Below are 57671 nucleotides of genomic sequence, written 5' to 3' on the forward strand. Positions count from 1 at the left end.
ATACAAAGCGGAACAAAAAGGACGTACACTCATCAAAGCGGACAGGTTCTATCCATCCAGCCAGATTTGTTCTGCCTGTGGACACCGTGACGGCAAGAAACCCCTCCACATACGGGAGTGGGAGTGCCCTAATTGCGGGGAGTATCTGGACCGAGACATCAATGCCAGCAAGAACCTTTTGGCGTTAGCCAAGTAAAAGAAAACCTATGAGGCAGGGACTGCCTTTTGAGCCTACCCATATCCGATTCCTCTGTCTGCATGAAACCTGTGCAGACAAGAATGGAGTTCGTAGGAAGCCCCCACTTCAAAATCCGGAGGATTTAAGTGGTGGGTAGTTCACGTCAAGCAAATACAGAAAAAACGGAGAAGGCACCTACACCTCTTCTCCGCTTAATGCTAATTTAATTAATCCAACTTAGTTCCGTTGGATTCGATGACTTGTTTATACCAGTCGAACGATTTTTTCTTTCTTCTTTCCATAGTTCCGGATCCATCGTCGTGCTTGTCGACATAGATGAACCCGTATCGTTTGGAGTACTCTACTGTTGATGCACTGACTAGATCAATACAGCCCCAGCTGGTGTACCCGATCAGATCAACACCGTCCTTGACGGCTTCGCCCATTTCTCGGATGTGCTCACGCAGGTAGTCGATGCGGTAGTCATCTTGAATCGATCCATCCTCTTCGATCTTATCATGTGCACCCAGACCGTTTTCAACGACCATTAAAGGCACTTGGTAGCGTCCGTAAAGTTCGTTCAATGCAATGCGCAGGCCGACCGGATCGATTTACCATCCCCAGTCACTGGCTTCAAGAAACGGATTCTTCACTCCACCGATCAGATTGCCCTGACCCAGTTCCTCAGGTGTTTGCTCTTTCTTATCGGTACGTGACATGTAGTAGCTGAACGAAATGAAGTCAACTGTTCCTTCTTGAATAAGCTCCAGATCCCCGTCTTCCATTTTGATCGACTTATCCAAAAAAATAAACCTAAACTCATCCCAGATATCTACTGAAAGACATAGTCGTCTCAAAGTAAAGCTCTCGGATCAATTCAGGTTTTGCCTGCATCTAAATTCAGATCAGTAACAATCCAGTTATGCTCCAGATATTTAACTTTGAATAAACTATACCATGTCAGAAAAAATCCTGCAAGCGTTTTTTTTTGGAATGGTTTTCATTACCTGATTTGAACACCTTTTTATTCTTAGATAGAGTCATAATTATTCCAGTCAATCCGCAACAAAAACAACACCTGCCGAAACAATCCCTTTTACTGTCCCGACAGGTGCTTTAATTAATTCAGTCCAACACGTTCAAATATTTCATCTACATTTTTCAGATGGTAGTTATAGTCAAAAGCATCTTCGATATCTTCAGCACTCAAAATGGACATGATTTTTTCGTCCTCTTCAAGCAGTGGGCGGAACGCTGTCTGTTCATCCCACGCAATAGCTGTTTTTGGCTGAACCAGGTCGTAAGCTTCTTCCCGGCTGAGGCCTTTATCAATCAGCTTCAGCAATACGCGCTGGCTGTATATCAGACCAAGTGTTGCATCCATATTGCGTTTCATGTTCTCAGGGAACACGGTCAGATTGCGGACGATATTGGCGAATCGGTTCAGCATGTAGTTCAGCAGGGTCGTGCTGTCAGGCAAAATAATGCGTTCCGCAGATGAGTGCGAAATATCACGCTCATGCCATAAGCTGACGTTCTCGTAGGCTGTCACCATGTGTCCTCTGATCACACGCGCCAGTCCGGCCATATTTTCAGACCCGATTGGGTTACGTTTGTGAGGCATTGCTGAGGAGCCTTTCTGACCTTTAGCAAAACCTTCTTCCACTTCTCTAGTTTCCGACTTCTGCAGGCCTCTGATTTCGGTCGCAAACTTCTCTACGCTGGTTGCAATAAGGGCAATGGCGCTCACATACTCCGCATGCAGATCACGTGGCAGGACCTGGGTCGAAATTTCCTGAGGACGCGTTCCCAGTTTGTCGCAGACATACCTTTCAACAAACGGTGGGATATTGGCAAACGTTCCAACTGCTCCACTGATTTTTCCGGCTTCTACGCCTTTAGCTGCGTGTTCGAACCGTTCGATGTGGCGTTTCATTTCTGAATACCAGAGCGCCAGCTTCAGACCAAAGGTAGTCGGTTCAGCGTGAACACCGTGCGTGCGTCCCATGGTCACCGTATGCTTATGCTCTTTAGCTTTTTCACCGATAACTTCAAGCAGCTGCTGAAGGTCTTTTCTGAGCACATCATTGACCTGTTTCAGCTGGTAGCCGTAAGCTGTATCAACGACATCCGTACTGGTCAATCCGTAGTGGACCCATTTCTTTTCGTCTCCCAACGTTTCAGAAACGGCACGTGTGAAAGCGACCACGTCATGTTTCGTTTCTTTTTCAATTTCCAGAATACGGGCAATATCAAAAGAGGCATGCGCTCGGATCTTCTGAACGTCTTCTTTAGGAATCTCTCCCAGTTCGGCCCAGGCTTCATCAGCTAGGATCTCAACTTCCAGCCATGACTTGTAGCGGTTCTCCTCTGACCATAATTCTTTCATTTCAGGTCGCGTGTAGCGTTCGATCATTATACCAGTCTCCTAATTCCAGATTTTCGTTTCTTCAATGTCTTTCAGTGTCTTCTCGGTATCAGCCGTCAGTATAGTCACGTGCCCCATCTTTCGCCCGGTCTTGACCTCTTTCTTGCCGTAATCATGTACATGCCAAGCTGGCTGACTGCTGTTCAGTTTCAGTGCCTGGTCAAAGTGCTCACCCAGGATATTGACCATTACAGCAGGCTTGAGAAGGTCCACTTCAGCAAGAGGATAGCCGCAGATTGCACGTATGTGCAGGTCAAACTGTGAGTCTGAACAGGCTTCGATAGAATAATGTCCGGAGTTATGCGGACGCGGCGCCAGTTCATTGGCATAGAGCTTTCCTTCAGAAGTCAAAAAGAGTTCCACACCCAGGACACCTGATAAGGTCATCTTTTCAGCGATGGTTTCAGCAATCTGTCGTGCCTCGTCCATCACCTCATCTGACACGCGTGCCGGTACGATACTCTTAAGAAGGATATTGTTCTCATGGATGTTTTCTGAAACAGGCAAGGTGACCACATCCCCTGAGGCATTACGAGCTACCATAATGGAGAGTTCCTTTTCAAATGACACCCACTCTTCCAGGACACATGTCCCTTTTTTTATCAGAGCAGAAGCTTCTTCAAAATCAGCATCCGATTCCAGAACGACTTGGCCCTTTCCGTCGTACCCGCCTTGAACAGTCTTCAGGACACATGGATAGCCAAGGGCTTCAACGGCTTCCTTCAAATTTTCTTCGGTTTCAATTTTAGCATAAGCGGCAATAGGAATCCCTGAATTTTCCAGAAAATCTTTTTCAGTCAGGCGATTCTGGGTATTAAGTAAAAGCTCGGTCCCCTGGGGAACTGCAATTTCCACTGCCTCAAGAACGTGTTCGATTGTTTCGGCATCGACATTTTCAAATTCATAGGTCAGCACATCACTTGATCTGGCCAGTTCTTTCAAAGCATCCAGATCATCATAAGCTGCTTCAATATGCAGATCCGCGACTTGGGCTGTTGGACAGTCTGGAGTCGGGTCAAGCACAGCGATCCGGTAGCCTCTTTCCTTAGCAGAAAAAGCCATCATCCGTCCCAGCTGTCCCCCACCTATAATGCCTATTGTACTTCCCGGTCTGATCAGTTTAGACAAGTTCGTCACTACTTTCCATTACCTTCTGTTTCAATGATTCTCTTCTTGATTCGATTCGGTCGGCCAGTTCAGGCTGAAAGGCTCCTAACATTTGAGCGGCGAGGAGACCGGCATTCGTTGCCCCAGCCTTGCCGATGGCTACGGTAGCAACAGGAACTCCTCCAGGCATCTGTACAATCGACAGTAAGGAGTCCAGACCGTTCAGCGCCTTTGACTGAACAGGCACGCCGATGACCGGCAGCGTCGTCTTGGCTGCCAGCATTCCTGGAAGATGTGCAGCGCCTCCCGCTCCAGCGATGATCACTCTGATCCCCCGCCCGCGCGCTTCTTCAGCATAATCAAACATCAAGTCCGGTGTCCGGTGAGCGGAGACCACTTTTTTCTCGTAAGCTACCTCCAGTTCATCCAGCACCTCACATGCATGCTTCATGGTCTCCCAGTCGGATGTGCTTCCCATGACGACCCCTACTTCAATTGCCAAATCAAACGCCTCCTAATAGTTATGGTTCCATTTTAGCTTATTGCTTATTCGCGTTTATAACCGCTCTGTTTCCGATGTCTTTCCTGTAGATATACTCGCTTGCATCTACGGCTTCAAGCGCTGAATAGACAGCTTCCTGCACCTCTTCGATTGTTTCCCCAGCTGCTTCGACTAAATAGACACGGCCGCCGTTTGAAACCAGGTTTCCTTCGGTTTCTGAGACACCTGCGAAATACAAGTTCATCTGATCGTCTATTTCAGGCAGGTCCAATGGTCTAAATTTTTCGTAAGCTTCTGGATAGCCTTTTGAGGCAACTACCACCCCAAGACTAACGCCATCTTGCTTCCAGACTAGACTGGGTTCCTCATCACTAAGAATAGCTGAAATGGCTTCTGCCAGGTCGGATTCCAAACGGTTCATCAGCACTTGCGTTTCCGGATCTCCAAAGCGGGCATTGAACTCGATCGTTTTAGGTCCATCGTCTGTTGCCATGACTCCGGCATATAATATACCCGTAAAAGGCGTGCCGTTTCTTACCATCCCTGTCGCAGCCGGCAGGAGTATCTTTTCAGTCGCTTCTTTTACTACAGCTTCAGATATATGCTTAACTGGAGCATAGGCCCCCATTCCTCCAGTGTTCGGACCTTTGTCCATTTCAAGCAGGCGCTTATGATCCTGAGAAACTACCATCGGATAGACCTTCTCATTTTTAACGAAAGCCATAAGGGAAAACTCTTCTCCCGTCAGGTATTCTTCGATGACTACACGCGTGTTCAGGTCCCCGAATTTTTTATCCAGCATCATGTCATCAAGGGCATCAAGTGCCGCTTCCATGGTTTCAGCTACAACGACTCCTTTACCTGCGGCCAATCCATCAGCCTTGATGACGACTGGAATGTTTCCTTTTTCAATGTAACGTCTAGCTTCTTCATACTGATCGAAAGACTTGTAATCTGCTGTCGGAATAGCATTGGCGGTCATCAGCTCTTTAGCAAACGCCTTTGATGATTCTATCTGAGTCGCAGCTTTTGATGGGCCGAAAATTGCGAGCCCTTCAGCCTGGAAATCATCTACGATGCCATTAAACAGGGGGATTTCCGGGCCAACGATGGTCCATTCAACACTTTCTTTTTTGGCAAAATCGATTAACGATTCATGATCTTCCTGACTGATATTCACCACAGTTATGCCGTCCTGACTCATCCCCGGGTTTCCCGGTGCACAGCACACCTGCTCGACTTGGCTGCCTTCCAGCAGTTTTTTTGCAATCGCGTGTTCACGTCCACCTGATCCAATCACTAGTAACTTCACATATTTCTCCCCTTTAAAATCCCTAAATATAATCTATGTATAAAACGAAAGAGAGGTTTCCCTCTCTTTTATTGATCAATGTCTAAAGTGACGCATGCCCGTGAACACCATGGCAATGCCGTATTCATTCGCTTTGTCGATCGACGCCTGATCCTTGATGCTTCCGCCTGGCTGAATGATTGCTTTAATCCCGTTCTCGGCAGCATATTCGACACTGTCATCCATCGGGAAAAAGGCATCGCTGGCCATGACCGCACCTTCTGCCTGCTTCCCTGCCTGTTCAATGGCAATCTTGACTGCTCCGACCCGGTTCATCTGACCGGCTCCGATGCCTAAGGTCTGCTTGTCATTCCCCACAACAATGGCGTTGCTCTTCACATGCTTCACTGCTTTCCAGTTCAGTTTCAGTGCACGCATCTGGCTGTCAGTTGGGGCCTTGTCCGTAACAACTGACCATTCAGGAGCATCTTCTTCGTTGACCCAGTCCTGGTCCTGGACCAGCAGGCCGCCAAGTACGGACACGGATTCTTTTCCACCTTGTCTGGCTTCAGAGAAATCCAATTCAAGCAGACGGATATTTTTCTTCTTAGTCAAGACAGCCAGAGCATCCTGAGAAAAACCAGGAGCAATGACGATTTCAAGGAAGATTTTACTTAATTTGTCTGCCAGTTCAGCTGTGACTGTTTCATTTACTGTGACGATGCCACCGAAAATAGACACAGGGTCTGCATCATAGGCTCTGTCAAAGGCTTCTTCTATCGACTCACCAATTCCTATTCCGCACGGATTCATGTGTTTAAGTGCTACAGCTGCCGGTCCGTTAAATTCGCGAATGATACGGATCGACGCATCTGCATCCTTGATGTTATTGTATGACAATTCTTTTCCGTGAAGCTGCTTTGCCTTGGCAATGGAAAAACTGTTTGCTTGGGGAGCCTCATAGAAAACGGCAGTTTGATGACTGTTTTCGCCGTACCTTAGAGTCTGCTTCACGTCAAATGTCTGTGTATAACTGTCTGGCTGAGTTTCTTCTTCAACCTGCGCAGTCAGATAATCAGCTATAAGAGCATCATAAGCGGCCGTGTGACGGAAAACTTTAGCTGCCAGACGCTGCCTGGTCTTGAGAGAGGTCTCACCGTTTTGTTCCAGCTCCTTGATCACTTGAATGTAGTCATCAGTATCTACAATGACCGTGACCGCTGCATGGTTTTTAGCCGCACTTCTAAGCATGCTCGGTCCGCCTATATCGATCTGTTCGATGGCTTCTTCTCTAGTCGTTTCGGGTCTGGCAATCGTTTCTTTGAACGGATACAGATTCACACAGACAAAGTCGATCGGAGTGATCTCATGTTCAGCCATAGCCGAACGGTGAGTGTCCAGATCCCGACGGCCCAGCAGTCCCCCATGGATCAGCGGGTGTAACGTTTTGACCCGTCCGTCCATCATTTCAGGAAAACCGGTGACCTCTTCGATCGACAAGGTTGGAATCCCAGCCTCGTCCAGGACCTTTTTCGTCCCTCCTGTTGAAATAATCTCTATGTTCTGTCTGACTAATGCCTGAGCAAAGTCAACGATATTGGTCTTGTCTGAAACACTGATAAGTGCACGTGTCATAGTTAGGCATACTCCTTCTGCAACTTTTTGATATAAGTCTGAATGACTTCAGGATACAGCACATGCTCGACAGCATGAATCTTCTCCTCTAGTGATTCTATCGTATCGTCTGGATCGATAACAACTTTTTCCTGAGCCAGTATCGTCCCGGTATCGATGCCTTCATCCACTAGATGTACGGTCACACCCGTTTCTTTGTCTCCTGCATCAAATGCATCCTGTATTCCCTGTTTCCCGGGATAAAGCGGAAGCAATGACGGATGAATATTAATAATTCGATTGTCAAAGGCTTCCAGTAAAGTCTGCCCGATGATTCGCATGTAACCGGCCAGGACAATCAGGTCGATGTCTGCTTCCTTCAAATGATCTAAAACTTCTCTCTCAAAGACTTCTTTTGAAGGAAACTGTTTCGGGTAAAATGAAACAGAGGGAACAGCCAATGTATCGGCTCTAGTCAGAGCAAAAGCGTCAGGCTTGTCACTTACGAGCAGAGCCACTTCTGCCTCTAACGTCTGTTTTCTAATCGCCTTCACAAGTGCTTCAAAATTCGATCCGCTCCCGGAAGCAAAAACGGCTAGTCTGATCGGCCCAGCTTTACTCAAAACGGATCGCCTCATTTTCATCTGCTCTGACTTCTCCGATGGTGACTGCTTTTTCTCCGGAATCTTTTAAGCTTTTAAGCACTGCTGCTTCGTGTTCTTCCGGAACAGCAAGAACCATGCCGATTCCCATGTTGAAATAGCCGTACATTTCATCACGGTCGAGTTTTCCATACTCCTGAAGTAGAGAAAAAATTCCAGGAATGTCCCAGGTCTCTTTTCTGACTATTGCGGACAAGCCCTCTGGTAACATACGAGGCAGATTTTCAATGAATCCGCCGCCTGTAATGTGAGAAATGCCGTGTACCCAGCCTTCCTTTAATAGAGGCAGTACAGCAGACACGTAGATTTTTGTCGGCTTAAGTAAGACCTGGCCTAAAGTGTCGTCCCCTAAGGCAGCATGCTTAAAATCGTAACCCAACTCATTCTGTTCAAAACAGATTTTTCTGACCAGTGAGTAGCCGTTGGAATGTATGCCGCTGGATGACAAGCCAATCAGCTTGTCGCCGGCTTTAACGTGATCCTTAGTCAGCATACGGCTTTTTTCCACCACACCGACACAGAATCCCGCAACATCGTAGTCCTCTTCCCCATACATGTCAGGCATCTCAGCCGTTTCTCCACCGATCAGGCCTGCACCTGCCTGGACGCACCCATCAGAAATGCCTGCAACGATCTGTTCCATTTTCTCAGGAACCGTTTTGCCCGTTGCAATATAATCCAGAAAATATAACGGCTCAGCACCTTGAGCTAAAATATCATTCACACACATAGCCACACAGTCGATGCCGATCGTATCGTGTCTGTCCTGCTGGATCGCAATCAGCAGTTTCGTACCGACCCCATCCGTTCCAGATACAAGGACCGGTTCTTTCACATCGACAACAGACAGGTCGAATGCACCGCCGAAACCTCCCAGCGCACCCATCACACCCAGGCGTTCCGTTCGTTCAGCGTGTTTCTTTATTCGTTCAACTGTTTCGTATCCTGCTTCGACATTGACGCCTGCGTCTGTGTAGGCATTTCCCATATAACAGATCCTCCTGTGCTTTTCTGACCGGCTGAAGTCTGACCAGCCCGGTCTTGTCTTATTTTTTATACCATTAACGGCTTGCTTTCTCTGAGTTTAGCCAGAGTATTCATATAGTCTGTTTCATAGTCATATAAAGGTGTCGGGTAGTCTCCAGTAAAGTAAGACATACACAGACCATTATGTGGCGCATCGAACTTCAGTCCGATCGAGTCCACTGTCCCTTCGACACTTAAAAATGACAGACTGTCTGCACCGATTTTCTCTCGGATTTCTTCCACTGAATAATCTGCAGCAATCAGTTCTTTCTGGTTCTGAATATCGATTCCGTAGAAACATGGATATTTTAAAGGTGGAGATGAAATGCGGACATGTACCTCCGCTGCTCCAGCTTCTTTCAATAACTGAACGATGCGTCGGCTAGTCGTGCCGCGAACGATGGAATCATCCACCATGATCACTTTCTTACCTGCCACCACACCTCGAACAGCAGAGAGTTTCATTCTTACACCTTGTTCTCTCAGTTCCTGAGTCGGCTGGATGAATGTGCGTGCAACATACTGGTTCTTGACTAGTCCCATTTCATAAGGGATCCCACTCACTTCTGCATACCCGCTAGCTGCGGACAGAGATGAGTTCGGGACACCGATAACCATATCTGCATCGACCGGTGCTTCTTCAGCCAGACGTTTGCCCATATTCTTACGTGCAGTATGGACATTGACTCCAGCAATATTTGAATCCGGGCGGGCAAAGTAGATAAATTCCATGGAGCAGATCTGAAGCAGTGTCTGGTCAGTATAGGTTTCGATTCGGTAACCCGAATCATCGATAATAACCAGTTCACCCGGCTGAACGGCACGGACAAATTCTGCTCCGACAACATCAAGGGCACAGGTTTCACTTGCAAGTACGTAGGCACCATTTTCCATCTGTCCAATGGATAAAGGACGGAAACCGTTCGGATCCAGTGCACCGATCAATGCATCAGGCGTCAGCATGACATAAGCAAACGCACCTTTTACGGTATTCAGACTTTCTTTGATTCGGTCGATTAGTGTATCCTGCTTGCTTTTACGGATCAGGTGCATCAGGATTTCAGTATCCGAGTTTGAATGAAAAATTGCCCCAGCCTGCTCGAGTTCCTGGCGCAGACTCACTGCATTGATAAGGTTTCCGTTATGAGCCAGTGCCAGCTCCTCATCGTGAAACTTGAACAGAAACGGTTGAATATTCAAGATACTGTTGCTGCCGGTAGTGCTGTAACGGACGTGCCCAATTCCAGCTTCTCCCGACAGGCGGGTCAGTTCGCGTTCATCTTTAAAGACTTCAGATAACAGTCCCAAGTCACGGTGTCCTTTCAGACGCCCGTTGCGATTGGTTACAATCCCTGCCCCCTCCTGACCGCGGTGCTGCAAGCTATGCAGACCAAAAAAGTTCAGCTGAGCTGCATCCGGGTGTCCCCACACACCGAATACGCCACATTCTTCATTTAAGCTTTTGATTTCAGCAACCAAGGAATGGCTCCTTCCCATAAGTCTTTCACTTCTTTAACATCAATAGTCAGCTCTTCCGTCTGCGTAAGGATTTCAGCGATTCGTGTATCTTTTACTTCACCTATTTCAACGGCATCTTGTCCAAATACTTCTTTGACTGCTTCGGTGTGTTCAGGTCTGACAGATAGAACAAAACGGGACGGCGATTCTGAAAACAGCCACTCTGACGGCATATCTAGTGTCGCAGACAGCCCCAGCTCATTCCCAAAGGCTGATTCCATCAGCGCCACGGCCAGTCCACCTTCAGAACAGTCATGCGCACTTTGAATAAGTCCTTCACGAATAGCCTGCAGAACTTTATCCTGAATCATTTTTTCTTTATCTATATCAAAATCGAAAAGCTCTCCTTCGATTCTCCCCAGTTGCATTTTCTGCAGTTCAGATCCGTTAAAGTCAGCTTCTGTTTCCCCAATGACGAAAATTTTATCCCCAGCCTGTTTAAATTCTGATGTTGTCACATGATCTAGATCCTTGACCAGTCCGACCATGCCAATCATAGGTGTCGGATAGATCGCTTCCCCATTTGTTTCGTTGTATAGCGATACGTTTCCTGAAATGACAGGTGTATTTAATGTCGTACAGGCTTTGGCAATACCATCCGCGGATGTCCACAGCTCCCAGAACACTTCAGGCTTATCGGGATTCCCGTAGTTCAGACAGTCCGTTATTGCCAGTGGTTCGCCCCCGCTTGCCACGATATTTCTTGCGGCTTCTGCTACAGCCATCTGTCCACCTTTTTCCGGATCGAGATAAAGGTAGCGGGCATTACAGTCAGTCGTCATGGCAAGCGCCTTGCGGGTCCCTCTGATGCGCAGAACTGCCGCATCGCTTCCTGGACCGACAACGGTGTTTGTTCTGACCATTGAATCATATGTTTCAAAAATCGATTTTTTTGAAGCAACAGTCGGTTGCTGAATGAGTTGTTTCAATGTTTCTTCTGTATCCTTGATGTCCGGTTTATATGCATCAAGTTTTTTAAATGCCTGAATGCGTTCCGGCTCAGTGTATGGTTTATGGTAGACAGGTGCTTCTTCCGCCAATGCGTCTACCGGTAAGTCAGCGACCAGTCTTCCTTCGTGGTACAGACGATACTGCCCGTCACCAGTCACTTCTCCAATAGTTACTGCATCCAGTTCATAACGTGAGAACAGCTCTTTAACACGATCTTCAGAGCCTTTCGTCACACAGATCAGCATCCGTTCCTGAGACTCTGAGAGCATCATTTCATAGGGCGTCATGCCTGCTTCACGTTGCGGCACATCGTCCAGATTAAGGATCAGTCCACTTCCCGCTTTTGATGCCATTTCTGAACTGGATGAGACCAGTCCCGCGGCTCCCATATCCTGGATACCGACGAGAATATCGCTGTGGTCCTGGATCAGTTCCAGGCATGCTTCCATCAGAAGTTTTTCCATAAACGGATCGCCGACTTGTACAGCTGAACGCTCAGCCTCTTCTTCATCACTGAATTCTTCCGAAGCAAAGGTTGCACCGTGAATGCCGTCACGACCCGTTTTGGCGCCGACATACATGATCGTATTACCGATCCCTTTAGCCTGGCCTTTTTGAATATCCTCATGGTCGATCAGACCGACACACATGGCATTAACCAGCGGGTTCCCTCTGTAGACGGGATCAAAGGCAATTTCTCCGCCGACTGTCGGAATCCCGATACAGTTGCCGTAGCCGCCGATTCCTGCCACGACTTCTTCAAGCAGATACTTTGTCCGTTCGTTGTCGAGTTCACCGAACCGTAAAGAATCCAGCATCGCAATCGGACGGGCACCCATACTGAAAATATCACGAATGATGCCTCCGACACCTGTCGCCGCCCCTTCATAAGGTTCAACAGCGGATGGATGGTTATGACTTTCCGCTTTAAACACAACGGCCTGACCGTCTCCAATATCAACGATTCCGGCACCCTCACCAGGACCTTGAAGCACTTGAGGTCCCTTTGTAGGGAATTTTCTCAACACCGGTTTGGAGTTTTTATACGAGCAGTGCTCGCTCCACATAACTGAAAACAGGCCAGTTTCCGTATAGTTAGGCAGACGTTTGATTATGTCCTCGGAAATCATGCGGTATTCTTCATCCGTCAGTCCCCACTGAGCATAGATTTTCTGATCTCTGATCTGTTCGGCCGTCGGTTCATGTAATGTCTTCATACCTCTGCAGTCTCCTTTATAAAGTTCTTGACCATCGATTCGAAAAAGCGCAGCCCGTCACTTGAGCCTAAAAGATCTTCGACTGCCCGCTCAGGATGCGGCATCATACCCAGAACATTGCCTTGTTTGTTTATAATCCCTGCGATATTTTCAACTGAGCCGTTCGGATTGTCTGACGCATAGGTGAATACGATCTGATCGTTGGCTTTCAGTTCCGAAAGTGTCTCTTCATCACAGTAATAATTCCCTTCGCCATGAGCGACGGGTATGGTGAGGAGTTCCTGCTTGTCATATTCAGAGGTAAATTTCGTCCGGTTATTGACCACTTCCAGTTCCACTGTCTTACAGATAAAATGAAGGTTTTCGTTACGCTGCAAAGCCCCAGGCAGAAGTCCTGCTTCAACTAAAATCTGGAATCCGTTGCAGGTACCAAAGACTGGCTTGCCTTCCTCTGCAAAACGGGTCACTTCACTCATCACATTTGAAAAGCGGGATATGGCACCACTTCTTAAGTAATCGCCGTACGAAAAACCTCCAGGAAGCAGGACACCATCAAATCCGTCCAGACTTTCTGCAGTGTGAGGCACGTATTCAGCTTCTTCTCCTACACCGTCTCTGATTGCATGAAGCAGATCGACATCGCAATTGGAACCTGGAAACTGGATCACTGCAAATCTCATGCTTAGACCGTCTCCTTTACGCGTTCGATTTCATAGCGATAGCTTTCCATCACGACATTTGCCAGAAGCTTGTCGCAGATCGTTTCAATGACTTCTTCAACTGAACGGTCGGCAGTATCTGACACTTTGATTTCAAAATACTTCCCGATACGAATATCTTCAATTTCATCGAAGCCCATACGGTGAACGGCTCCTCTTACCGCTTCTCCCTGAGGATCCAGAATTGATTCTTTATAGGTTACATATACTTTTACGTTATACATGAGTCACTTCTCCTTTTGATCTCTCGTCAGACGGTCGAGTACTTCCTGATATAGTGGGATAATGTCGCCGAGATCCTGTCTGAAGACATCCTTGTCCAGACGATCGTTCGTCTTTTCATCCCATAGACGGCATGTGTCCGGTGAAATTTCATCTGCCAGAACGATTTGTTCTTTCGCAGCCTTTCCAAATTCCAGCTTGAAGTCGATCAATCTGATGCCGGCCTCACTGTAAATCTCAATCAGCGACTGGTTGATGTTGTGAGCCTGTCTTTTAATTTCGTCAATTTCTTTCTGGTCAGCCAGATTAAGTGCAAGCACATGATCATCATTAATGAGCGGATCGTTCAGTCCGTCATCCTTGAGGTAAAATTCCAGAACCGGAAAGGCCAGCTCCGTCCCCTCGTCTACACCGAGGCGTCTGGAAAAGCTTCCAGCAGCGACATTTCTGACGACAACCTCAAGATCGAACATAGCCACTTTTTCAATCAGCTGATCCGTTTCAGACACTTCCATGATGAAGTGACTTGGAATATCCTTTTCCTTCAGCTTTTTGAATATCATGCTGGTAATCTGGTTATTCAGCTGCCCTTTACCGGCAATAGCTTCTTTCTTGGCTCCATTTCCAGCCGTGGCCTGATCTTTATACGTGACCCATAGAATGCTGGGTTCACTGGTCTCATATAATCGTTTTGCCTTGCCTTCGTATAACAGGTCTCTCTTTATCAACTGAATACCCCTTTCAGGACTTGGTTAAACACGAATATTAAACACGATTTTTTTGTAATCGTTCCGTTTTTGTCGGTATAGCTTTATCATAAATCGTCTATGAAATAGAGTCAACCTTTCAGCGTCTATTTATGGATGATACTTCGGATAATGTTCGTGTTTTATATTTATAAAGCTGAATTTACAGATTAAAACATTCTAATGTTTTGTAATTAACGAACATTGCTGACTATTCATCCTTGAATAGTGATTCTAAGATCAGAGTTCGTAATACTATTCACAAAATTCAATTGAGAATAATTCTCAATTAGAGTATACTTAATTAAAATCAATTCGCTGACAGACTCACACTTAGGAGATGATTCACATGCAGATATACTGGACAACCCTTGTAGACGTCATTGATGAAGCTACAGATACTAAAACGTTCTACCTGGATCTCCCAGAGGGCTTCACCTAGGAAGAAGGCGCGCACACTCACCTGGCACTGGAAGGATTCAATAGCGGAGAAAAACCTGACAAAGGGCTGGTCCGGCACATGTCGATCGCAACTCTTCCAGAAGAAAACACAATCGGCATCACGACTCGCCTTAGAGCAGAGCGCTCAAGATACAAGTCTCATCTGGCTGAACTTAAAAGCGGAAGCTCAGTTGCCCTCTTCAAGACACATACAAATATCCCATTGAAGCGAGAAGACAGACCCATTTACCTGTTGTCATGCGGGGTTGGCATCGCTTCATTCAGACCTCTCATTCTGCAGTACTTAAATGATTCTAATGGAATAGACTCTCTCCATTCTCTAAATATCGACTCGTCTGGTGAGCAGCTCTTCTCTGGTTTGTTTGAACAAGATTCAGATCCGTCTCTGACAGCTCAATACGTCACTGACCGTCCGGCTTACTATGAGGAAGTGAACAGACTGGCTGTTGATACTAACGCCTTCTTCTATATCGTCGGCAGCGATGACTTCCTTAAAGAAACCATCGCCACCCTGCGTGAACGCGGGATTTCTGGTGAGCAGATCACGCTCGATAAGCATGAACGGTTTCGTTCAGATTTTCTTAGCTGAACAGGTATAAAAAAATAAGAAGAGACGCCATTCTTTGGAATGGCGCTCATTATTGCATTCGGGGTAGTTGTTCGGATTCCGTTTAGGGCTTCTTTTATTCCTGGATGGGAAGCGAGCGACGATTCATTTTGATGACGAATGCCTCATATCTCACTTTTATGAGGCATTCGCCCGATCGATTGAGAGCTCAACGTCTCATAACCTACTTTTATGAGGCATTCGTCCGATCGATTGAGCACTCAATGTCTCATAACCTACTTTTATGAGGCATTCGTCTATATGGACTAGAGCTGTTCGTGACCCTTTACGGATAAATAAATCTTCATAGGCGGTAATTCCCATATATATACAAAAAAAGGCTGCATTACTCTTCTACTCGAGAGTAATACAGCCTTTTTTATCTGAATCTACTAGGTTATACCTAGAACACTACTTTAAAGTAGATACTGTTTATTTCTGAAAATATCGTTTCGCATTTTTGTAGCACACATTTTCCACCAGCTGCTTAAGAAGTGCCGGTTTATCAGGGAACTTGCCGCTTTCGACCTGCTCACCGACAAAGTTGCAGAATATGCGGCGGAAGTAATCATGTCTAGGATAGGACACGAAACTTCTTGAATCCGTCAGCATCCCTACGAAATGCATTAGCAGCCCATGATCCGCCAGGGTTTCCATTTGTCTAAGCATTCCCTGTTCCGTATCATTGAACCACCAGCCGGCACCGAACTGAACTTTGCCTTTGATACCTTCTTCATTGGACTGGAAATTAGCCACTGCACTGGCAACAATATGGTTATGTTCAGGATTCAAGTTATAGACAATCGTTTTCGGCAGCTTGCCTTCTTTGTCCATAGCATCCAGCAATGAATTCAGATGCACCGCAACTTTTGACTGGTCAAAGATGGAATCGACGCCTACATTTGCGCCTACCTGTTCAAAGAGCCGTGTATTCATATTTCTGATCGCTCCAAAATGGATCTGCATGATCCAGCCTCGGTCATGATACAACTGACCTAAATCGACGAGCAGACGCGTCATCCATTTCGCCTTGTCTGTATCTGAAACTGATTCTCCGGCTTTATAAGAGGCGAAAATTCTCTCGATGTCCTCATCTGAAGTTTCTTTGTAAAGCAGCTCGGTGATGCCGTGATCGGAAATAAGTGCCCCATGCCGGTCAAAATGATCGATACGGTCCTCGATGATTTCAAGGAACGTACCATAATCGGCTGCCTGTTTTCCGGTCAGCTCCTCAAGTCTTGATACATCTTCAGCTGACAGGTCATACAGTTCATCCGGTCTGAATGACGGCGCCACTTTGACATCAAACGCCTCTTTGTCAGCAATCTGCTTATGATACTCGAGCGAATCGAAAGGTGTATCCGTTGTACCGATAAATTCTACATTGGATTTTGCGATCAATGACTGTGCCGTCATGTCTTCCTCTTTCAGCTGACGATTAGCCTCGTCATAAATGGTTTCCCAATTGTGGCTTCCAAGCAGCTCCTCAATACCGAAATACTCTTTTAGTTCCAGTTGGGTCCAGTGGAATAACGGATTGCCTAGAGCAATCTCTGCCGTTTCCGCCCAGGCTTTGAACTTCTCTTTAGACGATCCATTACCAGTAATAAGCTCTTCAGACACTCCATTAGCCCGCATCGCCCGCCACTTGTAATGATCTCCTGCCAGCCATAATTCGCTAATGTCTTCAAACGCATGATCCTCAGCGATTTCTTTAGGATCAAGGTGGCAATGATAGTCAATGATCGGCAGATCCTTGGCTATTTGATGATACAAAGTTTTAGCCGTCTCATTTTGAAGCATAAAATCCTCATGAATAAAAGTCATAGTACCCTCCGTTGGTTTGTTTATATATTATACAAACCTTATTCTAAAGAGAAACGAATCCGGTTACAAGTGGTTTTATCTTCAAAATTGTTTTTTTCTCATCTTCTGAGCTTATGTTTGTAAAGAAAAACTCAAAAAAAAGCCCTGATTATGTAAATTGGGACCTGAGACCTATATTAATCAGGAGTGATTATGTTATAATTATTTTAATATATTAATGCATATATAATAATGGTTACGGGGAGATCGTTTTATGCACATCGGGGAAAAGATTCAATTTCTAAGAGAAAAAGAAGAACTGTCGCAGCGAAAACTGGCTAAGTCCATGCACGTCAGCCGTCAGACCGTATCCCGGTGGGAAAACGGGTATTCACTTCCAGAAAGTGAATCAGTCATTCTGCTGGCGAAAACGTTCGGGTACCCTATTGAATGGTTTCTGAAAGACGCATATGGAGTTGACTATCTTACCAGCAGGCCATCCGAAAAGTTAAACGAGAGACCGAGTACAGATGCTGATCTAGTCGCGTCTGAACAAGGTGGCAAACAGGCACGATCAGTATTGAAGAAGTTGTTTCACCCATTACATAAATAGAATACAGGCAAAAAGACCGGTATTCCTCATGAAGGAGACCGGTCTTTTCAGTGATTATAGGACTTTGGACAGGAAATCCTGAGTCCTTTCATTTTGAGGATTAGAGAAAATCATGTCTGGAGTACCTGATTCGACAATATAGCCGTCATCCATAAACAGGACACGATCAGCAACTTCTCGGGCAAAGCCCATTTCGTGAGTCACCACAACCATGGTCATTCCGGACTGAGCTAAGTCTTTCATTACTTTCAGAACCTCTCCGACCATCTCCGGATCCAATGCTGATGTCGGTTCATCGAACAGCATCACATCGGGATCCATCGCTAGAGCACGAGCAATAGCCACACGCTGCTGCTGCCCACCTGATAAACTGGCAGGATAGGCATCTTCCTTATCACCCAGTCCGACCTGTCTCAGAAGTTTGACCGCAGTCTGATCAGCCTGATGCTTGTCGACCCCTTTCGATTTTACTGGTGCAATCGTCAGATTCTGTTTCGCCGTTTTGTGAGGAAACAGATTGAACTGCTGGAAAACCATACCCATTTTCTGACGCAGCTGGTTCAGGTCTTTTTCATTCAGACCTGTCAGCGTAGTCCCTTCGAAAACGATCTCCCCATCAGAAGGTTCTTCAAGCAAATTCAAGCAACGCAGAAACGTTGATTTCCCGGAACCGGAAGGGCCGATTACTACAACCACTTCCCCCTGGCTGAATTCTTCGTTTATATCTTTCAGTACTTCATTTTTTCCAAATGACTTTTTCAAATGATTCACTTTAATCATGATTCATTCTCCCTTCATAGAAGTTCAAGAGTTTCGTCAGGCTGAAGGTCAGCGCAAAATAGATCAGCATAGTGATGAATAGCGGCAGGATTCCCTGGAAGGAAATAGAACGCACCACTCGTGTCTGGAAAATCAGTTCGCCGACACCAATGACTGATACAATGGACGACTCTTTAATAATGGTAATGAACTCATTACCTAGTGCAGGCCAGATATTCTTAAGGGCCTGAGGGAAGACGATGTAGCGCATGGAATCATTCTTACTCATACCTAAACTTCTCGCAGCCTCATCCTGTCCTTTGTTGACAGAATTGATTCCACTTCTTATGATCTCAGCAATGTATGCCCCGGAGTTGAGCGAGACAGCAATGATTCCTGCAGTCAGGGCCGGCAAATTGAAAAACATACCTGACGCGAAGTAGATGAACATAACTTGAATGAGAAGCGGCGTTCCTCGTACAAACTCCACATAAGCGGTTGCCAGTTGTTTAACCAGGAACACTTTAGACAGTCGCATGAGTGCCAGCAGTGATCCTAAAATTAGACCGAAGAACACGGCAGACGCTGAAATCAGCAAAGTGATCAGTGTCCCATCAAGGAAATATTCCCAGTAGCTTGCAATAAACCCTGCTTCTATTTCTTCCCCATCTTCATCCAGTTCCGTCTGAGCCATATATTCGCCTGCTTTGGCTAGATACTCTTCTATCAGATTCTGTTCTTTTATTTCAGCCAAGCTTTCATTAACTGCATCAACTAGTGAATCTTCTCCTTTTCTGAAGGCAATCGCTGAACCCTGGTCATCATCGTCCATTTCAAATCCACCTACAAAAGTATGCAGATCCTCGTCATGACCAGCGTGCGCTTCAGCATTTGGCCCCTGCATAACGATTGCTTCGATTCGGTTAGTTTTCAAAGCAAGCAGTAAATCATTTAAGTCTGTCAGACTCATGATTTCTGCATCCGGAATCTGCTCAGCGAGCTCTTCCTGAAGTGACCCGGACTGTACACCAACTGTCAATCCTCTCAATGATTCGATTGAATCGTAGATATCCTCATCTTCCGCACGAATCATAATATTCTGGAAAGTACGGAAGTAAATATCCGAGAAATCTACATTTCTACGACGTTCAGCAGTCGGAGTCATTCCCGCAATGACTACATCGACATTTCTGGCTTCCAGAGCCGGCAGCAGACTGTCAAATCCAATGTCCTGAATTTGAAGTTCCACTCCAAGATCATCCGCAATTTTCTGCGCAATCATCATATCCATTCCTACGACCTGGCGTTCACCGTCGACAACTGCATAGAATTCGAATGGCGGAAAGTCGGCACTTGTTCCAACGACCAGGACACCCTGATCCTGAACACGCTGCAGTGCCGATCCATCTTCAGCCGACACCGGTTCTGCCGGAATGAATAATATACTGAATAAAATAAGTAATGCTATAAATCCTTTTACGCCCTTCATCATACTCCTTATCCCCTTTAGTTCTGTTTTGACTTAAAAAGAATCATACCACCATAAATATAATTATGCAATATAATTTATGAAAAAAGGTATATTTTGTTTAAAAAACATGTTATTTGCATTATTTATGTATATTAAGGATCCGTTTTCATAATTGTTGTGTAGCGGGCGATGATTTAAACTCGTGAGATATTAGGAGTGCTTGCTTACCTGACTGGGTTCAAGCATGAGAACGGGAAATGAAAGTGAGGCGGCTCGCTTTTCTTGTCGGGATGGAGCTTCTTAGAACCAGCTCGATGGTTCTTTCCTTCTTGAGTTTGTCGTAAGATCTGTCTTGGAACCCACTCGGCTGTTGTTTTCTCCCGAGTTGGTCGCAAGTTGCGGCTTACAGCCCACTCACCGATTCATTGCTCCTGAGTTGGTCGCAAGATACATCTTAGAGCCCACTCACCGACTCATTTCTCCTGAGTTGGTCGCATGATGCGTCTTAGAGCCCACTCACCGGCTCTTTTCTCCTGAGTTGGTCGCAAGATGCGTCTTAGACCCCACTCACCAGCTTATTTCTCCTGAGTTGGTCGCAAGATACATCTTAGAGCCCACTCACCAGCTTATTTCTCCTGAGTTGGTCGCAAGATACATCTTAGAGCCCACTCACCGGCTCTTTTCTCCTGAGTTGGTCGCAAGATACATCTTAGAGCCCACTCACCGACTCATTTCTCCTGAGTTGGTCGCATGATACATCTTAGAGCCCACTCATCGGCTCTTTTCTCCTGAGTTGGTCGCAAGATGCGGCTTTGGACCCACTCGTGCTGATTCGGCCTATTGAGTTAGTCTTTCTTCAGTCCTACCCCTAGCTCTGAAAGCAAAAAGAAGAGTATGGAGCACCCGGTAGGCTCCACCACTCTTCTTTGAAAGTCAACTTGCTGAGCTTTACTTCTTCTTCAGCTGCTTCCCATTTTCAAACTGTTCATCATACTCCACTTCTCCATCTCGGCTGTAACGGAGCCATCTTCCGTGTTTCTGATCCGCTTTGAAATGGCCGACTTGCCATAGTTCACCCGTTTTACGGTAAAAAATCCACTCCTGTTCCATCTTTTGTTCAACAAAAGGGCCTTTTGCTTTGACCGTACCGTCTTCGTAGAAATAGGTCAGAACATTATCTTCCAGTTCATAAACCTTCTGGCCATTGGCGTACTCTTTTTTTTCAAGCATCTTGACGGGATATCCGTCCGCACTGGACACGATCCCCTTCCTCCTCTCTTCACTCATCTATCTATAGTATACTAAACTCTACCTATAAATTGGTATGTCAAAAGGTATTCAGTTTCACAAATATTCTGGCGCTCGTACAGTTCTCCTATAACAAAAGCACCCAACCGTCTGATTGAATAAGAACGATCGGGTGCTAACTATATTCATTTACTTATACTTCTCCTGAAAAGCAGTGATTGCATCATACTCTTCTTCAAACAGACGGCTCAAGCGGATATATATCGGCATGAGTTCTTCATATATCGCAACGGATTCGGGATTCGGCGGATTGACTTTACCCGTGTTGACCATATTACCCACTTCGCTTAAATCATCGATGTCTCCTATAGCGAAACGGCCCAGAACAGTTGCTCCCAGACAGGCACTTTCCACAGTCATCGGGACATGCACTTCCTGGTTGAAAATGTCTGCCAGCATCTGACGCCACACATCAGAATTCGCAAATCCACCAGTCGCATGGATCCGTTCCGGTAAACCGATCACTTCTTCAAGAGCCAGCAGAACCATATAGAGATTCATATTGATGCCTTCCAGTACCGCACGCATCATATGTTTTTTCTGATGATGCAGAGCCAGTCCGTAAAAGGAGCCTCGAGCGTTCGCGTTCCATGAAGGAGCCCGTTCGCCGGATAAGTACGGATGGAAAATCAGCCCATTGGATCCGGCCTGAACTTCCGCTATTTTCTCTGTGATGACATCATAAGCCTCCCGACCGGCGGCTTCTGCTTGAGACACTTCCTCAAGGCAGAGTTCGTTTCTGAGCCACCTCAAGATCATTCCGCCGTTATTCACTGGCCCACCGATCACCCAGTGCTTGTCCGTCAAGGCATAACAGAAAATTCGGCCTTTCGGATCTGAAACTGGTTTATCAGTAACCGTACGGATCGCGCCACTCGTTCCGATCGTTACGGCCACAACCCCTTTATCAATCGCATTGACTCCAAGATTTGCCAGGCAGCCATCGTTAGCGCCTATGACAACGGGTGTGTCACGACCAATCCCTGTTTTAGCTGCATATTCTAAGCGTATGCCGGTAAAGACTTCAGTCGTCGAAACGATCGGCGACAGTCGGCCAGGGGTAATCCCAGCTGTTTCCAGGGCTTCCTCATCCCAGTCCAAAGCTTCCATATTAAAGAGTCCAGTAGCAGATGCAATCGAGTAATCGACAGCGTATGTACCAAACAATTTATGGAAAACATATTCTTTTATTCCAATGAAACGGGCAGCAGACTGGAATACTTCAGGCTTTTCATCTTTCATCCAGATCAGTTTGCATAAGGGCGACATAGGATGAATCGGCGTCCCAGTCTTTTCATAGATGCTCCGCCCATTTGTTTCTTTCAGCTGTCTTGCGTAAGGTTCGCTGCGCTGATCTGCCCAGGTAATGACCTGCGTCAACGGCTCTCCCTCATCATCTACAGCAATCAGACTATGCATAGCCGCGCTGAAGCCGATGACTTTAATGTCTGACTGGGATGCTTGGGAGGTTTCCATGACTGACTGAAGGGACAGGAGGACCGCATCGAAAATCTCATCCGGATCCTGTTCGGCAACTTTCGGTTCAGGTGTGTAGAGAGGATACTCAATCGTTGCCTGATAGAGATTCTCTCCTTGTTCTGAAAACAGGACGGCTTTTGTGCTCGTCGTCCCGATGTCCACACCGATGGAATAACTACTCATATACGAAATCCTTTCATTTAGACTGATAGGTTCCTATTCGTCTAGTACTCTCTTATATTATAAACAATCCGATGAGCATTGCCATGCAGGATTTAAATCTATTGAGAACTGATACTCATTAATTGTAACATTCAATTCTATTATATGAACTCATTGATAAGTCTTGATTGTTGAAACTTTCAATCTTGTCATTGTTTCTCAACTGCGTGTCCGCCAAATTGCCTTCTAAGTGACGCGACGACTTTTCCACTGAAGGTGTCTGCTTCCAGAGAACGGTTTCTCATCATGAGAGACAGTGCAATGACTGGTGCAGCCGTTTCAAGTTCCATAGCTGTTTCTACTGTCCATTTTCCTTCGCCTGATGCATGTACGACTCCTCTGATATCATCAAGTTTAGGATCGTCAGAAAAGGCGTCCTGCATCAGTTCCATCAGCCATGAACGAATGACCGATCCGTTGTTCCAGACGCGGGCAACAGCCTCATGGTCAAAGTCGAATGGACTTTTCTCCAAGATGTCGAATCCTTCTCCGATGGCCTGCATCATGCCGTACTCCACACCATTGTGCACCATTTTCAGGAAGTGCCCGCTGCCTGATTCACCGGTATACAGGTATCCATTTTCAACCGAGATATCACTGAACAGTTTCTCGATTTCCAAAACGACTTCCCGTTTACCTCCGACCATCGTGCAGGCTCCGTTTCTTGCGCCTTCCATTCCCCCACTTGTACCGATATCGACGTAATGCACGCCTTTTGCTTCAAGTGTCTGAGCTCGTCTGATCGAATCTTTGTAAAAGGCATTACCGCCGTCCATCAGAATATCGTTTTCAGTCAGATACGGTGTCAGGTCTGTGAGCAGCTGTTCCGTAATGTCTCCTGCAGGAACCATCATCCAGATCAGTTTTCTGTCCCGAAAGGCTTGTGTAAGGTCCTCTAAAGAATGAACCCCTTCTGCCCCGAGTTTGTCTGCTGCTTCGACTAGTGTCGCATCAATATCATAAGCCACGACTTCATGACCATTACCTAATAAGTTATCTACTAAATTCAGACCCATTTTTCCCAGTCCGCAAATGCCCAGTTTCATAATAATTCTCCTCCAAAAAAATATTTTCCATGAATAGAGTATAAGGAAGAAAATTATTCTTTTCAAGTGATGTAGGAAAAATATTTCTTTTTAATTCGGTTTTCTTTATACTATAAGTGAGATAGAAAGAGGTGAACTCCTTGGATAAATCATTAAACAACAAACCTTTAAATATGCGTATCCGACTGCTTTACTCTACTATGAGTGAAAAAGAGCAGCTGATGGCTGATTATATTGCCAGCCAACCCGATACTATCATTCATGGAACGATCACGCAGATTGCCGAAGAGCTGAACGTAGCTGATTCAACTGTCTTCCGCTTCTGCAAACGATTAGGATACAAAGGGTTTCAGGATATGAAAATCTCTCTGGCTGCAGAAACATCCTCAACACTCGGGGATATTCATGACATGGTCAGTGAAGAGGACGATAAAAAAACGATTCTTGAAAAAACATTCCACTTCAACATAAAGACACTTGAAGACACATTAAAAGTCATTGATGACACAGATTTTTCGAAAGCAGTGGATACCATCCTTGATGCCGGAAGAATTGAATTCTTCGGTTTCGGAGGATCAAACATTATCGCTCAGGATGGGTACCATAAATTTATCCGGACTGGTCTCCCAGTCAGCACCCAGATTGATTCCCATATGCAGCTGATGTCCGCTTCACAGCTGAAAGAAAATGATGTAGCTATCCTGATTTCACATACCGGAAATTCCAAAGATATTCAGGATATTTTAAAGACTGTTAAGAAAAACAAAGTCAAGACGATAGGAATTACTGGCTATACCCAGTCTCCATTCAGTCAAGCCGTTGATATCCCTCTATATACCTTGTCAGAAGAAACAGATTACAGATCAGAAGCTCTTGCATCACGGATCGCTCAATTGAGTATTTTAGATGCTCTGTTCGTCAATCTGATGATGGCTCTCGATGAGAAAGGCACAGAATCACTCAAGAATGTACGTGAAGCCATCCAGTATAAACGACTTTAACTCTCATTTTTCAGATCATTTAAGAAAGAAGGTCACATGTTGATCGACTTAAGCAAGTTAACCGCAGGCAAAACACTGACAAGCCTGGAAACCGATATTCTTACCTATATCGTTGAACACATTACGGACATTCAGGATATGGGCGTTCGGGCAGTCGCCAGAGAGACCTATACCTCCCCCGCTTCTGTTATCCGCTTATCCAAGAAGCTGGGTTTTACAGGGTTTACTGATATGTACTATTCTCTGCTGCCTCTGATCAAGCAGGCGGAACATGGAGAAAACCATACGGAAAGCCGCTTTTTGAACCGTACCCTATCTTCATTAGTCAAGGACTGTTCGCTTGAGACGATGGATGCCTTTATCGATCAGGTCCTCATGAACAAACAGAAGTATATCTTCATCTACGCGACTGGTTTCTCAAAAATCATAGCCGAGTACCTGTATAAGAAACTGCTGGTTTTAGGGAAGAAAGTCATCATGTCCAGTGGATCGGACTCTGTCGGTGTCTTCGAGAATAATCTAGATGATATCGGCGTCATGCTCGTCGTATCCAAGTCCGGCGAAACAGATCAGGTCTATCAGAAACTGAAAACAGCATCCGAAGCTGGAATCTATACGGTATCCTATACTCAGGACAGCAGCAACCGGATAGCTGAGCTGGCTGACCTCTCCATTCAGATTAGTGATTCACACAAGCTGGATGACCAGAACCTCCTGCCCAATGTCTTCTTTCCGGGCGTTCTCTTTTCATTCGAGCTGATCGTCGAACGCTACCTTGACCGCTTTTCCAGCTGAATACTTTTGACGAAACGTGTTTCGCTTTAGCGGAACACGTTTCAAACGTTTACAGACCCCTGACTTTTCAACCGCTTTCAAGTTATACTCACTATATCGACATCCTAATTTAATCAAAAAAAGAAGTTGGAGGATTATATTTATGAAAGACAAATTGATGGATAGCATGCAGCGTTTTGCCAAAGCCATGTTTATCCCTGTGCTTATTCTACCGATTGCCGGTATTCTCATCGCTTTCGGAAACTTGTTTACAAATGCGCGGTTAATTGAAACCGTTCCATTTCTGGATAATCCGATCACGACAGGGTTCGGTACGATCCTGTCAGGGTCACTTGTTTCAATCCTGACCAACCTGGGACTGATATTCTGTGTGGGTATCGCTATCGGTCTTGCTGATAAGAAAAAGGCAGAAGCCGGCTTCACTGCCCTTCTTGGCTTTCTAGTTTTCATTCATGCAATGAACAACTTCCTGTCCCTGAACGGATTGCTGGTCGATCCGGAAGCCTTGAGAGGATCCGGACAGACCATGGTCATGGGTGTTCAGGTTCTGGACATGGGCGTTTTCCTGGGAATCATTCTGGGTGTCATCACTGCTTATGTTCATAACAAATATGCTGAAATCGAATTTGACAATGCCTTCCAGATTTATGGTGGATCACGATTTGTTTTCATCGTACTTATTCCAATCGTCGTTCTCTCAGCAATTATGATGAGCTTCATTTGGCCAATCATTCAGTCAGCTATCGACTCAACCGGGGTCTTTATCAATCAGGCTGGTAACTTCGGACTGTTCCTGTATGGGACACTTGAGCGTCTGCTAATTCCGACAGGCCTGCACCACCTAGTCTACACACCGTTCCTTTATACATCTCTTGGCGGTGTAGCTGAAGTAGGAGGAGAAGTATTCGAAGGTGCCCGCAACATTTACTTCGCAGAAATGGCTGATCCTTCAATCAGCGTCTTATCTGAAAGTGTTATCTGGGATGCGCGTGGAATTTCTAAAATGTTCGGTCTGATCGGTGCCTGTCTAGCTATGTACCACACAGCTAAGCCTGAACATAAAGCGAAAGCAAAAGCGATTCTGATTCCTGCTGTAGTTACGTCATTTATTGCAGGTGTGACTGAACCGATCGAATTTTCATTCATATTTATCGCACCACTTCTGTTCGTAATCCACTCTGTATTAAGTGGATTGAGTATGGTCACATTGAACCTGTTAAATGTCCGGGCGATCGGTCCTAATGGATTCATCGACTTCCTGCTGTTCAATGTGCCCCTGGGAATTGAGCGAACAGGCTGGCCAATGTACATTCTGGTCGGACTCATCTATTTCGGTCTGTACTATGCAATCTTCCGTTTCCTGATCACCAAGTTCAACTTCAAGACAATCGGACGCGAAGACAGCTCAAGCGAAACCCGTCTGTATTCGAAGAAAGATTATCAGGCAAAAAAATCTGGTGATGTGATTCCGCGTGCCACTGTCACAGCTGATACGTCTCAGAACGACATGGCTGGGACAATCGTTCAGGCATTGGGTGGCGATGGCAACATTCAAACCATCACAAACTGCTATTCCAGACTGAGACTCACTCTTGCCGATCCTTCAATGGTCGATCAGGCTATATTGAAAGATCAGACAGGTGCAAGCGGAGTGATGATTAAAGATAAGAATGTACAGGTCGTATATGGTCTGCAAGTGAACAAGATCAGGAAATCTGTTGAACAGTATCTCGGCAGGAATTCAGAAGAATAACTCAATGTAAGAACAATTAATTAAAAGGGGAAGATTTAAATGAAGAAGGATTTTTCAGTAGTAATTGCAGGAGGCGGAAGCACATTTACACCAGGTATCGTTATGATGATGCTTGAAAACAGTGATCGTTTCCCAATGAGAGAACTGAAGCTGTACGATAATGACGGAGACAGACAAGGGATTCTAGGTGAAGCTCTGGAAATTCTTCTAAAAGAACAGGCGCCTGACCTCAAATTCTCTTACACTACTGATCCGGAAGAAGCCTTTAGCGATGTCGATTTCGTCATGGCTCATATCCGCGTCGGAAAGTACGAGATGCGTGAACAGGATGAAAAGATTCCATTAAAATACGGTGTTGTCGGTCAGGAAACGTGCGGACCTGGCGGAATTGCTTATGGTATGCGAAGCATCACCGGCATGCTTGAAATTATCGACTATATGGAAAAGTATTCTCCAGATGCCTGGATGCTCAACTATTCCAATCCTGCAGCAATCGTTGCTGAAGCGACACGCGTTTTACGTCCGGATTCAAAAGTTCTGAACATCTGCGATATGCCTGTCGGAACACTGCGTAGAATGTCACAAATTGTTGGAACCACTCCAGACAAGCTGGAAGTCAGCTACTTCGGCCTGAACCACTTTGGATGGTGGACCAGCGTCAAAGACAAGGCTACAGGATATGAATACATTGACGAAATCAAAGAATATGTGGCAGAAAACGGCTACCTGACCCAAGTCGAAGTGGATACACAGCACATGGACGAAAGCTGGCAGGCCACTCACAAAAAAGCCAAGGACTTACTGGCGATCGAACCGAACTATCTGCCGAACACTTATCTGAAGTATTATTTCTATCCTGACTATGAAGTAGCGAGCTCCAATCCAGAATTCACTCGTGCCAATGAGGTCATGGCCGGACGTGAGAAACAGGTATTTACAGCTGCTCGCAATATCATTGAAAAAGGTACAGCAGTTGACGGTGGCTTCCACATCGACAGCCACGCATCATTCATTGTGGATCTGGCCCGTGCCATTGCGTTCAATGCTAAAGAGCGTATGCTTCTAATTGTTGAAAACAACGGAGCGATTGCCAACTTTGATGATGATGCTATGGTAGAAGTGCCTTGTATCGTCGGTAGTGACGGACCGGAACCACTGGCTCAAGGTAAAATCCCTGCGTTCAACCGCGCACTGATGCTTCAGCAAGTGACTGCTGAAAAGCTGGTCGTTGAAGCCTATATCGAAGGCAGTTATCAGAAACTGTGGCAGGCTCTGAGCTTGTCGAAAATCGTTCCAAGTGCTGAAGTCGCTAAACAGTTGCTGGACGATCTGATCGAAGCAAACAAAGGCTACTGGCCTGAACTGAAGTAATAATCATACAAGAAGCCCCATCCTGTGAGTTGATTCTCAGGATGGGGCTTCTTTTTTGGTTTATCTCTTTAGGTCTATGAGCTATCCTATTTGTCCCTGTACTAAATTTATTTGCGACTAAGTTCCTATGCTATCTTGATTGCACCTGCACTCAAACTCTTTTCCCCTCCGAGTTCCGGCGCTATTCATATTGCACCTCTACTCAAACTGTTTTCCCTACTGAGTTCCGGCGCTATCTTGATTGCCCCTCTACTCAAACTGTTTTTCCATCTGAGTTCCTAAGCTATCTTGATTGCACCTGCACTCAAACTCTTTTTCCTTCCGAGTTCAGGCGCTATTCCGATAGCACATGTACTCAAACAGATTTCTCTTTTGAGTTCCTAAGCTATCTTGATTGCCCCTGTACTCAGTCTGTTTTTCTATCTGAGTACAGGCGCTATTCAGATTGCACCTGCACTCAAACAGGCTTCCCCTACGAGTGCCGCTCCAAAACACAATAGTGAAGGTTTTTTCTACGAAAAAACCGCCCGACTGAAGATAACCACAGTTAGGCGGGGCTGATATTACTCAATTCGTCTTACTCGTCTTCAAGTAGAGCAAGAAATTCTCTTGTGCGGTCTTCTTTTGGATCGGTCAGGACTTGTTCAGCCGGACCTGACTCTAGGATATAGCCTTCATCCATGAAGAAGGCTTTGTCTGCTATACGGCGGGCAAAGTTCATCTCGTGTGTCACGATGACCATTGTCTGGCCTTCTTTAGCCAGACTTTCAATAACTTTGAGAACTTCTCTGACCAGCTGAGGGTCCAAAGCAGACGTTGGTTCATCGAAGAGCATGACTTCCGGGTGCATCATCAGTGCACGGGCGATCGCTGCTCTCTGTTGCTGACCACCGGACAAGGCATCTGGGAACTTGTCCTGATGTTCGGACAGTCCAACTCTTTCAAGCAGCACACTCGCTTCTTTCATGATCGTCTCTTTATCCTGCTGCTTGGCAGTTAGAGGTGCTTGAGTAATGTTTTCCAGTAGAGTCATATGCGGGAAAAGGTGGAAGCCCTGGAAGACCATACCTGAATAGCGGCGGATGTCCTTGATATCTTTCTTGGATAGTTTATCTTCACCGAAAGATACTTCTTTATCACCTATTCTGATCGATCCTTCATCTGGTGTTTCCAGCAGATTCAGGCAGCGAAGCAAGGTTGTTTTCCCCGATCCGGACGCACCGACCAGGCAGACCACTTCGCCCTTTTTCACTTCAAGGTTAATTGATTCTAGAACTGGAGTGTCGTCAAATGTTTTCTTAAGATTCTTTACTGTAATCATGCGTTTACCTCCTCGTATAATAAGTTTGTAGTTAAGAATTGTTCTTAACTTAGTTGATTGATTAACTGTTTGAAAGCTAGCTACATTATTTAGATAGATAACGGTTGTACCTGATTTCCAGACGATCCTGGAAATACCCGATTACGATACAGACCATCCAGTAGATCAGGGCAGCAGAAATATACATAGTCATACTGTCATAGGTTCGACCAGCAACTAGTCGTGCACTGTAAAGTAGTTCCTGGACCGTAATAACAGAGGCCAGTGATGTCCCTTTGACGACGTCCATAAAAATATTGAATGTCGGTGGAAGAGCAATACGTGTAGCTTGGGGAATCACAATTTTTCTCAAGGTCTGAAAGTAATCCATCTGCAAAGTCGCCGCTGCTTCCCACTGACCTCTGGGCACAGATAAGATAGCTGACCGTACCACTTCCGCAAGGTAGCCGCCGAAGTTTAAACTGACACCTACAATAGCAGCTACAACAGCATTATTGAACTCGAGTCCTATTACCGGCAGGCCATAATAAAGGATAAATACAAATACAAGCAGTGGGGTCCCTCGCATAAAGGAAATGTATAATCTGGCAGGTAAATGAAATATGGCAAATTTCGACATACGAGCGACACCTATTACAACACCCAGCATTAAAGCAAAGAACATACTGAACAAGGCAATAACCATTGTAATCCGCAACCCTTGAAGCAGGAAAGGTAATGAGTCTATCGCCAGTTCATAATCAAATAGATATTCCCACCGTATATTTCCAAACGTCTCAAACATCGTTTTGTCCTCTCTTTTTTATTTTGACTTTTAAAAAGAAAACATACAAGAAGTGTGTGCTCCTTGTATGTCCATAGATCTAATTATTCTCCATCAAGACTCACGATTTCTGATTCTTCAACTGGTTCAGTTACATCAGCGCCTAAGAATTCCATAGACAATTCTGAAACCGTTCCGTCATCCATCAGTTCCTGAAGGGTTTCACTCAGACGATCTCTTAAGGACGTGTTGCCTTTTAAGACAGCCATCGCGCTTTCAGTGGCGTGGAATTTCACATCTTCAGCAATCGTCAGTTGGTCGTCACCGAATTCGTTCAAGGTGTTAAGCAGGACCAGGTAGTCATTCAGATATGCATCCTGGTTGCCGTTAATGACATCTCTAAGAATAGCTTCAACTCCACCGTCGTATGCCGTACCATTTGCTCCAATATTGTCCGCAAAGATCGCATAGTTACTAGTCAGTGACCCAACTGCAACGTCGACACCTTCCAGGTCATAAGCAGAGTCGAAACGGTCTGCGTCTTCCTGTCTGACGATAACTGATCCATAGGAGAATTTATGTGGATCAACAAAATCGAAAATTTCAAGGCGTTCTTCAGTGATGGCAAAGTCGTGTGCTGCCACATCAATTTGTCCATTTCTCAGTGAAGGAAGGATCCCGTCGAAATCCATTGTTTCGAATTCAACTTCAAGGTCCAGTCTTTCGCCGATTTCTCTGACCAGTTCAACTTCGAAACCAGTTAGTTCATTGTTTTCATCAAAGAATGTGATCGGAGCGTACGTGCCGGATGTTCCGACTGTCAGGACGCCTTCTTCTTCAATATCAGCCCATGATGTTTCTTCTGCTGTATCTTCCCCATGTTCTTCCTGAGCTGTATCTGTTTCGGCATCGTCTCCGTTATCAGCTGGTCCACAAGCCAGAAGGAATCCACTCACAGATAGAATACCAGTATATAATAATTTCTTTTTCATAAATAAAATCCCCTTTTTAATCAAATCATCTCTATGATTTATACATTTTCAGCATACAAAAGCACTGGATGTTAAATCAATCCAGTGCTTAATATAGCATGTTTTCATTGTCTTGTCACTTACTTTCTCTAACTTTAAGTAAGCTTTAACTTTACTAGAGCCTCCACACCGAAGTGATCACTCACGACCGGTCCATTTTTTCCGTCGAAAGTCACTTGGTACTGTTCGATGTCAAAGCCTTTCCCGGCAAAAATATAGTCGATCCGTTTAAGATCCGAGTGGCCTTCCCATCCGTCAATTTCCTTCTCTACGGTTGCTTCACCTATCTTCACGTCCGCTGTTTCAAAAGCATCATTCAGGAAAGGGGCCGAGCGTCTGACCAGTGCATAGCCCTCATTCTGGACTGAGGAGTCATTATTGAAATCGCCCATGACTATGGCGGTTTCTCTTTCATCAGGACGGATCATGTCCAGCGTCTGCATCCATTCATGCTCAAACAGCTGCCTGCCATTCCCGTCAGTCCACCAGGAATAATGAGCGGACAGAACTACCCATTGTCTATCCTGATGATCAAAGGAGGCTTTCAGCACTTTCCGTGTGTAGTGACTGGTATAGTCCTCTGATTCAGAGACCAGCTGACTTTCTGCTTTGAACGGGACTTTAGAGAGAATCGCCACGCCTTCGTCATACAGGTCATACCCGACATGATTGGCTGCCCAGCTCCAGTAGTAAGTCAGATCAAGACGCTTCAGCTTCTTGACCAACAGCCGGGCAAAATTATCTTCTTTTATTGGAACAGCACATACTTTTTCTTCAGGAGCAATGAAAGTATCATCTTTGATTCCCTTGGCATCGATCGTCTGATTGACCTCCTGAAGAGCAATAACGTCATATTCTGATTCTGCAAGCTGCTCAGCTAGAGCATCCAGCTTTTCATAAGGGTCGTCTTCCATCCACGCGTGAGTATTCAATGTTAAGACTTTCATTTGTACACTCCTTTTTTATTCCATTACTGACCCAATAAGGTCCGCTGCTTTACATTCTCCAGTTGCCTTAAGGTTAATTATCTGTCCATCAGTCAAGTTCGTAAAGACTATGAGTACCGCTGTATCCTTATCGGCTTTGCTTATTGCCTCGCGGTCCATTTGAGCCAGCTCATCGCCCGCTTTCAGTGTCTGTCCTTCTTCAACAAATAGCTCGAATCCCTGACCGTTTAATTCTACCGTATCAATTCCCATGTGTACAAGCACATCGATCCCCTCTTCTGTCTGGATTCCGATTGCATGTTTAGTAGGGAATATACTGGTGATTGAACCTGAAACAGGTGAAACGATTCTATCCGATGAAGGGATGATGACATAGCCGTCGCCCATCATTTTCTGAGAGAAGACGTCGTCCGGTGCTTCAGTGATCGGCTGTACGTTTCCGTCTGCAACACTGTAGACAGCTGTTTTTTCTGATTGATTTGTTGAAGATTCCCTCGTCTGATTATGAGCTGTGTCTTCTGCTAATGCCTTATTCTCATCGATCGTTGAGGGAGGAATGTCTACATTCGTTTCAAGTACATCCAGAATATCGGATTTCAGTACATCCGCTTTCGGTCCATATATCGCCTGAACACCAGTGTCTTTATGAACAAGCCCCATCGCTCCAGCTTTTTTCCAGTTCGCTTCGCTGCCTACTTTATTCGTATCCTTAACTGATACACGCAGTCTAGTCATACAGGCATCCACATCAGAAATATTGTCTTTTCCACCTAATAAATGAATGATATTGTACACCTGCTGAGAAGCATCCACTGCCTGAGCTGCATCCGACCCGCTTGCTTCTCCCTCATAATTTCCTTTACGACCAGGCGTGGCATACTGGAATTTACGAATAAGGAAATCTGCCAGGAAGTAAGTGCCGACTGCAAACAGGACAGTGACCCACAGGAAGTTGATCAAGTCGAGGCCAAGACCCGCTCTCAATGCAAGTGGTGTACGAGTCAGAAGCTCGATATTTCCGAAGGCGTGGATTCTTAGATTAACAATATCCGCCATGGCAAAAGCTGCCCCCTGAATCAGTGCATAGATGCCGTAGAGCGGCATTGCTGCAAACATGAACATGAACTCAAGCGGCTCAGTAACACCTGTAAGAAAAACTGCCAGTCCGGCAGACAAGTACATCGATTTATACTGCTCGCGCTTATCTTTATCGACATTTTTATACATCGCATAAGCCAGTCCCATTAAAATACCTGACGATCCAATCATTTGACCTACTTTAAAGCGAGCTGGTACGAAATTTTCCAAGGCATACTGATATGTGCTGGTATCTCCAGCAGCATCAAGGTTGACCAGGTCCCGTGCCCATGCCAGCCACAACGGATCCTGTCCAAATACCAACGCACCTTCCTGCGCTCCACTCAGCACCTCGTAGGTTCCTCCAAGTGGTGTATAGTTGATTGGAATGGTCAGCATATGATGCAGACCGAACGGCAGCAATAGTCGTTCCAGAGTCCCGAAAAGGAAGGGAGCCAAGACAGGGGCTGTATCCTGTGATTCAGCGATCCATACCCCGAAACTGTTGATTCCGCCTTGGATGACCGGCCAGACAATTGAAAGCACAACGGCCGCAATCAGTGACCATAAAATCACAACGAAAGGAACGAAACGCTTACCATTGAAGAATGACAAAGCATCCGGTAATTTTCTGAAGTTGTAGTATTTATTGAATGCCATCGCACCCATGAATCCGGCAATGATTCCGACGAACACACCCATATTTAGTGCCGGCGCTTCCAGAACTGATGTAAAGTACCCATCGACCGGAATCTCTGTCCCGAATAGCGTCTGCGTGACTGCTGATTCATCTGCAAGCATGTCTCCAGTGACGCCGAAAATTGCTCCGGTGATCCGATTGATCAGAATAAAACTGATTCCGGCAGCAAAGGCTCCACCAGCTTTATCTTTGGCCCAGCTTCCACCAATAGCCAGAGCAAAGAGGATATGCAGGTTTCCAATAATCGCCCACCCAATATTCTCGATTACGCTTCCAAAAGCAACCAGGGCTGTCAGGTCAGGGTTGATCAGCGGAATTGATCCACCGATACTGATCATCAGACCGGCTGCCGGCATAACGGCAATGACACCCATCAGGGCTTTTCCGAATTTCTGCCAGAACTCAAAGTTCATTATCTTTTTCATCATTTATTCTCCTATTCTACAAGTTGACGTTTTCATTTTGTCCAACGGCTTCCACTCTATCTTTTAGAGCAAACGCCAGGGATGCGGCGCCAAGTACGCCCGCTTCGTTTTCAAGTGATGCCGTTCTGATTGCCGTGCGTGTGGCAATCGTCGGAAATGCATGGCGTTCAAAGTGCGGCGTCACGTAATCGAGCAGCAGCTGCCCGGCTCTGGACACCCCGCCCCCAAGAACAATCGTTGACGGGTTCAGGATATTGGCAATATTAGCACAAGCCTTTCCCAGATAGCTACCCACCTTATTCAGAACATCATCTGCTAATGGATCATTTAATCTAGCCTGATCGAATACTATCTTCGCTGTGACCGGCTGACTGTTCCATATTTTCTGAGCCAACTGTGACTCCCCGATATACTGCTCAGCCTCTTTTCTGGCAACATTGACGATACCAGTCGCACTGGCTACTGTTTCCAGACAGCCTACCTGACCGCACGTACAGTGAAAACCGTCTGCATCGACTTTGACATGACCAATTTCTCCAGCAGTATCATGTGCTCCATGAACCAGCTCCCCGTTGACGATCACTCCGCCCCCGACACCGGTTCCTAGAGTCAGAAAGACCACATGTGGCTCATTTTGTCCGGCTCCCAGCCACTGCTCTCCCAGAGCGGCAACGTTTGCATCATTGTCCAACTCAAATGGAATTCCTAGTGCACCTTCGATTTCTTCACGGACATGGACCGTTTCAGTCCAGTTCAAATTATAGGCACCGGTCACTGTCCCTTCAGACCTGTTCACAGATCCAGGTGACCCCATTCCGATTGCTGAAATATCTTCAGCCGTAAGTGCCTGTTCGCTCATTTTTTCCTGAATCGACTGAATGATTGTAGGAACGATACTGCGCCCTTTGTTATGGACAGGAGTGGGAACGGCCCACTGAGTGATCGTTTCCCCTTTCCGTGCCAGAAAGGCAAATTTAATCGTCGTTCCACCTAAGTCGATGCCAATCGCTAATTTTTCCATCCGCTTCTCCTTTGATTAAAGAACGTAATAGTTTGGATCGTGCCAAATTTTCTGTTTGGTTACTTTATACACACGTGATTCATATGGACGCAGCGTCATGACTGCATTCTGAGCATCCGTAACGGTATAATTGCTTAACTTCAAGTCTCCAAGATCCAGTTCCTCACTCAGGTCCAAATCAGTCGTCTCGTTGAACAGATTGACAATCACGACATATTCCACCCCTTCGTATGCGCGAAGGTAGGCGTAGACCTTGTCATGCTCCTCAGCAATCAGCTCATAATGTCCGTAGATCAGAGCAGGCGTGGTCTGTCTCATCTGAATCATCTTCTTGTAGAAATGATAGATCGAATCCGGATCATTCAGAGCCTGTTCCACGTTGATATCCGGATAATTCGGATTGACGCCGAGCCATGGTTGTCCTGTTGTGAACCCGGCTTGAGGCGCATTTGACCACTGCATCGGTGTGCGTGAATTGTCCCGTCCGTTCTTCCAGATGTATGCCATGATTTCTTCGTGCGTCGAGCCATTTTTCGTTTCAATGTTATACATGTTGATCATGCCGACATCATCGTAGTCCTCGATCGAGTCGAACTGTACATTCGTCATACCGATTTCCTGACCCTGATAGATGAATGGCGTGCCCTGCATGAAGAAATAGAATGTCGCCAAGGCTTTCGCAGAAGTTTTTCGCAGATCTGCATCATTGCCCCAGGTTGATACGCTTCTCGCCAGGTCATGGTTTTCAATAAATAACGCGTTCCATCCACGACCGTCTAGGCCTTTCTGCCAGCGGGTCATGACCTCTTTCAATTCCTTCAAGTCAAGTCCGTCGCCATTCGCTCCCCATAAACCAAGGTGCTCGAACTGGAAAATCATGTTGAAGTAGCCATTCTCTTCGCCTACCCAGCGGTCTGCATCCTGAATCCTTACTCCATTCGCTTCCCCGACAGTCATGACATCATAGTTGCTGATTGTACGCTCCGCAAACTCCGATAGAAACAGATCGATGCCCGGCTGATTCATGTGTCCGTCAAAGGAAGGCACGTAATCCTGGTTCAGCGGGTTAGGCATATTCGGATAGCCGTTCTTTTTCTTGATATGTGAAATGGCATCTACTCTGAACCCATCGATTCCCTTGTCCAGCCACCAGTTGACCATTTCGTATAAGCGTTCTCTGACCTTTGGATTTTCCCAGTTCAAGTCAGGCTGCTTTTTTGAAAATACGTGCATATAGTACTCGCCTGTTTTTTCATCATATTCCCAGACCGACCCACCGAAGATCGACTCCCAGTTATTAATTTCGGAGCCATCCGGTTTTGCCGGATGCCAGATGTAAAAATCACGGTAGGGGTTATCTTTAGATGATCGGGATTCGATAAACCACTCATGCTCATCAGAGGTATGGTTGATGACCAGATCCATAATGATTTTCATGCCACGCTTATGCACTTCTTCAAGCAGTTCGTCAAAATCAGCCATCGTTCCAAATTCTTTCATAATCCCGTGATAATCACTGATATCGTATCCGTTATCATCATTAGGCGACTCGTAAACAGGGCTGACCCAGATCACATCGATCCCCAGATCCTTGATGTAATCAATCTTTTCAATAATGCCTCTTAAATCTCCAATACCGTCTCCATTTGAATCATAAAAACTGCGCGGATAAATCTGATACGCGACCGCTTTCTTCCACCATTGCTTTTTCATTTATATTCGTCACTCCATATTCCTGAGATACTCTATACCCTGTCAATTATGACAACAGACTAATATTATCTTCTGAATAAACGGCTTTCAATACTTTTCTGCCTGTTATCGGTATCAGAATGGATATATGAAAAATGGATTAGTGAGACGTCGCTTTATGGCGGGGCACATCGATGCTGGAACATGTATTGGGACCAGTTCGAGAGACTTTTAGATACGAGTTTGATGTGGGCAGCAACTCGGAACCAGCTCGGTGGTTCGTTACTGCTTGAGTTGATCGCAAGATCCATCTTAGAACCCACTCAGAAGAAATCATATCTCGAGTCGATCCCGCTGAGCTCGACAGATTCCCCCAAGCAGCAGACATAAGAAAAAGCAGTAAGCACCTTCTTAAATCCTAGGCTGCTCACTGCTTTTCATTCAATGTCTATAGAGCTGGGGCATACCCCAGCTTTCTTTCTTATGTCTTATTTTTCTTTTTGATCTGTCTGACCGCGACCCCTGTCAAAAGGCTCACTAGGCCGACTGCTCCGACTGTCCAGAGCATTGTTGCCGTAGAAGGAAGTCTTTCTCCATTCCGATCACCAGTTTGGGATTTAGAAGAATCGCCTTCCGATTCGGTAGTCTCCTCACCATTAGGATCATCTAATGGACCATCTGAATGACCTTGATCGCTATCAGCTGTGGAATCTTCACTATCCTGACCAGCACCAGGATTCTCAGACGAATCAGTATGGTCTGCCGATTGACCATCACCCTCGGCATCTCTTTCTGAATCAGCTATTTCTTCTCCACCTGAGACAGGATCGTCGCCATCGGATTCCTGATCTGTTCCTGGTCCAGATTCTCCATCGGGCTGTTCCCCGTTGCCTGGGTCAGTTGCTTCTTCATCATCCTCGGTTTCTTCTACCGGTTCTTCTGAATCATCCGGTGTTTCGATTTCTTCCGCAATCAGTGACCCGTTGTCCACTGTAAGAAGTGCTGTTCCGCCGTCTGCCATGGCTGGCAATGTAAATGTGATGATCTGGCTATCACCCGTCTCTTCAGCCGAGTACTGGCTGTCTGAATAATGATCCATCACGATGACGTCGCTGCTATCCACTCCCACAGAAATCAGCTGCTCCTCTTCGGATGTATTGAAGGCAAGAAACACTGATTCATCTTCCAGAGCCCGTTCGACGATCATCCAGTCCTCGTCTTCTGAAGTCAGGAAAGTCTCCCTCGTTCCTCTGGAAAGCAGTTCGCTGAATTCATTTCTAAATCCGATGACTTTCTGATAATGCGTCAGGATATGATTACCTTCAATCAAATCCCAGCCGAAGTCATAGCGGTTGTCGTATACAGGCCAGTTATTCGGTCCGGATTGACCCAGTTCTTCACCGTAATAAATGACCGGCTGACCTTTTGCTGTCATTTGTAGAGATGCAGCCAGTTTCAGCTGACCTTCGTCGCCGCCAAGTGCATACAGGAACCCGGCTTCGTCGTGACTGCCTAAAAATTGGCCGAGTGTTGCATCACTAGTTAATGCATTGTTTCGCTCAATCAAAATATCATTTGCAGCAGTCAGATTTCCTCTAACAAAGTTTCTTGCATAGTCTTTGAATGAAAAGTCCAGTAAGCTGTCCATTGTTCCAGTATTCAAGTAACCATGGTCATTTCTATAATTCGCGCCCCATGATTCACCGATTAGTTTAAATGCGGGGTCTCTTTCTACCAGTTCATTCTTGAAGTGCTGCCATGTTGTATCGTCCACGTGTTTCACTGTGTCGACACGATAACTTGAAATGGCATTTCCATTAGGGGTGGTTGACTTAGTAATCCAGTCAGCCTGCCACTCCACCAGCTGTTCTCTCACTTCATGGTCTTCTGTGATGAAATCAGGCAAGCCTGCCAGTTCCATTGTTAGATCATTACTGCCGCCTGTTTCTCTGATCATGCCGTCAAAACGTGCACGATCTTCGTCGGTCGGGTAGCCTGCCGGCGGATTCTCTACACCATCATTTGGATGCATTCCGTAGCCTGGGTGATTCAATACCACGTCTACCATGATACTGATGTCTCGTTCCGCAGCACGGTCAATCAGTTCGTGAAATTCTGCAAGTGTTCCTAAATGTGGATTTAACTCTTCAAAATCTTTAGCCCAGTAGCCATGGTAAGCATAGTAGCTGCCGTTATCCGGGTCTGCGTACGATACATCATACGCTACATTTTCAACAATCGGAGTAATCCAGATAGTTGAAACACCTAACTCATCCAAGTAATCCAGGTTTTCTGTGACACCTTTAAAGTCTCCACCCTGATACGTTCCACGAGGGTTGTCGGCATTTTCATAGTTCAAGCCGTACGGATCATTGTTCGTCGGATCCCCGTCAGCAAAGCGGTCGGTAAGCATAAAGTAGATGATTTCTTCATCCCAGTCCCGTTCACCTTCTGCCTTGTTCCGCTCACTGATTGTCACGTCAGTTTGCGCAGTATAACGTCCGTTGTTTTCATCCCAGACGTTGACGGTTATTGGGTATGTTCCCGGCTGGATTGTGTGATCAGCTGATAGGGTCACCCGGTTCAGTTCAGGAGAAATAACTAGATCAGACGGTCCCCCGATCGATGAGACATCCGCTGAAATGCGTGATACCTCAAGGTCAGACTGATTATCGATCGTGACATCAAGAAGTCCGTGTTCGTTGTAGCTGAATGCCCGGCTGACTGAAGCAGACACTCTGATGTCCTCGACTCCCTCAGATTCTTCCGGTCCGTCCTCTTCATCTGATCTGTAAAAAGGATTAGTAAAGGCTTGAGTTGGGTCATCAGCTGTGACAAAGACCTGATTCATCGTATCAAATGAGGCGAACCGTAAGTCCTCCGTCAGCTTGTCTTCTCCATCCGACAGATTAACAACTAAAAAGCCGACTGACTGGGCAGATTCATTGACTGGAAGATCGATGTAGGCTCCGTGCGGGCCGACCTGATTATTTGAAAATGGAATGGCGTCATTAGGCCACTCACTAGGCTGATTCGGTGCATCTCCCCAGAACCATACCCCGTAATCCTCATAGTTCACGGCGTCGTTTAGGTAGTGAATACGCAGAGCCGGTGTCTCAAAGTCGACTGGAACATAATAATAGACAGATCCATCAGCTCTGATCCAGACTTCTTCAACTTCCGGGAACAATGTAATGATAATGTCTTCCTCAATATATCTTGTTCCATCTCCGAATACAGGAATCAGACCGATTTCTTCAGCATCCGCCTGTATTGCAATGTCCTGATAGTAACCAAAGTCAGTCTGATCAGATTCTGAAAAAGACGAACCGGACGGCCAGGAAGACACGTCCTCAGATTTCGTCAGCACATCTCCCCACATCCATAACGAGAGATCATTATCAATTTCATCCGTTTCAAGATGTACCCGAAGCATCCGCTCAGTCTCGGCACTCACGGAGGTGAAATCGGGAAAGACATTGGCTAACGACTGAAATAGCAGTAAAAAGACCAGTAAAGCTGAAAATAATGCAGTTGATTTTCTGTTCATTTACTCAGGCTCCTCTTCTTTTTGGTTAACGCTTTCAATTTTGAGCAAAAAAGACTCCCCCATACGGAAGGCGTAAGGAGAGCTTTAGTTGTATTACCCTTTGGTGGCACCGGCGGCAAGACCTGAAATAAGGTACTTCTGCAGCAGCAGGTAAACTGTGGCGATCGGAATAGCGATCAGTACCGCTCCGGCAGCGAATCGGCTGAAGTTATTGGAGAACTGGGCGTTGACAAAGTTGTACAGACCCAGAGCCAATGTGAAATTTTCAGGGCTTCTCAACACGATACGAGGCAGGATAAAGTCCATGAATGGGGCCATGAAGTTGAACAGGGCCACCACAGATAAAATAGGTTTTGCCAGCGGCAGCAGAATCTGGAAAAAGATTCTGAAGTGTCCGGCACCATCCATTTTAGCGGATTCATCCAGCGATTTAGGCAGGGTATCCAGGTAACCTTTGACTAAAAAGGCATTCATCGGAATGTTTCCTCCGATGTAAATCAGGATCAGTCCCCATAGGTTGTCAATAAGGCCAATCGTGTTCAGCAGGATGAATAAAGCCACCATTGCCATCAGAACTGGAAACATCTGAAGCAGAAGGAAGGCATATAAGCCGTACGTGCGTCCTCTGAAACGGTAACGCGAAAATGCATAGGCTGTAAAGCTGACCAGCAGCGTCGTTACTACCGTTACGATTGTGGAAACGAACAAGGTGTTCCGATACCACTGCAGGTAGTCACTTCTTGGATTGGTAAAAAGCCAGACGTAATTGTCCAGAGACCAGTTTGCCGGAGAAAGGGACGCTGTAAATAAGTTAGATGTCGTGTTCATTGAAATGGCAAAGGCCCAGAATAGCGGATAGAAAATGATCAGGAACATGACGGCCAGAATCAGATAAATCATAGCGACTTCAAGCTTGCTTTTCTGCTTGCGCGTGAACTGTCTCTTCTGCATGCGTTCGAAGATTTTACTCATTAATAGTTCCCCTCCTCTTTAAATGATCGTGAACGACGGAACTGGAAGAAAGCGAAGGTCGCCACGATCAGTCCGAGAATCAGTGAAATTGCTGCAGCCATACTGAACTGAGAGTTGTTGAATGTCAGCCCGTAAACCCATGAGATTAGGATATCGGTACCGCCGGCATTCTGTCCGCGCACAGCTGGTCCCCCTTCATTGAAGAGATAGATAATGTTGAAGTTGTTGAAGTTGAATGTGTACTGCGTCAGCAGGATCGGCCCTGTGGCAAACATCAAATGCGGGAAAGTGATTTCCTTGAATTTTTGCCAGCGTGTTGCTCCGTCCATATCCGCTGCTTCATACCAGTCATCCGAAATTCCTTTAAGCACACCGGAAAACAGCGCGTAAACATACGGGAAGCCAAGCCATACCTGGATCATGATGATCGCTATACGGCTCCACATGACGTTAGACATCCACGGGATAGTCGTATTGAACAGTGGCTGAATGATATCTGTGTTTATTGCTCCAAAATTGTCATTGAATAATGCTGAGAAAATAATGATCGTCACGAATCCTGGAACAGCCCACGGTAAGATCAGGATCGTCCGGATGATACGTGTGCCTTTCAGTCGCTTGTCATTTGTCAGGATGGCCAGGAACATAGCCAGTCCGATAGACAAGGTCGTTGCTACGAATGTCCAAGTCAGTGTCCATGACAGAACGCTGAAGAAAGTGGTGCGCCATTCCGCGATGGTCACCAGTCTGACAAAGTTTTCGAAGCCGACCCACTGCAGAATGTTTCTAGGCGGGGCATTATACAAATTGTAGTTTGTAAAAGCCATGAAAGCCATGAAGAGCAGCGGCAGGATGACCACGAAGATCAGCAGAATGAATCCTGGGCCGATCAGAACATAAGGAAAACCGGCATCCCATGAATTCCTGAAGTTCTCCATAACGCCTCCTGGACGCCATCCGTCTCTGATTTTCTGCGCTTCTTTTTTTGCATCCTGAAGGTTGAACGTATAAAACACACCGTAGAACACAGTGAATATGATAGCTAAAATTCCTTCAATCAGGAACACACGTGAATCGTCCACTCGTGGTTCAGTTCCCAGGGTAATCAGCCCCTGTAATCCGGAAGCAATAAAGTCAAACATCATTACAGTAAAAGCTGCAAACAGGATGAATATCAGTGCACCTTTTAATCGTCGTTTATTATAAATCTGACCCATTCCTGGAATAACGGACAGCAGCATAGCTTTTTTAGGGCTATGGTCCAGATCCGCATTTACGGGACGTTTGTTTTTTTGATTTTTTTTGTCAGTAGGCATAATCTCTCTCCTTCTATCAGCCCAATATTTAAAAGAGACTTTGCTGCCTTTAAAGCATCGCTCTCTATGCATTCATTACTTCAAAGAACTAATACGAACAAGGAGATTGAGTCATCACATCTGCTCAATCTCCCCTGTTCAAATTAGTTTGATTTCACACTATATTGGGTGCCTTATTGTCCCATCATTGAAATGTTGGCTTCAATATTTGCAACAGCTTCGTCCAGTACTTCCTGTACATCGTACCCTTGCTGTACGAACTGCAGCGCGTCTCCCATTGGCTCCCAAACCTGAGACATTTCAGGAATATTTGGCATTGGGTGAGCGTTCTGAGTCTGTGCGAAGATTGGTGCCATGAATTCATCGTCGATTTCTACAGCTGTGTGAGCAGGCAGTTCACCGGCAACTTCAAAGTAAGTAGTTGAGCTTTCTTCGTTGGTGATGAATAGAGCCAGTTCAGTTGCCCAGTACTCATGGTCTGTGTAGTAGTTGACTAACCAACCTTTGTTTCCTGAGAAGGAGTTCAATGGCTCTCCGTCTTGAGTCGGCAGCTCTACGACTTGCAGGTTTTCACCGATTGCATCACGGTAGTCAGGAATTGCCCATGGGCCGTTGACGACCATACCAAGCTGTCCATCCATGAACAAGCTGTCCGCTACTTCAAGGTCAGTTCCTGGAGGCATAAGCCCTTCGTCGAACCATGACTGAATCATTTCTACAGCTGAGACTGCTTCAGGTGTGTTTAGACCGATATCGGTTGGATCATAGACGCCGTCTTCATCTTGACCGAAGATGTATCCTCCGTCAGCTGTGATGAACGGATATGTGAAGTACAGGTCTCCTGCATTCATCATGAAGCCGTGCTGGCCGTCTCCAGTCAGATCACGCGCAATGTCCATCAGTTCATCCATTGTTTCAGGTGCTTCAGGTACTAGCTCATTGTTGACGAATAGAGCATATGTTTCAACGACTGCTGGGATTCCGAACTGGATTCCCTCGAAGCTGAATGACTGAACCGCTTCTTCGTTGTACTCTCCAAGGCGTTCAAGCTGATCATCTGTCAGATCAAGCTCAGCTGCCAGACCCTGCAGGTAAATATCTCCCATACGGTCATGCGGCTGGAAGAAAAGATCCGGTCCTTGTCCGGCAGGTCCATCCAAGCTCATGCCTTCAAGCTGCTCAAGCATTTCGTAAGGTGTGATCTGTACATCGATACCGTACTCTTCAGTAAAGCGCGCTGTAATTTCTTCATAAGCATCCAGCTGCTGTTCTTCATTATTAACCCACATGTGAAGAGATTCAGGCTTTTCAGGTACATCTTCGTTTGTAGCTTCTTCAGTCGTGTCAGGATCGGTGCCCGTGTCTCCCGTGTCTCCCGTATCTCCCGCATCTCCCGCGTCACCATCTCCACATGCAGCTAATAGACCAGCAGTTGAAAGCAGTAACATTCCTTTGTATAACAATTTAGAATCGATCATTTTTTGTTCCTCCTATTTTTTTCAGTCTTCATTAGACACATTACGTGTCACTTTTCATTGCCGACTTGTCCGTAAACAGGAGGTACCATCCCATTCACGAAACCGCTTGAAAAACTTTTGTAAGTGATTACAAATTAACTATATAAGGTTTTTACAATTATTTCAATTGTTTTTTCAATGTTACCGGTATCAGGAATCACGTCACATCCCTGTAGTTAAATACTGCTGGCGTCCTCTCATTTTTAACCATTAATATGAGTGTATAATGCACAACCTCTGTTCCATGATTTCCCGTTATTATCGTTTCGGTGTAACTGATTATAAATCGTATTTTTTCTGCAGACAAAAAGGCATACGCCCTTTTCCGGTTAAGATCCCGGTTAAAAAGACGTATGCCTGTCATAAATTAGCTTGTTTCCCATGCTCTCACCGCTACCGCTTCGTAAGGGTTCAGATCCACTGATTTCCAGTCAACAGCTGACCTGTTGTAATTGGTTGCCATCACATCATACTCATTTGGCATGTCGTCCAGACTGACCTGCTGTTTTTCGTCGCTGATATTAGCCACAACGACCCATCTTTCACCTTGGTACCGACGCTCGTAGGCAAAGACCGTCGGGTGGTCAGGTAACAAGAGTGTATAGTCTCCCCAGACGATTGCGGGATGATCTTTTCTCAACTGAATCAGCTGCTTATATGTATGGAACACTGATTCTTTGTCTGATACGGCTTGCTCAACATTGATGCTTGTATAATTCGGCTGAACAGCGAGCCATGGTTCGCCTGTCGTAAATCCGGCATGCTCTGAACTGTCCCACTGTACAGGTGTCCGAGCATTGTCGCGCCCTTTGACGTTGATGGCATTCAGAATCTCTTCTTTTGAGTAGCCTTGCTCCAACCGTTCATGGTACATATTCCGACTTTCAATGTCGTCCACTTCATCGATTGAACTAATGAAACGGTTGGTCATGCCGATTTCTTCCCCCTGATAAATATAAGGGGTCCCCTTCATCAGGTGCAGAAGTATCGCAAAGCATTTCGCACTTTCGACACGATAGGTATCATCATTCCCCCATCTTGAAACGACACGCGGAGTATCGTGGTTATTCCAGAACAGACTGTTCCATCCATCTTCTTTAAAGGCAACCTGCCACTTGCTCAAGACTTGCTTCCATTCGACCAGGTCCAGTTCTTTCAGATCCCATTTCGACTTGCCGGGCTGTTCGTCAAGCATCATGTGTTCAAACTGAAAAACCATGGACAGCTCGTTGCGCTTAGGGTCTGAATACAGTTTAGCCGACTCAGGGGTCGCACTCCATGTCTCACCGACTGTCATCACATCACGTCCCTTTAGCGTGTGCTCATGCATTTCTTTCAAGTAATCATGCAACTTCGGTCCATTTGCGGTCAATTTTTCATCCGGCATTTTGCCGATCAGATCGATGACATCCATACGGAAGCCGCCTATCCCTTTGTCTAGCCAGAAGTTCATCATCTTATAGACATCCTGACGCATCCGCTCATTCTCCCAGTTCAGGTCCGGCTGCTTCCTGCTGAATAGATGCAGGTAATACTGTCCACTTTTTTCATCAAGTGTCCAGGCTGATCCGCTGAAAGCAGAAGTCAGATCGTTTGGTGCCTGCCCATCTACAGGGTCGCGCCAGATATAGTAATCTCTGTAGGCATTATCCTCACTCTTTCTGGCCTCGACAAACCAGTTGTGCTCGTCACTCGTATGATTGACGACCAGATCCATCACGATTCGGATGCCTCGTTTCTGCCCTTCTGCGATCAGTTCATCCATATTTTCCATCGTACCGAACTCGGGATGAATAACCTCGTAATCACTGATGTCATACCCATTGTCGTCATTCGGAGACGCATAGACCGGACTCAGCCAGATCGCATCGATCCCAAGCTCTTTTAAGTAGTCCAGCCGGCTGGTAATGCCTGGGATATCCCCAATCCCATCTCCATTGCTGTCCTGAAAACTGCGCGGATAGATCTGATAGACTACCGCATTCTGCCACCACTTCATTCTTGTCCTCCTCAGTTCTGATTGGCCTTTTCAAGAATCGTATCCAGATCCAGGTCGGCCGTACTTTCAACTGCGTAATCCGCTTCTTTCATCGCCTCTTTAGACCCGACTCCGACAGAAAACATATGTGCGCTATTAATCGATTGTATCCCGGCTTCAGCATCTTCCAGTCCGACGCATTCTTGTGGACTGAGGTTCAGCATTTCAGCACCTCTGATGAAAATCTCCGGATCCGGTTTACCTGCTTTAAGTGACGCAGGGTCTACAATTCCGTCAAACAGATCCATGATCTCCAGCCTTTCCATAATTGCCGGTCCATTCTTGCTCGCTGAAGCCAGAACCAGCCCTAATTTTTTCTCTTTCGCTTCTTTCAATAGCGCATCAATACCCGGAAGCAGATCATCTGGTGTGATTTCCTTGATGTATGCCTTATACTCTTCATTCTTCTGCGTGGCCAATTCTTCTTTTTCAGCTTCTGTATAGGCCGTTTCTTTCCCTCCGTGCTTAAGAATCAGATCCAGAGACTCCATGCGGCTGATCCCTTTCAGCTGTTCGTTGAATTCTCTGTCAATCTCTATGCCGATTTTTTCAGCCAGACTTTTCCACGCCAGAAAATGGTATTCTGCAGTATCTGTAATGACGCCGTCTAAATCAAAAATCAAACCTTTAATCATGTCAATTCCTCCTGTTTGTTATATAAATGGACTAGTTTTCGCCTGGCGAAAACTGGCGACCTTATGATTACACTGAAGTTAAAAGCCGTCCAGGCGGCTTTTCTCTATTTAAAATAAGCTTTTCCTACAAAAATAGGTTTGGGAGCAAACTCAGACTGATTTTTCGCCCGAGTACCGGGGTATGCAGGTACCCCTCACTAAAAAAGAAGGGGGAGAAGCCTCCCCCTTTACTTTACTGCAATTATTTTTCTATCGCATGCGACAGCGTTCCATCAAGCGTGACTTCTTTGTTGTAAAGCGTGAAGGTCAGCGCCTCCCCTTCTTGAAGAGAGAATTCGACTTCATCAGCAGTCACGTGCACAGCAATCAGACGCCCGCGGTACTTGAGCTTAAACTGATAGCCGGTCCACTGCGTCGGGCAGTATGGTTCGAAGGATAGATGCCCCTCAAGGGTACGCATGCCTGCAAAACCGTGAACGATCGACAGCCAGCCGCCGCTCATTGACGTAATATGCAGACCGTCTTCTGTATCATTGTTGTAGTTGTCCAGATCCAGTCGGGCAGTGCGCTCGTACATTTCGAATGCTTTTTCCTTTTTGCCCAGCTCGGATGCTAGAATCGAGTGTACAAGAGGAGACAGAGAAGACTCATGGACCGTCATCGGCTCATAGAAATCAAAGTTCTTTTCTTTCTCTTCCTGAGTGAACTCATGATTCAGGAAATACAGCCCCTGAAGCACATCGGCCTGCTTGATAAACGGTGAACGCAGAATTTTGTCCCATGACCAGTTCTGGTTGATCGGACGTTCTTCTGGTTTCAGTGAATCTACCGGTCGCAGATCCTTGTCTAGGAATGTATCGTGCTGAACGAAAATTCCAAGCTCTTCATCCTCAGGGAAGTACATATGCTCGACAATATCCGCCCACTTGTCGGTTTCGCCAGGTTCAAGAGCCAGAGCACTTAAGCGCTCTTCGGATGCTTTTTCTAGAGACTCCATCGTGTAGCGAAGCGTCCAGGCTGCCATCGTGTTAGTGTACCAGTTGTTGTTGACGTTGTTTTCATATTCGTTAGGTCCCGTTACGCCATGGATCATATACTGCTTGTTACGCTTTGAATAGTGGACACGGTCAGCCCAGAATCTGGAAATACCCACGAGGACATCCAGACCCTGATCCAGCAAGTAGGTCTCATCACCGAAGTAAGTGGAGTAGTTATAGATCGCATGAGCAATCGCTCCGTTCCGGTGAATTTCTTCAAAAGTGATTTCCCATTCATTGTGACATTCTATACCTGTAAAAGTCACCATCGGGTAAAGAGCACCTTTCAGTCCCTGTTTCTGAGCATTGATATGAGCCTGTTCAAGCTGATTGTGTCTGTATACCAGCAGCTGTCTGGAAATTTCCTCATCTGTGATTGACAGATACATTGGCAGGATGCAGGCTTCAGTATCCCAGTAGGTTGCCCCGCCGTATTTCTCTCCAGTAAAGCCTTTAGGTCCGATATTCAGACGCGGGTCTTCTCCGTAATAGGTCGAAAACAGCTGGAAGATGTTGAAACGGACCCCTTGCTGACTGGCCTCGTCCCCTTCGATCATGACATCAGCATTTTTCCAGCGCTGTGCCCATTCTTCTACGTGAGCTTCTTTCAAACTCGTATAGCCTTTATCCTTTGCTTCAGCAACGATGCGTTCAGCAGCATCGATCTGATCGGACTCTTCTACATCACGACTCGTAATGACAGAAACCAGCTTAGTCAAAGACACTGATTCCCCTTCACCTAGCTGACCGGTTACATGCTCTTCCACCTTCATTTCAGAGTCCGCCGCTGATTCAGTTGTTAGGCCTTCCGTCAGATTCGCCATCATCATGGTCACGGTGAATCGGTCCGTTCCGAAATTGTTTTCGATCGTCTTTGTTGTCAGATAGGGATATGGAGACAGGCCGCGATTTCTTTCCAACCAGAACATTTCATCATAGTTGCTGTCTTCATTCACCACATCACCGTCCAGATGAGGGATCAATTCAATTGAGGCATCACCTTTTTGACTGGTCGCTTCTACATGAATGACGGCCAGCTCTTTAGTAGCTGCACTCACAAAGCGTGAGAAATTAAAGGCAATGGCCTTTCCGTCCTTTTCCCATACGAAGGACCGATTCAGGATTCCTTCTTTCATATCCAGTTCCAGGGTGTAGTCCCTGACTTCATCGACAGCCAGGTCCATCTTATGCCCGTCGATCAGCACTGTGACCGGAATAAAGTTAGTCGCGTTGATCACTTTTCCGAAATACTCTGGGTAGCCTATTTTCCACCAGCCGACTCGCGTCTTGTCCGGATACCAGACTCCAGCTAAATACGTTCCGATATGAGTATCTCCAGAGTAACCTTCTTCAAAATTTCCACGCAGCCCCATGTAGCCATTTCCAATTGAGGTCAGGCTTTCCTGTACGCGCTTCTTTTCACTCACATCTGTAGAAATGACCTTCCATGGGTCCACCTTTGCAATACGTTCCATACATTACACGTCCAATCCTAATCATTTATAGTTGTCTATTTTTTTATTGCTTCCATCAGAACCTTGCGTTTCTTTGCCCGGTCACGTTTTTTCATCAGGCGTTTTTTACGTTCTTCTTCATTATCTTCATAATAAAAGACTGAAAATCCATTGTGACTGAGCAATGTTTCATCTCCATCAGCAATATCATTCAGATGGAACACTTTCTTTGCCCCACGCGGAATGAGTGGCAGGAATGCTTCCTCTTCATCCTGATTGAAGAAGAAAAGCAGTTCTCTGTTGCCGAGTTTACGTTTGAATCCCAAAAACTGTTCATCGTCTCTCACGTCATGCCACTCTGTTTCACCGGAAATAAGGATATCTGAATACATTTTACGGAATTGAATCAGTTCTTTTGTAAATGCCAGCATATCATGATCCTGTTTATCTTCATCCCAGATCATGCACTTGCGGCAGTCCGGATCCATTCCCCCGTCCATACCGATTTCTGTACCGTAATACATGCATGGTGCTCCCGGCTGTGCATAAAGGAAGGCCATGGCAGATTTCACCAGATTCTTGTCATGGCCTGCTTTCGTCAGCACACGCGGTGTATCGTGGGAATCCAGCAGGTTGAACATGACTTCAGTGGTCTGCTGGCGGTATAGCATCAGCTGACTGTTCAGGCCGGATACCAGTCTGGTCGGTGACAGGAATTTCTTGAAGAAGTAGTTCTCGATCGTATCGGTAAAGGCGTAGTTCATCACTGCATGAAACTCATCGCCATTCAGCCAGTTCTGTGAGGAATGCCAGATTTCTCCCAAAATATACAGATCCTCTTTGATTGCCGTTGTTTCTTTGAAGAAACGCTTCCAGAAGAAGTGATCAACTTCGTTAGCGACATCCAGACGCCAAGCATCGATATCGAATTCCTTGATCCAATAAGTGGATATATCCAACAGATACTCCTGGACTTCTGGATTGGCTGTATTTAGTTTAGGCATGTGTCCAGTAAATGCAAACGTATCGTAATTCACCCGTCCGACATTTTCCAGCGCTTCTGTGCTCAGGCCGGCAACATCATCGACTGGGAAAGAATGAATATAGAACCAGTCTTTGTATCTGGACTTCTCCTGATTTTCAAGGACATCCAGCCACTGAGGAGAATGAATTCCCACATGATTGAATACCGCATCGATCATGATCCGGATGCCTCTGCTGTGCGCTTCTTCCACGACTTTCTTGAACAAAGCTTTGTCTCCGAAGTCCGGATCGATTTCTTTATAGTCAATGGTGTCATATTTGTGGTTCGAATGAGCTTTGAAAATCGGTGTGAAATAAATGCCGTTGATGCCCAGGTCTTCCAGATAATCCATATTATCGAGAACACCCCGCAGATCTCCACCGTAAAAGTCATCACGTGACGGGTTTTCCTTGCTTCCCCACGGCAGTGTGCCTTCTGGATCATTTGACGGGTCACCGTTGGCAAAGCGTTCAGGGAAAATCTGATACCAGACTGTTTCGCCCGCCCATTTCGGTGCACGGAAGGCATCGATTTCATGAATATAAGGGACACGGAAATAAAAGTTCATCTGACTCAAGAATGTTTCTTCAAATGGGAAGACACCCTGGTCCGAATAGAAAATTTCAATTCCGTCTTTCCCAATGACTCTAAATCCGTATGCCATTCGTTTAGTCGGTTCATGTGTGTCGATCATCCAGTAGTCATGCATGTTCGTTGAAGCAACTTTTTTCATTTCCTTCCCGTTCATGAACCACTTTTCCTGGTCCAGTGAATAGGGATCGCCACTCAGCAGTTCAACGGACTGCACATCATTCGCTTTCGTCCGGATTCGGATGTGATAATGCCCACGCTCATACAGATAGGCGTATTCGCTCTCGGCACGGTGATAAATTGCAGCTGTGTCCATAATAAAGTCTCCTTTTAACTAATGCGTTTCTTATTAATTGAGTCGCTCGTTCCCGCTTTCATTAAGCGGTTCCATCTTGATTCTAGCATCCACAGGTAATTATACAAGCAGTTTTAAAGTGTTATCGGTAACAGAAATCGAAGCGCTGACATCTGCCTGATTATAGCGTCCGGAAAATTAAAAAACTGAGTGACACTCATCCCATCTCCGACAGACTCAGTACATCATAAAATACCCCTGCTCCGCATCAGGCGACAACGAAGGTGCTGAAAAGATAATCATACCTTAATTATATTAAGATAATGAATCTAAAGGAGTTCTTTCAGGGACCAGGACACTTGAAGATCGGCTGGAAATAGCCACAGCTATTTCCTTTCCACATTAGAGAATTGATCAATTCCTTATTACTTTTCTGCCATTCTTGTCATCGACCGATTCTCTTTGCAGTTCAGATATTTCCATGCTATCTAAAATGTAACTAGGCCTGCGCCTAGTTATACCTTATTGAAGATCCTTTTGTACATACTACAGATAGCCCGATTCTACTTATAGTTCAGTTCCTATTCGGGAGAAATAACTGATGCTAGAAAAGCTTTAGTTCTAGCTTATTCTAAAATCGTCTTTATTGCTTACGCTAGAGGGCTTCTCGTTTCACTTTCAGGTCCTACTTTTTCAGGAACTATAACTAGACCCGCTCTACTTACAGTTCCTCCCCCAAATCAGAAGCTGACCTCCAGCTAGACACGCGCTAACAAAACTAATCTCCATATCTTCTAGATCAAACTCCATCTAGCACTTCTTCAGACCCCTTGTCATATTCTGCCAAACAGATTTCTGAACAGAAAAAGGACTGAAGCCAGTCGTGCGCTTCAGTCTTACCCTTTGATTACAGCTTTTTCACTTTACTTCGGGCTGATTCCGGGTCGTTCCACCCAGCTTCAGTTCGGTTTCAAAGAGTTTATTTCCTTGAGACTTGCCGTTTTCCTTCACCTTGTTCAGAACCATTCGGGCACAGGCTGCACCCATTTCGGCTGTCGACTGCTTGAGGGTCGTCAGGTGTGGATAAGCGATCTGATCCAGGAACACGCCGTCGTGTCCGATGACGCCATAGTCGTTGGGAATATCAAATCCCATTTCCCTGATTTCCCGGATAACACCCAGCCCCAAACGGTCGGATGCACAGAGGAACAGCGTGTTTTTAGGAAAACGATCCAGATTCTCCCGGATGAATGCAGCAGAATACCTCGAGCGGTTTTCCAGACGGTAGACATTCTTTTCCAGTCCATGTGCATCCATGACTTGAGCATAACCTTTTTCTCTGGCATGGGCAAAGGGCTGATCGACATCAATACCGATATAGACGATCTTATCGTAGCCGTCCTGAATGGCAAATTTTGTTGCTTGTTCCATACTCTTCTGATTGTTGCTGTCGACAAAATCGTAGCCGATATCATTTTGACCGTAGACTACCGTCGGCTTCTTCAGACTTTCCACTAGTTCCTTATGCTCATCACGCATGCCACAGACGATATAGCCGTCGGAATCCCCGATCTGCACGTTTTTATGAGTGAGAAGCTGAAGGCTGTACGCATACTTATCCAGCTCATTCGCAATACCAGTCAGCAGAAACATATAATACGGTTCAGTTGTATCCATTTCTTCCAGGATAAGCAGTTTAATAATTTGAGTTCGGTTGTTAGCCAATGCTTTGGCAGCAATGTTCGGCCGGTAGTTCAGTTCCTGCATGGCTTCATAGACCAGCTGCTTCAACTCATCAGTCACTTGTTCCGGGTGATTGATGACACGGGAAACAGTCATTTTGGAAACATTGGCTTTTTTTGCAACATCATTTAATGTGACCAAATGCGTTCTCCTTTCTCTTTCTCAATCTTTCGTTTCAACTATTCACCCTATATTATATCAAGAATCGATACATTCTTTTAGAATAATTTCAATGAAAACTGTGAACTTTTAAGTTCTTTTAAGTTCCGCCCGATTCACCTCGGATAACCAAACAAAACTAATCAGATTACCTCATTAAAGCGCATCAACCAGAAGGAAAGTCAAAACAGTAACAATCACAGTAAAGAAAGCCGTCAGCCAGAACATATCGTAGTCATACTCTTTGTCTTTATGTACTTTTTCGATTACAGCTACCATATTCATGGCACACACAATAGCCCAGATTGTCATTGACAGAGTAGCCAGCATCATAAGAAATGAAAAAAATCGTCTCTCTCCCCTATTCTCAACTTGTTCTATCACCATTATTAGCAAAATAGGGAAGGCTCCAGTTATCAGCCCCCCTACCGTTCAACTAGCTTACGACTTTCTCGACCACTCTAACTTCGTAAGGTGCCAGATCAAGCGTCCCAGACAATGGAGAATGGGTCTGCAGATCCGTCACGTCTTCCATGATCTCAATCGCCTGCATTTCTTCAGTGAAGTTCATGATGAAGATGGTCTGTCTACCCTCAGCTTCTCTTGCCTGAACAGAGACGCCTCTTTTATGTCTGAGATCCAGCGGGGCTTTCAGTCCCAGTGCATCGATCAGTTCACCGTAAAAAGCTTGATGAAAGGCATCGTCAAGACGGGCTCCGATATAATATGTCTGTCCATTATGGTACTCATTTCGAGTAACCGCTGAAGTCCCTTTGTAGAAATCTTCTTCATAACTTCCCAGCGTTTCAGCTCCAGCCATATTCATAAGTGTCGCATAGTCTCTCACTTCATAGGACTGGCCTTTGTAGGAGACATGGTTTCGGTCCGATGGATAAAAAGTATCCGTTTCAGTCGGTTCGATTCCGAACATCTCTTTCAGCGGGCCATACCAGCCCCCAAGATACGTCAGATCGGACTCATCGACTAAGCCAGTGATGTAGGTCCCGACTAGCGTTCCACCGTTCTTAACATAAGCCTGAAGCTTAGTTGCCGTTTCTTCAGACACCATGTAAAGCATTGGGATCAGAAGAATTTTATAATGCTCCAAGTCATCTTCTTTTGACAGAATATCTACCGCAATGTTCCGTTCCCAGAAAGCCTGATAGTGTTTCTGCAGGGTTTCTCCGTAATGCTTCGTCTTCAGTCCGAAGCCTTGAGCATCTTTCAGCGCCCACTCACTTTCCACATCATACAGAATGCCGACATCTGCTTTGCGCTGGTATCCGACGACATGATCCGACAAGGCTTCCATTGCCTGACCGAGCTGTGCCACTTCCTTGAAGACCCTGTTTTCGCTGGACCGGTCGTGATCGACGACAGCTCCGTGGAACTTTTCCGAAGATCCGCGGGACTTGCGCCACTGGAAGTACAGGACGCTGTCTGACCCATGTGCAAGCATCTGCATGGAAGACAGAAAATGCATTCCTGGACGTTTAGCTTTGTTCACATCATGCCAGTTGACCAGGCTTGGTGTCGATTCCATAAGCAGGAACGGCTGATGCTTCATATTGTAGAAGTGATCATTTAAGAAGGCGACACGTGAGGCCAGCGTCGGTGTATCTTCCTGATCATTATGCCAGGCCGGGTAGGCGTCCCAACTGATGACGTCCACTTCCTTGGCAAACTGACTGTAATCAAGTGCGGTAAACGGCACAAACTCCGGATTGTCCGACATGAAGTTTGTCGTGATCGGGATGTCTGGTGTCCGTTCTCTCAATGGAACGATTTCATTTTTATAAAAGTCGATCGTCTGATAAGAGACAAAGCGACGCCAGTCCAGATTCATGCCGTGAACAGCACTTTCCCCAATCGGTGAAGGTGACTCGATCTGATCCCATTCTGTAATCGTATGGCTCCAGAACGGCCCCCACCACGCGTGATTCAACTTATCCAGATCGTTGTCATACTTATTTTTGAGCCAGGCCCGGAAATTCTCCTGACACAGATCACAGTGACATTCTCCGCCGAATTCATTGGAAATGTGCCACATCAGCAAAGCAGGGTGATCCCCATATCGCTCCGCCAGCAGGGTATTCATTTCCTGCGTTTTTCTTCTATAGTATGGAGAAGAGAAGCAGTGGTTATGACGCGCCCCATGGAGCTGCTTGCGTCTGAGCGAATCGACACGCAGCACTTCAGGATGATTCTTTGACATCCATGCCGGCCTTGCCCCACTCGGAGTGGCCAGAATAAAGCGCCCATCGATCGATGCGATCCGTTCAATGACTTGATCGAGCCACTCGAAATGATATACGCCTTCTTCAGGCTCCAGCGCCGCCCAGGCAAATATTCCGATAGAGAAGGTGTTGGTGTGCGCTTTTTTCATCAGCTTAACGTCTTCTTCAAGTATATCCGGATAGTCCAGCCATTGGTCCGGGTTGTAGTCGCCGCCGTGGAGCAGGCGCTTGTCGTCAGTTACTCTTATTCTATCCACTTGTTATTCCTCTCTTCCCACTACTTATTGTAATATGTTTTCAGTTCATTGATCAGATCATCCGCTACGTTCATCAGATAACCCGCTTGTCGTCGGTCTCTCATTTCATCTTTCAGGCAGGCAAGGTAGTCGAGATGATGCTTGTCCAGCAGTTCGCAGTCCTTGTCACTCAAATACTCATTGAGATTTCGAGATTTAAGATAGGTTGGAATGTCCATCCTCCAGGTACTGGACTGCGTCGGATAATGAAGGAGCAGTTCTTCTGCCCGGACGATGCCTTCTGGGGTAAAGTTCCCGATGAAGCGAATGTTGAATCCGCTGTCCTCGATCCGGTCAAAGACTTCCCAGATGGCACAGGTCCACTCTTCTTTTGTACAGATCATCGGTATCGAAGGCACCTCATCCAGAATGCGGGTAAACAGCTCGGGATCATCTACGACATAAACGATGCCGGTTTCGTGAGCCGGATAAACCGCCGTCAGCTTGATCACTTCTCTTAAGGGAACGGTCAGTACGCTTCTCGAATGTACTGCGGCTTCCCACATTGGATGATACCCGGTCTGAGTCTCGGCAAAGAGATTGGCCACCGTAACAGAATCAGAAATATCTTCTCTGAACAAGTTGAACTCCTTCAACAGCTTGTCTTCATTTTTTCTGTTTTCAGGCAGACGGATCGGTTCGATGGCATGTAGGCGTTTAGTTTCCGCCAGAACATGCAGCCAAAGTTTTCCTAATGGACTGGAAGGCTGAAAGGCATCGGCATCCAGTGTGATGATCTGACTGAAAACAGATAGGCGGATCGGTCGACTCGGAAGCAGACGGATGCCTTCGGATAAGTACAGCACATGCTGTTCAAACTGATGGCTCGACTCCTCTATCATATCGTGAATCCATCTTACATCTCGGCTATGGGTGCGCAAATAAGCCAGCCAGTCTTTCAGGAGGGAAAATTCCTTTTCCAGCCGTTTAAGATACAGCGAGCGTTCTTCTTTAGT

At 46.0% G+C, this 57671-nt stretch carries 43 protein-coding genes and 2 pseudogenes (1 of these 45 running past the window's edge); 7 read left to right on the forward strand and 38 right to left on the reverse strand.

Annotated features, from left to right (window positions below; translation table 11 throughout):
• Positions 1 to 196, forward strand: a 196-nt coding sequence (locus BLR76_RS01805) for a zinc ribbon domain-containing protein (protein WP_143009168.1), incomplete at its 5' end; no start/stop codon positions are given.
• A gap of 209 nt (positions 197 to 405) precedes the next feature.
• Here the strand turns inward: BLR76_RS01805 and BLR76_RS01810 are convergent.
• From BLR76_RS01810 to purC, 13 genes and pseudogenes are all read right to left on the reverse strand, one after another.
• Positions 406 to 960 (reverse strand): annotated as a pseudogene (locus tag BLR76_RS01810) (family 1 glycosylhydrolase); the annotation flags it as partial.
• A gap of 338 nt (positions 961 to 1298) precedes the next feature.
• Positions 1299 to 2594: an adenylosuccinate lyase gene (purB, locus tag BLR76_RS01815; protein WP_091264735.1), complete on the reverse strand. Its 1296-nt coding sequence runs from the start codon at positions 2592 to 2594 to the stop codon at positions 1299 to 1301.
• A 12-nt stretch (positions 2595 to 2606) separates the two neighbouring features.
• Positions 2607 to 3743, reverse strand: a complete 1137-nt coding sequence (gene purK, locus BLR76_RS01820) for a 5-(carboxyamino)imidazole ribonucleotide synthase (protein ID WP_091264738.1) — start codon at positions 3741 to 3743, stop codon at positions 2607 to 2609.
• Positions 3727 to 4215, reverse strand: a complete 489-nt coding sequence (gene purE, locus BLR76_RS01825; protein WP_091264741.1) for a 5-(carboxyamino)imidazole ribonucleotide mutase — start codon at positions 4213 to 4215, stop codon at positions 3727 to 3729. Before purE ends, purK begins: the two co-directional genes overlap by 17 nt.
• A gap of 37 nt (positions 4216 to 4252) precedes the next feature.
• Positions 4253 to 5527 (reverse strand): phosphoribosylamine--glycine ligase, encoded by a 1275-nt coding sequence (gene purD, locus BLR76_RS01830; protein WP_091264744.1) that lies wholly within the window; start codon positions 5525 to 5527, stop codon positions 4253 to 4255.
• A 75-nt stretch (positions 5528 to 5602) separates the two neighbouring features.
• A complete protein-coding gene (purH, locus tag BLR76_RS01835; protein WP_091264746.1) occupies positions 5603 to 7141 on the reverse strand; it encodes a bifunctional phosphoribosylaminoimidazolecarboxamide formyltransferase/IMP cyclohydrolase in 1539 nt (512 codons plus the stop codon).
• Between the two features lie 2 nt (positions 7142 to 7143).
• Positions 7144 to 7725: a phosphoribosylglycinamide formyltransferase gene (gene purN, locus BLR76_RS01840; protein ID WP_091264888.1), complete on the reverse strand. Its 582-nt coding sequence runs from the start codon at positions 7723 to 7725 to the stop codon at positions 7144 to 7146.
• A gap of 10 nt (positions 7726 to 7735) precedes the next feature.
• The gene (gene purM, locus BLR76_RS01845) at positions 7736 to 8770 is read right to left on the reverse strand and encodes a phosphoribosylformylglycinamidine cyclo-ligase (RefSeq protein WP_091264748.1); all 1035 of its coding nucleotides are present in this window, start codon (positions 8768 to 8770) and stop codon (positions 7736 to 7738) included.
• 65 nt (positions 8771 to 8835) lie between these two features.
• Positions 8836 to 10287 carry an amidophosphoribosyltransferase gene (gene purF / locus BLR76_RS01850; RefSeq protein ID WP_091264750.1) on the reverse strand — a complete coding sequence of 484 codons (1452 nt, stop codon included), beginning with the start codon at positions 10285 to 10287 and terminating at the stop codon, positions 8836 to 8838.
• Entirely contained in the window at positions 10263 to 12494 is a 2232-nt protein-coding gene (purL, locus tag BLR76_RS01855; protein ID WP_091264753.1) for a phosphoribosylformylglycinamidine synthase subunit PurL, read from the reverse strand. The genes purF and purL overlap by 25 nt, the downstream gene beginning before the upstream one ends.
• Positions 12491 to 13174: a phosphoribosylformylglycinamidine synthase subunit PurQ gene (gene purQ, locus BLR76_RS01860; protein WP_091264755.1), complete on the reverse strand. Its 684-nt coding sequence runs from the start codon at positions 13172 to 13174 to the stop codon at positions 12491 to 12493. The genes purL and purQ overlap by 4 nt, the downstream gene beginning before the upstream one ends.
• A 2-nt stretch (positions 13175 to 13176) precedes the next feature.
• Positions 13177 to 13437, reverse strand: a complete 261-nt coding sequence (gene purS, locus BLR76_RS01865) for a phosphoribosylformylglycinamidine synthase subunit PurS (RefSeq protein WP_091264757.1) — start codon at positions 13435 to 13437, stop codon at positions 13177 to 13179.
• Positions 13438 to 13440: 3 nt separating this feature from the next.
• Positions 13441 to 14163, reverse strand: a complete 723-nt coding sequence (gene purC / locus BLR76_RS01870) for a phosphoribosylaminoimidazolesuccinocarboxamide synthase (protein ID WP_091264759.1) — start codon at positions 14161 to 14163, stop codon at positions 13441 to 13443.
• Positions 14164 to 14701: 538 nt separating this feature from the next.
• Here purC and BLR76_RS01875 point away from each other — a divergent pair.
• On the forward strand, positions 14702 to 15232 hold the full coding sequence (locus BLR76_RS01875; protein WP_218121380.1) for a ferredoxin reductase domain-containing protein: 531 nt from the start codon (positions 14702 to 14704) through the stop codon (positions 15230 to 15232).
• Between the two features lie 450 nt (positions 15233 to 15682).
• Here BLR76_RS01875 and uxaC read toward each other — a convergent pair whose 3' ends face one another.
• Entirely contained in the window at positions 15683 to 17077 is a 1395-nt protein-coding gene (gene uxaC, locus BLR76_RS01880; RefSeq protein WP_091264762.1) for a glucuronate isomerase, read from the reverse strand.
• Positions 17078 to 17330: 253 nt separating this feature from the next.
• Between uxaC and BLR76_RS01885 the strand changes: the two genes are divergently transcribed.
• On the forward strand, positions 17331 to 17669 hold the full coding sequence (locus BLR76_RS01885) for a helix-turn-helix transcriptional regulator (RefSeq protein WP_091264763.1): 339 nt from the start codon (positions 17331 to 17333) through the stop codon (positions 17667 to 17669).
• Positions 17670 to 17723: 54 nt separating this feature from the next.
• Here the strand turns inward: BLR76_RS01885 and BLR76_RS01890 are convergent, their stop codons facing one another.
• The 5 genes from BLR76_RS01890 to gnd form a co-directional block, all read right to left on the reverse strand.
• Positions 17724 to 18449, reverse strand: a complete 726-nt coding sequence (locus BLR76_RS01890) for an amino acid ABC transporter ATP-binding protein (RefSeq protein WP_091264766.1) — start codon at positions 18447 to 18449, stop codon at positions 17724 to 17726.
• The gene (locus tag BLR76_RS01895) at positions 18442 to 19917 is read right to left on the reverse strand and encodes an ABC transporter substrate-binding protein/permease (protein WP_091264891.1); all 1476 of its coding nucleotides are present in this window, start codon (positions 19915 to 19917) and stop codon (positions 18442 to 18444) included. The genes BLR76_RS01890 and BLR76_RS01895 overlap by 8 nt, the downstream gene beginning before the upstream one ends.
• Positions 19918 to 20847: 930 nt before the next feature.
• Entirely contained in the window at positions 20848 to 21159 is a 312-nt protein-coding gene (locus BLR76_RS01900; protein ID WP_091264767.1) for a toxin-antitoxin system YwqK family antitoxin, read from the reverse strand.
• Between the two features lie 177 nt (positions 21160 to 21336).
• Complete coding sequence (gene gntK / locus BLR76_RS01905) at positions 21337 to 22869, reverse strand: gluconokinase (RefSeq protein WP_091264770.1); 1533 nt, start codon at positions 22867 to 22869, stop codon at positions 21337 to 21339.
• Positions 22870 to 23057: 188 nt separating this feature from the next.
• A complete protein-coding gene (gene gnd / locus BLR76_RS01910) occupies positions 23058 to 23954 on the reverse strand; it encodes a phosphogluconate dehydrogenase (NAD(+)-dependent, decarboxylating) (RefSeq protein ID WP_091264771.1) in 897 nt (298 codons plus the stop codon).
• A gap of 140 nt (positions 23955 to 24094) precedes the next feature.
• On the opposite strand from gnd, the gene BLR76_RS01915 reads away from it, so the two are divergent.
• The 4 genes from BLR76_RS01915 (at position 24095) to BLR76_RS01930 (ending at position 28874) form a co-directional block, all read left to right on the forward strand.
• Complete coding sequence (locus BLR76_RS01915; RefSeq protein WP_245683000.1) at positions 24095 to 24955, forward strand: MurR/RpiR family transcriptional regulator; 861 nt, start codon at positions 24095 to 24097, stop codon at positions 24953 to 24955.
• Between the two features lie 39 nt (positions 24956 to 24994).
• Positions 24995 to 25750: a MurR/RpiR family transcriptional regulator gene (locus BLR76_RS01920; RefSeq protein ID WP_091264774.1), complete on the forward strand. Its 756-nt coding sequence runs from the start codon at positions 24995 to 24997 to the stop codon at positions 25748 to 25750.
• A gap of 142 nt (positions 25751 to 25892) precedes the next feature.
• Complete coding sequence (locus BLR76_RS01925) at positions 25893 to 27503, forward strand: PTS transporter subunit EIIC (protein ID WP_091264777.1); 1611 nt, start codon at positions 25893 to 25895, stop codon at positions 27501 to 27503.
• 39 nt (positions 27504 to 27542) lie between these two features.
• Positions 27543 to 28874, forward strand: a complete 1332-nt coding sequence (locus BLR76_RS01930; RefSeq protein WP_091264779.1) for a 6-phospho-alpha-glucosidase — start codon at positions 27543 to 27545, stop codon at positions 28872 to 28874.
• A gap of 577 nt (positions 28875 to 29451) precedes the next feature.
• On the opposite strand, the gene BLR76_RS01935 is transcribed toward BLR76_RS01930, so the two are convergent.
• The 19 genes and pseudogenes from BLR76_RS01935 to BLR76_RS02025 form a co-directional block, all read right to left on the reverse strand.
• A complete protein-coding gene (locus BLR76_RS01935; protein WP_091264781.1) occupies positions 29452 to 30195 on the reverse strand; it encodes an amino acid ABC transporter ATP-binding protein in 744 nt (247 codons plus the stop codon).
• A gap of 85 nt (positions 30196 to 30280) precedes the next feature.
• Positions 30281 to 30979, reverse strand: a complete 699-nt coding sequence (locus BLR76_RS01940) for an amino acid ABC transporter permease (RefSeq protein ID WP_091264783.1) — start codon at positions 30977 to 30979, stop codon at positions 30281 to 30283.
• Positions 30980 to 31062: 83 nt separating this feature from the next.
• Positions 31063 to 31950, reverse strand: coding sequence for a transporter substrate-binding domain-containing protein (locus BLR76_RS01945; RefSeq protein WP_091264785.1), 888 nt, complete (start codon positions 31948 to 31950; stop codon positions 31063 to 31065).
• Positions 31951 to 32084: 134 nt separating this feature from the next.
• Complete coding sequence (locus BLR76_RS01950; protein ID WP_091264787.1) at positions 32085 to 32936, reverse strand: endonuclease/exonuclease/phosphatase family protein; 852 nt, start codon at positions 32934 to 32936, stop codon at positions 32085 to 32087.
• A gap of 15 nt (positions 32937 to 32951) precedes the next feature.
• On the reverse strand, positions 32952 to 35138 hold the full coding sequence (locus tag BLR76_RS01955; RefSeq protein WP_091264790.1) for a PTS transporter subunit IIBC: 2187 nt from the start codon (positions 35136 to 35138) through the stop codon (positions 32952 to 32954).
• Positions 35139 to 35154: 16 nt separating this feature from the next.
• Positions 35155 to 36159 carry an ROK family glucokinase gene (locus BLR76_RS01960; protein WP_091264792.1) on the reverse strand — a complete coding sequence of 335 codons (1005 nt, stop codon included), beginning with the start codon at positions 36157 to 36159 and terminating at the stop codon, positions 35155 to 35157.
• A gap of 15 nt (positions 36160 to 36174) precedes the next feature.
• Positions 36175 to 37872, reverse strand: coding sequence for a glycoside hydrolase family 13 protein (locus BLR76_RS01965; RefSeq protein ID WP_091264794.1), 1698 nt, complete (start codon positions 37870 to 37872; stop codon positions 36175 to 36177).
• Positions 37873 to 38332: 460 nt separating this feature from the next.
• Complete coding sequence (locus BLR76_RS01970; RefSeq protein WP_091264797.1) at positions 38333 to 41401, reverse strand: alpha-amylase family glycosyl hydrolase; 3069 nt, start codon at positions 41399 to 41401, stop codon at positions 38333 to 38335.
• Positions 41402 to 41494: 93 nt separating this feature from the next.
• Positions 41495 to 42373, reverse strand: coding sequence for a sugar ABC transporter permease (locus tag BLR76_RS01975; RefSeq protein WP_281241328.1), 879 nt, complete (start codon positions 42371 to 42373; stop codon positions 41495 to 41497).
• Positions 42373 to 43689 (reverse strand): sugar ABC transporter permease, encoded by a 1317-nt coding sequence (locus tag BLR76_RS01980; protein WP_091264799.1) that lies wholly within the window; start codon positions 43687 to 43689, stop codon positions 42373 to 42375. Before BLR76_RS01980 ends, BLR76_RS01975 begins: the two co-directional genes overlap by 1 nt.
• Positions 43690 to 43862: 173 nt before the next feature.
• Positions 43863 to 45167 carry a sugar ABC transporter substrate-binding protein gene (locus BLR76_RS01985; protein WP_091264801.1) on the reverse strand — a complete coding sequence of 435 codons (1305 nt, stop codon included), beginning with the start codon at positions 45165 to 45167 and terminating at the stop codon, positions 43863 to 43865.
• Between the two features lie 406 nt (positions 45168 to 45573).
• On the reverse strand, positions 45574 to 47205 hold the full coding sequence (locus tag BLR76_RS01990; protein WP_091264803.1) for a glycoside hydrolase family 13 protein: 1632 nt from the start codon (positions 47203 to 47205) through the stop codon (positions 45574 to 45576).
• An 11-nt stretch (positions 47206 to 47216) separates the two neighbouring features.
• Positions 47217 to 47879 carry a beta-phosphoglucomutase gene (pgmB, locus tag BLR76_RS01995; RefSeq protein ID WP_091264805.1) on the reverse strand — a complete coding sequence of 221 codons (663 nt, stop codon included), beginning with the start codon at positions 47877 to 47879 and terminating at the stop codon, positions 47217 to 47219.
• A 241-nt stretch (positions 47880 to 48120) separates the two neighbouring features.
• On the reverse strand, positions 48121 to 50391 hold the full coding sequence (locus BLR76_RS02000; protein ID WP_091264808.1) for a glycoside hydrolase family 65 protein: 2271 nt from the start codon (positions 50389 to 50391) through the stop codon (positions 48121 to 48123).
• 242 nt (positions 50392 to 50633) lie between these two features.
• Positions 50634 to 52301, reverse strand: a pseudogene (locus BLR76_RS02005) (glycoside hydrolase family 13 protein); the annotation flags it as partial.
• Between the two features lie 897 nt (positions 52302 to 53198).
• Positions 53199 to 54164, reverse strand: coding sequence for a LacI family DNA-binding transcriptional regulator (locus tag BLR76_RS02010; protein WP_091264814.1), 966 nt, complete (start codon positions 54162 to 54164; stop codon positions 53199 to 53201).
• Between the two features lie 174 nt (positions 54165 to 54338).
• Positions 54339 to 54578 carry a hypothetical protein gene (locus tag BLR76_RS02015; RefSeq protein ID WP_143009169.1) on the reverse strand — a complete coding sequence of 80 codons (240 nt, stop codon included), beginning with the start codon at positions 54576 to 54578 and terminating at the stop codon, positions 54339 to 54341.
• A 40-nt stretch (positions 54579 to 54618) separates the two neighbouring features.
• Entirely contained in the window at positions 54619 to 56676 is a 2058-nt protein-coding gene (locus BLR76_RS02020) for a beta-galactosidase (RefSeq protein ID WP_091264818.1), read from the reverse strand.
• Positions 56677 to 56696: 20 nt separating this feature from the next.
• Positions 56697 to 57671, reverse strand: partial view of a TIGR02679 domain-containing protein gene (locus BLR76_RS02025; RefSeq protein WP_091264821.1) — the 3' portion only. The gene runs 309 nt beyond the window's last position; 975 of the gene's 1284 nt are visible here — the last part of the coding sequence; the start codon falls outside the window, past its right edge; the stop codon is at positions 56697 to 56699.

This window comes from Alkalibacterium thalassium (assembly GCF_900101165.1).
GTDB classification, from domain to species: domain Bacteria; phylum Bacillota; class Bacilli; order Lactobacillales; family Carnobacteriaceae_A; genus Alkalibacterium; species Alkalibacterium indicireducens.

Coding starts and splice junctions, on each gene's coding strand:
- BLR76_RS01925 (WP_091264777.1), top strand. CDS start 25,893: ATGAAAGACAAATTGATGGATAGCATGCAGCGTTTTGCCAAAGCCATG.
- BLR76_RS01960 (WP_091264792.1), bottom strand. CDS start 36,159: ATGGAAAAATTAGCGATTGGCATCGACTTAGGTGGAACGACGATTAAA.
- BLR76_RS01955 (WP_091264790.1), bottom strand. CDS start 35,138: ATGAAAAAGATAATGAACTTTGAGTTCTGGCAGAAATTCGGAAAAGCC.
- BLR76_RS01930 (WP_091264779.1), top strand. CDS start 27,543: ATGAAGAAGGATTTTTCAGTAGTAATTGCAGGAGGCGGAAGCACATTT.
- BLR76_RS01975 (WP_281241328.1), bottom strand. CDS start 42,373: ATGAGTAAAATCTTCGAACGCATGCAGAAGAGACAGTTCACGCGCAAG.
- BLR76_RS01970 (WP_091264797.1), bottom strand. CDS start 41,401: ATGAACAGAAAATCAACTGCATTATTTTCAGCTTTACTGGTCTTTTTA.
- gnd (WP_091264771.1), bottom strand. CDS start 23,954: ATGAAACTGGGCATTTGCGGACTGGGAAAAATGGGTCTGAATTTAGTA.
- purQ (WP_091264755.1), bottom strand. CDS start 13,174: ATGAGATTTGCAGTGATCCAGTTTCCAGGTTCCAATTGCGATGTCGAT.
- BLR76_RS01980 (WP_091264799.1), bottom strand. CDS start 43,689: ATGCCTACTGACAAAAAAAATCAAAAAAACAAACGTCCCGTAAATGCG.
- BLR76_RS01965 (WP_091264794.1), bottom strand. CDS start 37,872: ATGAAAAAGCAATGGTGGAAGAAAGCGGTCGCGTATCAGATTTATCCG.
- BLR76_RS02000 (WP_091264808.1), bottom strand. CDS start 50,391: ATGGAACGTATTGCAAAGGTGGACCCATGGAAGGTCATTTCTACAGAT.
- purL (WP_091264753.1), bottom strand. CDS start 12,494: ATGAAGACATTACATGAACCGACGGCCGAACAGATCAGAGATCAGAAA.
- purB (WP_091264735.1), bottom strand. CDS start 2,594: ATGATCGAACGCTACACGCGACCTGAAATGAAAGAATTATGGTCAGAG.
- BLR76_RS01890 (WP_091264766.1), bottom strand. CDS start 18,449: ATGATTAAAGTGAATCATTTGAAAAAGTCATTTGGAAAAAATGAAGTA.
- BLR76_RS01885 (WP_091264763.1), top strand. CDS start 17,331: ATGCACATCGGGGAAAAGATTCAATTTCTAAGAGAAAAAGAAGAACTG.
- BLR76_RS01895 (WP_091264891.1), bottom strand. CDS start 19,917: ATGAAGGGCGTAAAAGGATTTATAGCATTACTTATTTTATTCAGTATA.
- BLR76_RS01940 (WP_091264783.1), bottom strand. CDS start 30,979: ATGTTTGAGACGTTTGGAAATATACGGTGGGAATATCTATTTGATTAT.
- BLR76_RS01990 (WP_091264803.1), bottom strand. CDS start 47,205: ATGAAGTGGTGGCAGAATGCGGTAGTCTATCAGATCTATCCGCGCAGT.
- uxaC (WP_091264762.1), bottom strand. CDS start 17,077: ATGACTTTTATTCATGAGGATTTTATGCTTCAAAATGAGACGGCTAAA.
- purH (WP_091264746.1), bottom strand. CDS start 7,141: ATGACACGTGCACTTATCAGTGTTTCAGACAAGACCAATATCGTTGAC.
- purS (WP_091264757.1), bottom strand. CDS start 13,437: ATGTATAACGTAAAAGTATATGTAACCTATAAAGAATCAATTCTGGAT.
- purM (WP_091264748.1), bottom strand. CDS start 8,770: ATGGGAAATGCCTACACAGACGCAGGCGTCAATGTCGAAGCAGGATAC.
- BLR76_RS01985 (WP_091264801.1), bottom strand. CDS start 45,167: ATGATCGATTCTAAATTGTTATACAAAGGAATGTTACTGCTTTCAACT.
- BLR76_RS01875 (WP_218121380.1), top strand. CDS start 14,702: ATGTCGATCGCAACTCTTCCAGAAGAAAACACAATCGGCATCACGACT.
- gntK (WP_091264770.1), bottom strand. CDS start 22,869: ATGAGTAGTTATTCCATCGGTGTGGACATCGGGACGACGAGCACAAAA.
- BLR76_RS01950 (WP_091264787.1), bottom strand. CDS start 32,936: ATGAAAGTCTTAACATTGAATACTCACGCGTGGATGGAAGACGACCCT.
- BLR76_RS01935 (WP_091264781.1), bottom strand. CDS start 30,195: ATGATTACAGTAAAGAATCTTAAGAAAACATTTGACGACACTCCAGTT.
- BLR76_RS01945 (WP_091264785.1), bottom strand. CDS start 31,950: ATGAAAAAGAAATTATTATATACTGGTATTCTATCTGTGAGTGGATTC.
- pgmB (WP_091264805.1), bottom strand. CDS start 47,879: ATGATTAAAGGTTTGATTTTTGATTTAGACGGCGTCATTACAGATACT.